At 36.6% G+C, this 57671-nt stretch carries 52 protein-coding genes (2 of these 52 cut by a window edge); 33 read left to right on the plus strand and 19 right to left on the minus strand.

The window, feature by feature from the left end; genetic code table 11:
- The 11 genes from KIM67_RS01260 to KIM67_RS01310 all read left to right on the plus strand — a co-directional run.
- Positions 1-863, plus strand: partial view of an efflux RND transporter periplasmic adaptor subunit gene (locus KIM67_RS01260; protein ID WP_213829561.1) — the 3' portion only. It extends 337 nt beyond the left edge of the window; only the last 863 of its 1200 coding nucleotides appear in the window; its start codon lies beyond the left edge, outside the window; its stop codon occupies positions 861-863.
- Between the two features lie 22 nt (positions 864-885).
- Entirely contained in the window at positions 886-1302 is a 417-nt protein-coding gene (locus KIM67_RS01265) for a Fur family transcriptional regulator (protein WP_213829562.1), read from the plus strand.
- A gap of 57 nt (positions 1303-1359) precedes the next feature.
- The gene (locus KIM67_RS01270; RefSeq protein ID WP_213829563.1) at positions 1360-1716 is read left to right on the plus strand and encodes an STAS/SEC14 domain-containing protein; all 357 of its coding nucleotides are present in this window, start codon (positions 1360-1362) and stop codon (positions 1714-1716) included.
- A gap of 11 nt (positions 1717-1727) precedes the next feature.
- On the plus strand, positions 1728-2099 hold the full coding sequence (locus KIM67_RS01275; protein ID WP_213829564.1) for a DUF3703 domain-containing protein: 372 nt from the start codon (positions 1728-1730) through the stop codon (positions 2097-2099).
- Positions 2099-4072 (plus strand): heavy metal translocating P-type ATPase, encoded by a 1974-nt coding sequence (locus KIM67_RS01280; protein WP_213829565.1) that lies wholly within the window; start codon positions 2099-2101, stop codon positions 4070-4072. Before KIM67_RS01275 ends, KIM67_RS01280 begins: the two co-directional genes overlap by 1 nt.
- A gap of 85 nt (positions 4073-4157) precedes the next feature.
- Positions 4158-4643 carry an asparaginase domain-containing protein gene (locus KIM67_RS01285; protein WP_213829566.1) on the plus strand — a complete coding sequence of 162 codons (486 nt, stop codon included), beginning with the start codon at positions 4158-4160 and terminating at the stop codon, positions 4641-4643.
- 9 nt (positions 4644-4652) lie between these two features.
- Positions 4653-5570 carry a LuxR C-terminal-related transcriptional regulator gene (locus tag KIM67_RS01290; protein WP_213829567.1) on the plus strand — a complete coding sequence of 306 codons (918 nt, stop codon included), beginning with the start codon at positions 4653-4655 and terminating at the stop codon, positions 5568-5570.
- A 259-nt stretch (positions 5571-5829) separates the two neighbouring features.
- On the plus strand, positions 5830-6666 hold the full coding sequence (locus tag KIM67_RS01295) for an RteC domain-containing protein (RefSeq protein ID WP_213829568.1): 837 nt from the start codon (positions 5830-5832) through the stop codon (positions 6664-6666).
- Between the two features lie 320 nt (positions 6667-6986).
- Complete coding sequence (locus tag KIM67_RS01300; protein ID WP_213829569.1) at positions 6987-7271, plus strand: helix-turn-helix domain-containing protein; 285 nt, start codon at positions 6987-6989, stop codon at positions 7269-7271.
- A gap of 3 nt (positions 7272-7274) precedes the next feature.
- On the plus strand, positions 7275-8027 hold the full coding sequence (locus KIM67_RS01305) for a hypothetical protein (RefSeq protein ID WP_213829630.1): 753 nt from the start codon (positions 7275-7277) through the stop codon (positions 8025-8027).
- Complete coding sequence (locus KIM67_RS01310; RefSeq protein ID WP_213829570.1) at positions 8011-8673, plus strand: ATPase; 663 nt, start codon at positions 8011-8013, stop codon at positions 8671-8673. Before KIM67_RS01305 ends, KIM67_RS01310 begins: the two co-directional genes overlap by 17 nt.
- Positions 8674-8706: 33 nt before the next feature.
- Here KIM67_RS01310 and KIM67_RS01315 read toward each other — a convergent pair whose 3' ends face one another.
- The 5 genes from KIM67_RS01315 to KIM67_RS01335 all read right to left on the minus strand — a co-directional run bounded on the left by KIM67_RS01315 (position 8707) and on the right by KIM67_RS01335 (position 14298).
- Positions 8707-9804, minus strand: a complete 1098-nt coding sequence (locus KIM67_RS01315) for a response regulator (protein ID WP_213829571.1) — start codon at positions 9802-9804, stop codon at positions 8707-8709.
- Positions 9805-9806: 2 nt separating this feature from the next.
- A complete protein-coding gene (locus tag KIM67_RS01320) occupies positions 9807-12032 on the minus strand; it encodes a sensor histidine kinase (protein ID WP_213829572.1) in 2226 nt (741 codons plus the stop codon).
- A complete protein-coding gene (locus KIM67_RS01325) occupies positions 12029-13261 on the minus strand; it encodes a DNA cytosine methyltransferase (RefSeq protein ID WP_213829573.1) in 1233 nt (410 codons plus the stop codon). Before KIM67_RS01325 ends, KIM67_RS01320 begins: the two co-directional genes overlap by 4 nt.
- Before the next feature lie 2 nt (positions 13262-13263).
- Complete coding sequence (locus KIM67_RS01330) at positions 13264-13479, minus strand: helix-turn-helix domain-containing protein (RefSeq protein ID WP_213829574.1); 216 nt, start codon at positions 13477-13479, stop codon at positions 13264-13266.
- A 189-nt stretch (positions 13480-13668) separates the two neighbouring features.
- Positions 13669-14298 (minus strand): N-acetylmuramoyl-L-alanine amidase, encoded by a 630-nt coding sequence (locus KIM67_RS01335; protein WP_213829575.1) that lies wholly within the window; start codon positions 14296-14298, stop codon positions 13669-13671.
- Positions 14299-14487: 189 nt separating this feature from the next.
- Here KIM67_RS01335 and KIM67_RS01340 point away from each other — a divergent pair, with 189 nt between their 5' ends.
- The 9 genes from KIM67_RS01340 to KIM67_RS01380 are packed head-to-tail and all read left to right on the plus strand — an operon-like array spanning position 14488 to position 21749.
- Positions 14488-14775, plus strand: a complete 288-nt coding sequence (locus KIM67_RS01340) for a hypothetical protein (protein WP_073243663.1) — start codon at positions 14488-14490, stop codon at positions 14773-14775.
- Positions 14776-14811: 36 nt separating this feature from the next.
- A complete protein-coding gene (locus KIM67_RS01345) occupies positions 14812-15096 on the plus strand; it encodes a hypothetical protein (RefSeq protein WP_130962967.1) in 285 nt (94 codons plus the stop codon).
- Positions 15083-17485 carry a TraG family conjugative transposon ATPase gene (locus KIM67_RS01350; RefSeq protein WP_213829576.1) on the plus strand — a complete coding sequence of 801 codons (2403 nt, stop codon included), beginning with the start codon at positions 15083-15085 and terminating at the stop codon, positions 17483-17485. Before KIM67_RS01345 ends, KIM67_RS01350 begins: the two co-directional genes overlap by 14 nt.
- 4 nt (positions 17486-17489) lie before the next feature.
- Positions 17490-18077 (plus strand): conjugal transfer protein, encoded by a 588-nt coding sequence (locus KIM67_RS01355; protein ID WP_213829577.1) that lies wholly within the window; start codon positions 17490-17492, stop codon positions 18075-18077.
- Between the two features lie 2 nt (positions 18078-18079).
- A complete protein-coding gene (locus tag KIM67_RS01360) occupies positions 18080-18922 on the plus strand; it encodes a hypothetical protein (protein WP_130962965.1) in 843 nt (280 codons plus the stop codon).
- 20 nt (positions 18923-18942) lie between these two features.
- Positions 18943-19557: a conjugal transfer protein TraK gene (locus KIM67_RS01365; RefSeq protein ID WP_213829578.1), complete on the plus strand. Its 615-nt coding sequence runs from the start codon at positions 18943-18945 to the stop codon at positions 19555-19557.
- A 30-nt stretch (positions 19558-19587) separates the two neighbouring features.
- Positions 19588-20517 (plus strand): conjugative transposon protein TraM, encoded by a 930-nt coding sequence (gene traM / locus KIM67_RS01370; RefSeq protein WP_213829579.1) that lies wholly within the window; start codon positions 19588-19590, stop codon positions 20515-20517.
- Positions 20518-20548: 31 nt separating this feature from the next.
- The gene (locus KIM67_RS01375) at positions 20549-21379 is read left to right on the plus strand and encodes a DUF4138 domain-containing protein (RefSeq protein ID WP_213829580.1); all 831 of its coding nucleotides are present in this window, start codon (positions 20549-20551) and stop codon (positions 21377-21379) included.
- Positions 21380-21386: 7 nt separating this feature from the next.
- Positions 21387-21749 (plus strand): hypothetical protein, encoded by a 363-nt coding sequence (locus KIM67_RS01380; RefSeq protein ID WP_213829581.1) that lies wholly within the window; start codon positions 21387-21389, stop codon positions 21747-21749.
- A 13-nt stretch (positions 21750-21762) separates the two neighbouring features.
- Here the strand turns inward: KIM67_RS01380 and KIM67_RS01385 are convergent, their stop codons facing one another.
- From KIM67_RS01385 to KIM67_RS01400, 4 genes are read right to left on the minus strand one after another with little or no spacing between them, the layout of a single operon-like run.
- Positions 21763-23421: a hypothetical protein gene (locus KIM67_RS01385; protein ID WP_213829582.1), complete on the minus strand. Its 1659-nt coding sequence runs from the start codon at positions 23419-23421 to the stop codon at positions 21763-21765.
- On the minus strand, positions 23402-25000 hold the full coding sequence (locus KIM67_RS01390; protein WP_213829583.1) for a hypothetical protein: 1599 nt from the start codon (positions 24998-25000) through the stop codon (positions 23402-23404). Before KIM67_RS01390 ends, KIM67_RS01385 begins: the two co-directional genes overlap by 20 nt.
- Before the next feature lie 47 nt (positions 25001-25047).
- Positions 25048-26298, minus strand: a complete 1251-nt coding sequence (locus tag KIM67_RS01395; RefSeq protein WP_213829584.1) for a type II toxin-antitoxin system HipA family toxin — start codon at positions 26296-26298, stop codon at positions 25048-25050.
- Between the two features lie 5 nt (positions 26299-26303).
- Positions 26304-26591 (minus strand): helix-turn-helix domain-containing protein, encoded by a 288-nt coding sequence (locus KIM67_RS01400; protein ID WP_085767690.1) that lies wholly within the window; start codon positions 26589-26591, stop codon positions 26304-26306.
- Positions 26592-26648: 57 nt separating this feature from the next.
- On the opposite strand from KIM67_RS01400, the gene KIM67_RS01405 reads away from it, so the two are divergent.
- Together KIM67_RS01405 and KIM67_RS01410 are read left to right on the plus strand one after the other, a co-directional pair.
- Positions 26649-27641: a hypothetical protein gene (locus KIM67_RS01405; protein WP_213829585.1), complete on the plus strand. Its 993-nt coding sequence runs from the start codon at positions 26649-26651 to the stop codon at positions 27639-27641.
- A 1-nt stretch (position 27642) separates the two neighbouring features.
- Complete coding sequence (locus KIM67_RS01410) at positions 27643-28122, plus strand: hypothetical protein (protein WP_213829586.1); 480 nt, start codon at positions 27643-27645, stop codon at positions 28120-28122.
- Here KIM67_RS01410 and KIM67_RS01415 read toward each other — a convergent pair.
- From KIM67_RS01415 to KIM67_RS01440, 6 genes are all read right to left on the minus strand, one after another.
- Positions 28115-29695, minus strand: coding sequence for a type IV secretory system conjugative DNA transfer family protein (locus tag KIM67_RS01415; protein WP_213829587.1), 1581 nt, complete (start codon positions 29693-29695; stop codon positions 28115-28117). The genes KIM67_RS01410 and KIM67_RS01415 overlap by 8 nt on opposite strands.
- A gap of 5 nt (positions 29696-29700) precedes the next feature.
- Positions 29701-30732: a MobB family relaxase gene (gene mobB / locus KIM67_RS01420; RefSeq protein ID WP_213829588.1), complete on the minus strand. Its 1032-nt coding sequence runs from the start codon at positions 30730-30732 to the stop codon at positions 29701-29703.
- Positions 30733-30743: 11 nt separating this feature from the next.
- Positions 30744-31124: a BfmA/BtgA family mobilization protein gene (locus KIM67_RS01425; protein ID WP_213829589.1), complete on the minus strand. Its 381-nt coding sequence runs from the start codon at positions 31122-31124 to the stop codon at positions 30744-30746.
- 432 nt (positions 31125-31556) lie between these two features.
- On the minus strand, positions 31557-31754 hold the full coding sequence (locus KIM67_RS01430) for a hypothetical protein (RefSeq protein WP_213829590.1): 198 nt from the start codon (positions 31752-31754) through the stop codon (positions 31557-31559).
- Between the two features lie 11 nt (positions 31755-31765).
- The gene (locus KIM67_RS01435; protein ID WP_213829591.1) at positions 31766-32215 is read right to left on the minus strand and encodes a JAB domain-containing protein; all 450 of its coding nucleotides are present in this window, start codon (positions 32213-32215) and stop codon (positions 31766-31768) included.
- Positions 32216-32290: 75 nt separating this feature from the next.
- On the minus strand, positions 32291-32635 hold the full coding sequence (locus KIM67_RS01440; RefSeq protein WP_213829592.1) for a single-stranded DNA-binding protein: 345 nt from the start codon (positions 32633-32635) through the stop codon (positions 32291-32293).
- A gap of 752 nt (positions 32636-33387) precedes the next feature.
- Between KIM67_RS01440 and KIM67_RS01445 the strand changes: the two genes are divergently transcribed.
- Entirely contained in the window at positions 33388-33591 is a 204-nt protein-coding gene (locus tag KIM67_RS01445) for a hypothetical protein (RefSeq protein WP_213829593.1), read from the plus strand.
- A gap of 308 nt (positions 33592-33899) precedes the next feature.
- Positions 33900-35075 (plus strand): glycoside hydrolase family 5 protein, encoded by a 1176-nt coding sequence (locus tag KIM67_RS01450; protein WP_213829594.1) that lies wholly within the window; start codon positions 33900-33902, stop codon positions 35073-35075.
- A 44-nt stretch (positions 35076-35119) separates the two neighbouring features.
- Here KIM67_RS01450 and KIM67_RS01455 read toward each other — a convergent pair whose 3' ends face one another.
- The 4 genes from KIM67_RS01455 to KIM67_RS01470 form a co-directional block, all read right to left on the minus strand.
- Positions 35120-38443 carry an FG-GAP-like repeat-containing protein gene (locus KIM67_RS01455; RefSeq protein ID WP_213829595.1) on the minus strand — a complete coding sequence of 1108 codons (3324 nt, stop codon included), beginning with the start codon at positions 38441-38443 and terminating at the stop codon, positions 35120-35122.
- Between the two features lie 118 nt (positions 38444-38561).
- Positions 38562-40106 (minus strand): RagB/SusD family nutrient uptake outer membrane protein, encoded by a 1545-nt coding sequence (locus KIM67_RS01460; protein WP_213829596.1) that lies wholly within the window; start codon positions 40104-40106, stop codon positions 38562-38564.
- Between the two features lie 19 nt (positions 40107-40125).
- Positions 40126-43185, minus strand: a complete 3060-nt coding sequence (locus KIM67_RS01465) for a SusC/RagA family TonB-linked outer membrane protein (protein WP_213829597.1) — start codon at positions 43183-43185, stop codon at positions 40126-40128.
- Between the two features lie 243 nt (positions 43186-43428).
- The gene (locus tag KIM67_RS01470) at positions 43429-47541 is read right to left on the minus strand and encodes a hybrid sensor histidine kinase/response regulator transcription factor (protein WP_213829598.1); all 4113 of its coding nucleotides are present in this window, start codon (positions 47539-47541) and stop codon (positions 43429-43431) included.
- Positions 47542-47709: 168 nt separating this feature from the next.
- Between KIM67_RS01470 and KIM67_RS01475 the strand changes: the two genes are divergently transcribed.
- From KIM67_RS01475 to KIM67_RS01515, 9 genes are all read left to right on the plus strand, one after another.
- Positions 47710-48606 carry a hypothetical protein gene (locus tag KIM67_RS01475; RefSeq protein ID WP_213829599.1) on the plus strand — a complete coding sequence of 299 codons (897 nt, stop codon included), beginning with the start codon at positions 47710-47712 and terminating at the stop codon, positions 48604-48606.
- Positions 48607-48914: 308 nt separating this feature from the next.
- Positions 48915-49532, plus strand: coding sequence for a carbohydrate binding domain-containing protein (locus KIM67_RS01480; protein WP_213829600.1), 618 nt, complete (start codon positions 48915-48917; stop codon positions 49530-49532).
- A gap of 31 nt (positions 49533-49563) precedes the next feature.
- The gene (locus KIM67_RS01485; protein ID WP_213829601.1) at positions 49564-50682 is read left to right on the plus strand and encodes an endo-1,4-beta-xylanase; all 1119 of its coding nucleotides are present in this window, start codon (positions 49564-49566) and stop codon (positions 50680-50682) included.
- Positions 50683-50762: 80 nt separating this feature from the next.
- Positions 50763-53420, plus strand: a complete 2658-nt coding sequence (locus KIM67_RS01490) for a glycoside hydrolase family 3 protein (protein ID WP_213829602.1) — start codon at positions 50763-50765, stop codon at positions 53418-53420.
- 534 nt (positions 53421-53954) lie between these two features.
- Positions 53955-55088 carry a galactokinase gene (galK, locus tag KIM67_RS01495; RefSeq protein ID WP_213829603.1) on the plus strand — a complete coding sequence of 378 codons (1134 nt, stop codon included), beginning with the start codon at positions 53955-53957 and terminating at the stop codon, positions 55086-55088.
- Positions 55085-55228 (plus strand): hypothetical protein, encoded by a 144-nt coding sequence (locus KIM67_RS01500; RefSeq protein WP_213829604.1) that lies wholly within the window; start codon positions 55085-55087, stop codon positions 55226-55228. Before galK ends, KIM67_RS01500 begins: the two co-directional genes overlap by 4 nt.
- A 6-nt stretch (positions 55229-55234) precedes the next feature.
- Positions 55235-56257, plus strand: coding sequence for a LacI family DNA-binding transcriptional regulator (locus tag KIM67_RS01505; RefSeq protein ID WP_213829605.1), 1023 nt, complete (start codon positions 55235-55237; stop codon positions 56255-56257).
- Positions 56258-56508: 251 nt separating this feature from the next.
- The gene (locus KIM67_RS01510; RefSeq protein ID WP_213829606.1) at positions 56509-57060 is read left to right on the plus strand and encodes an RNA polymerase sigma-70 factor; all 552 of its coding nucleotides are present in this window, start codon (positions 56509-56511) and stop codon (positions 57058-57060) included.
- 99 nt (positions 57061-57159) lie between these two features.
- On the plus strand, positions 57160-57671 hold the 5' portion of the coding sequence (locus KIM67_RS01515) for a FecR family protein (protein WP_213829607.1). Its footprint extends 457 nt past the window's final position; only the first 512 of its 969 coding nucleotides appear in the window; its start codon is at positions 57160-57162; the stop codon falls past the right edge of the window.

Here is a 57671-nt window from a genome sequence, read left to right on the forward strand (position 1 = left end):
ATAAAGGGCAAACAGTCGCTTACCTCTCGCATCCCAACATCATTCAGAAACAGACAGACTACTTAAATGCTTTTAGTAATAGTCAGTTTTTGAAAAAGGAATTTGAACGACAAAAAACCCTCTACGATGCAGGTGTAGGAAGTGGTGCCAATTTCCAAAAGGCAGAAGCTGAATACCAAGCATCCCGAAGTATGGCAAAAGGTCTTGAAGCCCAACTGCAACAACTTAACGTTAGTGCGTCGGGTGTAAGAAACGGAACGATTTACCAGCGTGTGGCGCTCAGAAGTCCCATCGAAGGATTTGTACAAAAGGTAGAAGTCAAAACAGGGCAGTATGTAGAACCCCAGACCGACCTAATGGAAATCGTGGACACCCACCATGTGCACGCCGATTTGATGGTCTTTGAAAAAGATGTCTATAGGGTAAAGGAAGGTCAAAAAGTAACGTTTAATGTCCAATCCAATCAAGGGCAGGAACTGACCGCGGAAATCTATTCCGTGGGCAAAACTTTTGAGCAGAACCCGAAAGCGATACACGTTCACGCAGAAATTGAGAACAAGGAAGGCAACCTGATACCCGGAATGTACATTCAGGGACGCATACAAACGGATAACAATAAGACGTTGGCTATACCCGAAAGTGCCATAGCCGCTGATGGTAACCGATTTTTTGTGTTTTTAGCTGAAAAGGAAGGTAACGATTGGGCTTTTACACCTAATGAAATAACAAAGGGGGCTAAAGACGGGGAATGGATTCCTATTGATTTTCTAACGGAACAAAAATCGAATGCCAAATATGCCTTAAACAACGGTTACTATTTAATGGCAGAAATGAAAAAAGGCGAAGCAGAACACTCACATTAAAATTGATTAATAACATCATTAGATGAAAGAAATAGAAAAAACATTGGAAAACAAAAGTGTGCGACCTACGGCAATGCGCATTTTGATTTATAAGTATATGGCCGAGAAAGAAATTGCTATTGCATTAACGGACATTGAGAATGCTTTCGCGAAAGCGGACAGAACTACGCTTTACCGAACCTTAAAAACTTTTGAAGAAAAGGGAATCGTGCATCAAATCGACGATGGCACCAATATTTCAAAATATGCGCTTTGTGAACCTGGGTGCAATTGTGAAATCGAACAAGATTTACACCTGCATTTTCATTGCAACAACTGCGATGAAACCGTATGTCTTACAGAACATAAGATACCGCAGGTTAATCTACCAGATGGATATGTGGCTGAGGATGCTAACTTGGTTATAAAAGGTATTTGCGAAAAGTGTAGCGGGCAATAAATGCACTTCCGTTGCACGGTTTAAACCTGTACTTTGAACTCTGAAAAATAAGAACTTATGATACAGTTTATAGATACGAAAAAAGAGAGCCTGATTGCCGCAAAGCTTTCGGGTAAATTGAACGAAGAAAATTTAAAAACCATTCACAAACAAATCCATCGAATCATCGACAAGGGTCACAAAGTGGACTTCTATTTTGAAATGGAAGATTTTGAAGGCTATACTATTAAAGGATTTTGGGAAGACATCAAGACTGATGTAGCCCATATCAAGGATTACGGGAAAATAGCATTTGTTGGAAATGAAAAATGGCAGGAATGGGCAGCAAAGGCAACCGATTTCTTTACCGGAAGCGAGGCCAAATATTTTGAAGCCAAAAATAAGGAACAGGCTATGACTTGGATTAATTTATAAAAACTTGTTTGATGAAATATAATACCAACATCCCTAAAGGTTTAAAAGAACACTATGATAAGGAATTGAATCTATATCGTAATACATTGAATCGGAAAGATTATGGAATTGCTTGGAAGCATCTTGAACGCTCGCACATACTTGGGCAGTCCTATCCTTACGAACATACCTATTCTCATTGGCTAATGCTCAAATTTGGCTTTAGACAAAAAAATACAAAAGAAATTTTAGGTCAAGTTGTTCGATTGGTCGTTGGCGGGTGGAAATCATTTATTGACCACGTGCCCGTAGGAAATACGGGTGGTGCTAAAGTTCCACCTCTTAAGAGAATGGAACTTCCTCACGACTTGGAAATTATCTTAAACCAATACAGACCAACCTAATGAAAAAGAAAAAAGTAAACTTACGTGATTTAGACCCTAAAGAACATAAGGGCGAGCACAGCCACGATGACGGACACAATCACAGCAGTCCGGAAGAATTGTCAAACTTCAGAATTTATTTGCCTGCCATTTTCAGCTTTGTGATGCTGATTGCTGGAATTGCCATTGATTATTTTGATGCCTTTCCTTTTTTTGAAGGTTGGATTCGCGTTGTCTGGTATACGGTAGCTTATATCCCGGTTGGATTTCCTGTCATACGGGAAGGTTGGAATAGTATCTTAAAAGGCGACTTCTTCACAGAATTTTTCTTGATGTCCATCGCCACTTTGGGGGCATTTGCCATAGGTGAATATCCCGAAGGTGTGGCGGTGATGCTTTTCTACGCCGTAGGCGAACTGTTTCAAAACGCAGCGGTCAATCGCGCCAAAAGAAATATTAAAGCATTACTCGACGTGCCCCCTAATGAAGCATTGGTCTATCGAGATAATGATTTTGTCTCTGTCAATCCTGAAACCGTCGAGATTGGCGAGAAAATTCAGGTTCGGGTGGGTGAAAAAGTACCACTCGATGGTATTTTACTTTCAGATAAAGGGTCGTTTAATACAGCAGCTTTGACAGGTGAAAGCAAGCCCGATACCATTGCGAAAGGCGAAAAGGTTTTTGCGGGAAGCATCAATCTCGATGGTGTCATCGAAGTTGAAACCACTAAAGAGTTTAAGGACAGTTCCATTGCCCGTATTCTGGATATGGTGCAGAATGCCACCGCCCGTAAATCAAAGACTGAACTGTTCATCAGAAAGTTTGCACGGATTTACACACCTATCGTTGTATTTCTGGCTATTGGTCTGACTTTTCTTCCTTATTTCTTTATTGATGATTACGTGTTTCGTGATTGGTTGTACAGAGCATTAATTTTCTTAGTTATTTCCTGTCCCTGTGCATTGGTTATTTCCATTCCTTTGGGCTATTTCGGTGGTCTGGGTGCAGCATCACGTAACGGTATTTTATTCAAGGGCGCATCCTTTTTGGATGCGATGACCAAAGTAAATACCGTGGTAATGGACAAAACGGGAACTGTAACCAAGGGTGTTTTTAAGATTAAGGAAGTTGTAAATAGTTCTGGTTTCTCGGAAGCGGAATTTATGAAATACTTGATGGCAATGGAAGAACAATCCACCCATCCCATTGCCAAGGCTATATTGGAATATAAAGCCGAGGGCGCAGATTTAGAGGCCTCAAATGTCTATGAGGTTGCAGGAAAAGGCCTAAAAGGAACGGTCAATGAAAAAACTGTTTTGATAGGTAATAAAGCGTTGATGACATCAAATGGCATCGAAGTTCCGTCTGCAACCAATGATATTGTGGAATCAATCGTAATGGTAGCCATCGACAGAAAATTTGCGGGCTACGTTACCATTGCCGATGAACTGAAGGAAGATGCCCACCAAGCGATAAAACAAATCAGGGATTCTGGGATTTCTAAAGTAATAATGCTTTCTGGTGATAAGGATTCCATAACCCAACAGATAGCTAAAGAATTAAAAATCGATTGGGCAAAAGGTGACCTATTACCCGAAGATAAACTGAATGAAGTCGAAGAACTCAAAAGACAACCTGATTCGAAAGTAGCATTCATAGGCGATGGCATTAACGATGCGCCAGTATTAGCTGTAAGTGATGTAGGTATAGCAATGGGCGGTTTGGGCAGCGATGTTGCTATCGAGACTGCAGATGTCATTATACAGACCGACCAACCGAGCAAGATTGCACGAGCAATAAAAATTGGTCGTTCTACCCGAAGAATTGTTTGGCAAAATATTGCCTTGGCATTCGGTGTAAAATTTATAGTTCTCATTTTGGGTGCAGGTGGACTTGCCACAATGTGGGAAGCTGTTTTTGCTGATGTTGGTGTGGCGTTGCTTGCAATCCTCAATGCAGTACGGTTGCAGAAAATGAAATGGCAAGATTCTTAGAATACCTGTAAATCGTGATGTGCTGAATGAAAGTACATTGCAAATAATAACCATTATATTTATAGGTCACAACAAGTCCTATTTTATGATACATATAATTACAACAGGTGGTACAATTGAGGGGCTGGACTATGATTCAGAAAAGAATCAGACTCAAGAAAATAAAATCTCGATTGAGGATTTTTTTAGGTCGGCAAATGTTTCATTTTCCTATTCAATAGAGAATGTCCTCAATAAAGATAGTCGCTTTATTACAGACGATGACCGTAGGCTTTTGGTTGATAAAATCAAAGCTACGAGCGCGAAAAAAATAATAGTTACCCACGGTACTTTCACTATGGAAGATACCGCAAAATATATCGGAAAACTTAACCTAAATAAAACGATAGTCTTGGTTGGCTCATTCGTTCTAGGTTCATCTTATGGCACGGATGCCCCTTTTAATTTAGGTTATGCAATATGCTCAGTACAATTTCTAAAACCAGATGTATATGTGGCTATGAATGGCACTATATTTCATTGGAAGAATGTCACAAAAAATTTAGAAACCAACAAATTTGAGCAGAGATGAAAAAGATAAATGTTTGGAACATCAATACATTGGACTACTTTTTTCTATCTTTTATTAGATACGGTCATTGTATTGTTTACACTTTACTACTCAACTCGAAAAGATTCAAGTGGTTATAAACGATTTTTATCTTTGGGTATTTTATTTATTACCTATAATCTAACAGGTGGATTTTTGCCAATTAAGAACTTTCCTGGTCCTCTCATTATTCAGTACATTATAACTTATGGCGTTGCCATAGCTCTATGTGTTTATATAGTTTACTACCTCTATAAAGAATATGATATCATTGTATTAAAGTACAATTCTTCTATTAGAAATTTAGCGATTTTGTCTTCTGGAAGTTTTATTATACTATTTTTAATTCCATACTTTTTTACCTATTCCTTAGACGCTTCAAGGTTACTTTTTACCATACCTATTTCTGTTCTTGCCTTTGTGTTTTTAGGTATGTTTTATGAAAGAATTTCCCATCCAAACAATCCAAATGAATACATCCTACGTCGTAATAGGTTATCAATGATTAGTGTGACAAGTATTGCATTGTTACCTATATTAACCTTAATCGGGGATTTTCAATGGTTGACTTTTACTGTTATGAATGCTGCTTTTTATGCTATAACCATTATTGAAATAGACCGACATTTGTATTTTTTGGAAAACAAGACCAAAATGTATGAAGTATTTGCAATGAGCAAGGAACAGGCAATTAACTCGGCAGAAACGAAAATAATCTACGAAAACTTGACACGAAGGGAAATAGAAATTACCTTATCTATTCTGAGTAATCTTAGTTACAAACAAATAGCCAAAGATTTATTCATTGCTGAAAGTACTGTCTCTAAACACGCTTCTAATATCTATAAAAAAACTGGTGTAAAAAATAGAAGACAATTCATTAGTCGATATCGAAAAAAGGCGAAGTAGCGTTGTTCTTGATACTATAACAATTACCGTAGGAAAATACGGTTTATTCCGTACATATCTACGGAATAAAATACCCTTCTTTCAAAATTATGTTATTACATTTCAGTTGTTCTTTGGCCGCCCTTTGTCGTAAAAACTTCTACTTTCAAGTACCTGTCCCACACATTCGCAACTAAAGAATTCTAACAACCACTAACAACCCATCCAAACTAAGACCGCCCACAATAATGTTGGTGCTTAACTGTATTTATGGCTATAAATGGATTTAGAATCACTAGGCGAAAATCTTCTCGTAGAATTAGACGGGATAAGGCTCGAAAATCTTCCGATTTTGGAACTATCCTATCGTTCCATCGAGTTAAGTAGAAATTTGCTTACCGTTTTTAAAAGAAATATTTTGGCTAATGATTTTAAAAGTATTGATGATGAAATTGATTTCTTTAAAAAAATAAAACAAGTACCATTAATTAAACTTATATACTTCTCAGAGATTCATTCTTTTGAAATTCAATTTCCTAAAGCTGATAGAGCTGCCCAACTAAAATTTATAAAAAAGAAGATTGGTAAACTAAATCGCTTTTTTCTTTATAACCTTGACTTTGGCCAATACGTAAAATCTGGGGCAACCCATTTTGATAAGACATATTACACAAGAGACCATCTCGATAAGTATCATATCACTACTTCTAAATTCTATTTTCAAGACCCTGATTTTTGTACGCCAAGAGATATGCTTTTAGGAAAGTTCAAGGCCTATACTTCCCTTATTAATTATATGGCCCAAAAGAAACATTCTATTAAAAATAGATTGAATGGTTTTAGTGTGAATATAAAACCTACTGAAAAAATTATTTGGCCATTCACAAATACAGATTGGGTTGAGCTGCTCTACGCACTATGCGCAAAAGGTCTCGGGAAGCAGGACAATAAAAGTATTATGCAACTTTCTAGAAAGTTGCAACAGATATTTGATTTTGAACCCAAAGACATCTACAAAACCTTTCAAGACATCAAGAATCGTAAAAACAGCCGAACATTGTTCCTTGACCAGCTGATTGCTTCCCTTCTTTCAGAAATGGATAAAAGCGAGGAATAGTCGCTAACCATTCTCATTTACCTATCCTTTTATCTGCTAAAATAAGACCGTACTACGGTTGACCTACGGTAATTATATTCTCATCCTCTTTTCCATAAATTTTGGTACAATTTAAAGTTCAATTAATAGTGCAAACACCTCAAAACACCCTAAAACTAATCAAATTTCAAAATGTTAAATTTTGACCGTAGTACGGTCGTACTGGGGAATAAAATCCATTAAAGCTATTCAAATTTGTAGAACGAAAGTCAAATCAGGTCAGAGGCTATCAAATTAGTTGACAACGATGAGATAGTCTCTTTCTTTAAAACCGTTCTATTATGCCGACAAGTATTATAACAACAGACGACCTTCGGGAATTCAAAATGGAATTGCTCGATGATATTAAAAAACTACTATCCAAACAAGCTACTGGAAAGCTAAAAAAGTACCTCAAATCTTCTGAGGTAATGGACTTGCTACAAGTCAGCCCAGGCACTTTACAAAATCTTCGCATCAACGGTACATTACCCTATACCAAAGTTGGTGGTATTATCTATTATGATGCCGAAGAAATTCAAAATATAATGATTGCCAACCGTGTACATCACAGTTCAAATTCTTAAATGATGAACTATATAAAGCTACTTAATGCGGCTTTTGAAAAGTTCTATTTTGATGACCGCCTGAATCCTACCCATATCAGTTTGTATATGGCATTGTTCCAAGAATGGAACAGCAGCCGCTTTGCAGATGAATTTTATGTTAACCGTAGAGATTTAATGCGCTGTGCAAAAATAGGCTCAAAATCCACATACCATCGATGCGTTACAGATTTAGACTCGTGGCTTTACCTGTGTTATTTCCCTTCAAACAATCCATACAAGGGCAGCAAAATAAAGATGTCCATTATCGTTACAAGTGATGAACCAGATATGGGACGGTACAATCCCACATTAGAACAGCTTGCGGAACAGTACTATCCCATACGTGAACCAGTTGTGGGACAGCACCATCCCATAAATGGACAGGTTGTAGACCCACACCGTCCCGTAGGTGGACAAGCATTGGTATCTACTACAAACAATATCAAACAGGAAAACTATATAAAACAGCCAAAGGGCTGGCAGGCCGTAATTGATTTTTTTGTTGAAAAAGGTTTTAATGCTGATGAAGGAAAAAAGTTTTTTGAGCATTATGAAACTCGTAATTGGCAAACTAGCGATGGAAAAGAGATTCGAGATTGGCGCGCCCTGGCCACAAATTGGCTGGATAGAACCGAATTGTTCGACGAGGAAAACAAGTCAAACAAAAAACAAGCATCCCAAATTAAGGACAACTTGCGAACCACTAAAAACAAAGACTATGGACAACCCCTCTAAAATTACCGAAGGTGGCGTGGAATACTCATTGGGGAAATTTGATGGAAAAAGTGTTATTTATGACTTTCCAAAAATTTTGATTTATTTGAATGCCAAGGGAAAGTTGCTCTTTGGTAAAAATTTCAAAATTTATGATGAAGACAAGGATATTCTACTGAAGCTCTGTTCTTATTTTATTAGGGATAAAGATAACTGTGCCGCCTACGGAATTGACATTGAAAAAGGAATTTTACTTTCCGGACCAGTAGGTTGTGGAAAGACTAGTTTGATGAAGCTTTTGCGCCACATAGTTCCGATGCAACGCCCTTACGAAATGATTCCTTGCCGGAATGTGACTTTTGGTTTTAACCATCTTGGTTTTAAAACTGTTGAGGAATATGGGAACACCAAATTCTATTGTTTTGATGACCTTGGTGTAGAACCTGCAGGACGGTTTTATGGCAAAGACTTGAACGTAATGGGCGAAGTTCTCTTGTCTAGATATGAACTCTATCTCGATACCAAACACAAAATCAAAACTCACGCTACTACGAACCTTAATGCTGAAGAACTTGAAGAACGTTATGGAAATCGTGTTCGTAGCAGAATGCGTGAATTGTTTAATTTGATTGCTTTTGATAAGGGGGCTGGGGATAAGAGGAAATGAATGAAAAATATTTACTCGATTTTTCACTCCATATTAGGCCTTAAATAGTGAATCCATTACTTCATCTGAATCAAAGTCAGGCGAACCTTGCCTAGCGTAATAACTAGAATATCTTTCAATTAAATCCTTTAAAAATGGTAGAGATATAGTTGCAAATCTATCAATTTCTGTACTACTTATTCTTTCCTCGATTTCTTCAATTTCGATTGAGAGTTTATCCTGAAAATCGATTACGCCTGCATTGATTGAATTATGTTTTGGAACAAAGAGGTAAGAGTCCTTATTATTTTTTACTATTCGTTCAAGTTTTTGCTTTTTTGTTTTGCTTAAGTCGTCAATTGATTTTATTTCATCAATACCGTTTATTTCTTCAGAAATTTCTTTGATTCGCAACAAAAAAGCTTTTGTTACTTTCTTTTGAGCAAAATCACAAGCTGGTGTCAGAATAACATATCTAATACCATTCCAAGAAATCAAGTCTCCTGTCGAAAGCTTTTCTTTGACTGGTCGGGTGATATAGAATTCACTCGGATGCACATTATTCTCATTCAAATACTCCAACATATGAAGAATTGTATATCGAAGTAACGAATCTTCTTTTTCCTCTGGATTTCTTTTTTCGTCTAAAACCCAACTGTCTAGAGAGGTTGAAATATGATTCCAAAATATATTTTGAATTAACTCTTCGATTTTGCCGTTTCGATTTAAGAGATTTAGAATTCCTGTTGACTTAATTAGCTTAAACCTATTGAAAGTGTCAAATACGTCTACGTTATCTCTCTCGTAAACATCAAATATAGCATTTGGCACATTGAGCTCTTCAGAAATATTATGAGGCGTACCAGTAATTACAAAAGTTGGAAAACGTAAATTATCCTTAATTTCCTTGACAACTTCATTTCCTGAAGTATCTGTTCCACCTTTGCCCATTAAATCCAAGTCAACGATAGCACCGTCAAAAATATTTTCAGGATTTTTTAAGGCAGATATTGCTTCATCCTTTCCTTGTATCCAAGTGTCATTTATTTGAACCTCTTTGTTTTCCTTATTGAATAAATGGATATTTCTTCTATAAATGTCTTTGTAAATTGCTCCATCATCTTCAACTATTAAAATCTTAAGTTCTTGCATAATTATTTATTGAATTCTATTTGGAAACACACTCCGTCATTACTTTTTCTAGCCGATAGCTCTCCATTTAATCTATCAGATGCCTCACCAGCGATTGCTAAGCCAAGACCTGTACCATCAATCTTTTTAGAATAACCAGGTTCAAAAATTGCTCCTGATTCAATTTCTAAATCTGTTAGACCTGGTCCTGTATCTTTATAGTCAATAATTACTGTATTAGAACTTTCACTAACGGCAATAGTTATTTCTTTTGTGTCTGATTTAGAAACACCTAGCCAGTAAACACTATTTTCAATGAGGTTGGTCAAAGCAATATATAAGTCTTCAGACCATCCAAATATTTGTATTTTTTCATTTCCAAGAACGTTAACTTTAATGTTCGCATCGTCAAAACTCGATTTAAAGACATCTAGACTTTCATTGATTACTTTGACTACAGAAAAGTCAGCTTTTTTATCTCTTTTTTGCTTAGCTAATGGTGATATTCTTTTAAATAGAGTAGAAATGAACTTACTATTTATTTGAAATCCATTGATACTTTTAGTTAATTCATCAAGGTGTTCTTCATCTTTGGTTGCACGGTAAAACTTTAAATAGCGTTCCATAACTCTAGTTTCGGAATTAAAAAACTGTAATGGCTTACGACCTTCGTGAAGAATAAAATTGACAATTTTACCCAAAGTAGCCTGTCCTTGATATATCGCAATTGTCTTTTCAATTTCTTCTTTTAATTCTGCTTTTTTTGCTTCTTCTTCCGTTAATATGTTGTCTATTTCATCAATTGCTTTTTTATCGATTTTAAATTCTGAAAGCTTTTTACCAATAGAGGTTTTAACTTCTGCTAAACTGAATAAAGAATTTATGGTGTCTTGTACTTTAGTTTGTTTTCCTCTGCTTTTTTCGCTTTTAATTCTATAAGCTAACCTTCTAGTTTCTAGTTCGAATAAAGCTTTCTGTGCAAGTTCCTTTAAACCAAAGTAATATTCATTTTCTTTTAATCCATCTCTTGCACTTTTTTCCTCAAGTCCAGATTTTTCTTCGGATTGAATTGTGACAAAACCAACGATTTGATTATTACTAATTTTTAATGTGAAGTTTTGTATTCTATCCTTGTCCAAATCCAACCAATCAATTCCACCATTTCCGTAAGGTCTAATTCGAAAGAAGTTTTTATAAACATTAACACCATAAACTTCGTCAAGTAATCTTTTAGCTTGCCTTTTACCCATTAAGTTTTTAGATACTGGGTTGATTAGGCCTTTATTTATCAAGTTATCGATTGCTTCTGGTTCTCTATCAAAAACCCTGAAATCTACTTTCATAGAACCACAATACTTGTTGTTCCCAGAAACTTCGAAATTTGCTGAAATTTTCTCTTTTTGAACAGCTTCAGGATTTACATTGTTTTCAAATAAAAGATTAGCGTTCCCTTTATCTGAAATAGTTCCCGAAATACGGTAATCGTAAAATTGAATTATTGGATAAGTATCAATTTTTATATTCTCATCTATTTCTGGAAATGGTGAGTTTTCAAAGGATAAGTTAATTTTGAATTCATCATCAATTGATTCTTCAAAGGGTGAAATGAGTTTTCGTAATTCATTTATTAATTGTTCTAGAGTATCTCTATTCCAATAAGATAATTTAGAATCAATTTTTTCAACTGTCTCTTCTAGTCCTTCTTCATTTAAAACTACCTCTTCATACTTCTCATCTTTGGCAATGATTAATATTTCTGTACAAGATGGTTCGTTTGTATTATTCTTATCAACAAGAATTTCTATATTTTCTAAATAATCATCTGTTTTGAAAATTCTCCAATCAATAACAGTTTCTGATTTTTCACCATTTTCATCTACTGTTGAAAGTGTCATTTCTTGCCCTAAAATTGAAGCAGCAAATCGACCTATACCTTTTCTTCCTTGAAGAGTTCTTGTTCCATTTTTACTAATTTTTCTTTTTAGCTTATCGTTAGTTGCTGGAACAAGCCATTTATTTATAACTGTGTCAAAATTCATTCCGTGGCCATTGTCTCTTATGGAAATAATCAAGGCGCTTTCTTTCTCTATTTTTGTGTATTTAAATACTATGTCAACGTTAGTTGCATCTGCATCATAAGAGTTTTTAACAAGCTCAACTAATGCTGCATAGGAATCTCCAATTAAATCACTTCCTATGGTGTGAATCAACCTAGCAGCTGGTCTTATTTTGTATCCTGTATCATTCATTTTAGCTGTGCTTTAATCTGTTTTGCTATCTCTTTTGCCATCAAAGGTGGTACAGCATTTCCTATTTGTCTAAAAGCAGCACTTCTGCCTCCTTCAAAAAAGAAGTCGTCTGGGAATGATTGAATCCTAGCAGCTTCTCTGACAGAAATAGACCTTATTTGCTTGTTGTCAGGGTAAATGTAATGATGACCATCTTTCGCTATATGCGCAACCATTGTATGAGAAAGACCGTTGATATCAACAACTTTGTATCTATCAACGAATGATGTTTCGTTCTTATGAGTTTTGAGTTCAGTCGGTAAATCTGGATACTTTAATCTTTCTGATTTTTTCAGCCATTTGTTTATAGCGATTTTGTAGATATTTAAATCTCTTTCATTGTGCGGTCTCGCTATATGTTGAGTAACAAAATCAACTCCATTTCTTAATTCAAACTTTTCAAGATATGTAGTTGTAGGTTTAGCATATTTTGTTACATTTTTTTGGTCGCCAGCTTTTATTTTTTTTAAATCAGATAGAATTTGACTTATAGTAAATTCTTCATTGAGGATATCAAATTTTGGGTACTTAAAATCTGTGCCTTTTTGCCAACCGATTAAAATAATTCTTCTTCTTTTTTGTAATACTCCGAAATGCTCAGACTTTTGAATTGTATAATCTAATTCATAACCAATACGCTTAAAATATGCTTGCATATTTTTAAAATAACTTCCTTTTTCAGCAGTTATTAATCCCATAACATTCTCAAAAACGAATACTTTTGGCTCGTATTTTTTAAGGAATTTTGCGTACTCTTTATAGAGGAAATTCCGAGGGTCATTTTTCATACCATCTTTATCTCTTGACCTTCCGACAAGAGAGTAGGCTTGACAAGGTGGGCCACCGACAATTAAGTCAATTCGTTTCCCATTGACGAGTTTGTCTATTTTTTCAAAAATGATTTTGTTGTTATCTCCTCCAATTGAAATATTTATGACGGAATCGGAAAGTTCAGAATTACCAAAGCATTTTATGAACTCTTCTCTGGTCATTTTTTCTGAAATGTAATCGTAATATTTTTCTGTTCTATTTTCAGAATTTAACTTATGATATATCAGTCGTGTTTCTAAAGTATCACAGGCTTTTTTGTCTATTTCTACGTGGGCAATTGGCTTGAAACCTGCCTTGATAAAACCTTCAGATAAACCACCTGCACCTGAAAATAAATCTATGAAATTAAGGTTTTCCATAATTATTTATTCAGTTTTAAATGCCCATAAAGTTCTTCGAGAAAATCAGCAGGACTAATATCAATAGCAAGTGCTATTAAAAATGCTTCACGGGCCGTTAACTTCGTAGATTCCTCCCTACTCAAAAGACTTAATCGGGATGAACTAATACCAGTTTTTCTTGATATATCAGCTTTTTTAACCGATTTTTTAAGGAAAAGGCTTCCAATCTTTGTCATTTTTAATTTTTTAAAAGCTTTCCAAAAGTACATAAATATTTCGATTTTCTAAATAATTAGTTAGAAATAGACAATAAACGAGTCATAAATAACATCAATTAGTTCTATTTCTAATGATATAAGATATTTCAGTAAATAGAATTAAGATGAGTCCCTTTAAGGTTTTAACCACCTCTTTAAATAATTTTTTCATAACGTTAATTGAAATTTTCTTATTAATACTAGAGCAATACTTTTACTTCTTTTTGTCAAATATTTACTTTCATCCCAATTACTCAAAAACCCTAATTCCAAAAGGACAGAGGCGCAATAGCTTATTGTTTCACGTAAGACCTGAAAATTTGCAAACTTTACACCCCTACTCTCAAAACCCAGCTCAAAGTTCAGAGCATCTTGTAATTGAAAAGCAAACCAAGTAGATGTTCTAGAATATATCGATTGCTTTTTTGAAACATAAACTTCGACACCTCTTGCATTTGCATTATCCGAATGATTACAATGCAAGGACACAAATAAATCAGCTTTTAGGGCTTTGGCCAGCTTCGACCTATCGGATAAAGAAACAAGTGTATCGGTATACCTTGTAAAGTAAATATCCAAAGGGGTATCAGATTCGTTATTTAGCTTCAAAATGGCATTTGCAATATTGAGTACAACATCCTTTTCTTGGATTCCATTTATGCCTATTGCACCAGCATCTTTTCCACCGTGTCCAACATCAATAACAATTCGTTTTTGAGTACTCGATTCTTGTCCAAAAATGATGCACATTTTGAAGAGCAAAATCAAAAAACTAACGTTTTTAAGCACTTTTTTCATTTTCAATTTTCAGGTTATCAACAACTTCCCTTTAAAAATTCATAGCATTTGATGCCAATTAATAGCAAACAAATTCAATTGATTTCAAATAATATTTTATTCACAAATATTTGATTTTCAGTTATTTATGTACAAATATATGTAAATTTCAGAAAGGGAAAATGAATAAAAAATCTAAACAATTTTATTATGAAAAAATCAATCTACTTAGCAACTTTTTTATCGTTGCTCTCAACATCACTTTTTGCTCAAATTGGGGGAATTGAAGATTCCGTTAATGATGTGGGCGATACCATACGTACCATATTTCCAATTTTACTTGGTGTCATCTTTCTAGTTGGATTCCTATTTAACGCAGGACATTTCTTTGGGGAAAACGCAGACCTTAAAAAAGGTATTACTAGAGTACTTGTATTTGTTTTGATTGCGGGTGCGGTTGTGGGCATCTTCACATATTTAATAGGCATCGTAGTATAATTGAACCCTCATCGAGGGTTTTATTAAAAAAGTTGTATGAAGAAATTCGAGGTCTATAAAAACATTAGAAAAAGGGCAGTCATTTTTGGGCTGCCTATTTCCCTGTTCGCCCTAATGATGGTGTCTATTTTGGCTTCGCTGCTCATTATCATTTTCTCTTTCAGTTTCGGGATAATAATTGGCGTTCTCGTTTTTAATGCTGCCTTATATGTAGCCCTCACGAGAATAACACTTAACCCACAACTATTTCAAATGGCTAAAGCCTTCCCAAGAATAATAAGTAACAAAAGAAATTCGGGCTTCGATTATGAACAAGATTAATCTTTCGGCATATAACCCTATTGCAGATGTTCAGGACAATATCATATTTGCCAATAATGGCAATGTCGTTCTGTGCTATAAAGGAACGCTACCAGAAATTTATTCCCTATCAGAAAAAGACTTTGAGGATATACACGGCGCTTGGTTTCAGGCTTTAAAATCTTTACCTATTGGCACGGTGGTACAAAAACAGGATATCTACCTTAAAAAGAGTTACACTTCAGAAGAACTGCCGAAAACAACTTTTTTAGAAAAAGCTACACACGAGCATTTCAAAGGACGTGATTATATGGAACATCGTTGCTTTTTGTTCTTTACACTCACTAAGAACAAGGCTCTAAATAATTCAAAATATGTCAACCCTTTTCGTAAAGTTTCTAAAGGGATTGTTCAACAATTAGATGACAACGTTAAGAGCTTCATTGGCTCGGTTAGTGATTCGGTTTCCTTTATAAACAATAGCCGAAAAATGACCTTTGTCCAGCTTAAAGCGAAAGACATTCAGCACCTCACAAATGGTTATTTCAATGGATTCAATGAAGGTTTTGATACGGACATCATATTAGAAAAGAAAAGCGTCAATATTGGCGAAAACCATTTTGATGCCCTGGCTATCAATAGCGAACTGTGCTTTGGCGAAAGTGTACAGAGTAGCAAGACCAATGAGAAATTCACTTCTGACGATTTCGTGTTTCATCAAGGGTTTATTGATGGCTTAGGGCTTACGCTTAATGAGAATCATATTGTTAATCAAATCCTGTATTTGGATGATAAACAAAAGTGGCGCAAGCTTCTAGATAAGAAAGTTGAAGAACTCAACAAAAGTTCCAACTTCGGTTCACAGAACAAAGTGGTACTTGGTAAAATTCAACATATTCTCGACCAAATCAATGCAGATGACAATGCACGGATTATTCGTGGTCATCTCAACATCGTCTATTGGGATAAAAACCCTGAAAATTTAAGTCGAATCGGTTCTAAAATCAAAACTGAATTTAAGGAACTGGATATTATCCCATATTATCCAAGAGGTGAGGAACGGAAGAACTATATACTAAATAGTTACTGCTGTTTTTCTTCCAACTTTTCAAATAACGATTTATATGTAACGGATTTAAAACACGCACTATGCTTGTTTATTAATAATACAAACTACAACTCGGATGCTACTGGAATTATCTTTAATGATAGAGAACATAACGTTCCAGTTCTAAAGGACGTTTGGGACGAACGCAAGAAGCGTATCAAAGCACGAAACTTTGCCATTTTTGCACCTACTGGCGAAGGGAAGTCCTTTTTGGCAAATAACATTCTACGCCAATATTTTGAGAGTGGTGTCCGCCTAGTCATTATTGACCTTGGTGGATCCTACACCAAATTTGTCAAACTCTATCCTGAGAAATATACGGTGCTTCGTTATGAAAGTGGCAAAAATCTGGGTATTAATCCTTTTTATATAAGCGATGTGAATGACCTGACCCCTGAACGTTTGGAAGACTTGTCCGTCTTCCTGTTTGAACTGTTCGCTTCAGATTTAAAGGTTACTAAAGCGCAGTCGGTTTCAGTCAAAAAGATTCTTCGTCACTATTATGATAGCACTTCAGAAAATCATTCCTTGGATGGTTTTTACAACTTTATAGAAAGGCATCAGAAAGAGCTTCTGAACACCCTAAAAATCCATCCCGACTACTTCAATGTTACGAGCTTTTTGCACGTAATGTCAGAATATGTCGGCGATGGTCTATATAGCTTCTTATTTGAAGTCAGCGAAGACCAGACCTATAAAATTGAGGACAAAAGATTGATAGTTTTTGAACTAGATGAAGTCAAGGACAATAAGGAAATTCTATCTGTAATGTTGAAGCTGATTAAGTCGGCTATCCAAAGAACTATTTGGAAGAATCGTGCTGAAAAAGGCATCATCCTTTTCGATGAGTTTGCAAAGCAACTGAAATTCGACAACGTACTGGAAAGTGTAGAATTCTACTATCAAGCGATACGTAAACAAAATGGTGCGATTGGGATTATTCTTCAATCCATAAACCAGCTTCCCAATAACTCAACGTCAGCTAGCATATTAGAGAATACGCAGGTCATTTACAGCCTTAACAACGAAAAAGGCTATGACGAATTGGTCAAAAGGCTCAACCTCTCAAGTCACGACTTGAACCAATTAAAGTCCATCAAAAATAATCTTTCCGGACCACGGAAGTACACCGAAATTTTTATCAAGATTGGGAAGGAAAGCAACATCTTTCGGCTTGAAGTTCCTAAAGAAGTCTATGCAGCTTATCTGACCGATGGCCAGGAAAATGAGGAAATAATGAAGCTCTACAATGAGCATCACGATATGGAAAAAGCAATAATTCAATTCACATCTAAAACATAATATTATGAAGACAAAAATCAAAACAATCTTGTTCGGGCTATTCTTAATGGTTGCCCTTTTATTGCCTAACGGTGCTAACGCTCAGGGGATGCCAGTTTATGACAATACCAACTTTATCAGTTTGGTAAAATCGCTTGTGGAATCGGCAAAACAGACCTCTCAACTTATCAAGTCCGTAAAGTTCTTGAAAGATGCGAAAGAGGCAATTGAGAAAGTGTCAAGTGTTGTCCAACAACTTAGGGCAGTTGAAGAAATAGCAGCTAACAATCAACGCCTTATCAATGTAATGCAAAACGATTTGCAGGATATTTTAAACTCGCCTTATATCAAACCAGAGGAAGTTACACGAGTTGCGGAATCATTTGATGCGATAGTTCAAAACTCTTTGGACACGGTTGAATTTATGGGCGAAATTTTATCTAGTGATAATCTAAAAATGTCCGATGCTGAACGTGCTGAAGTTTTGAAGGAAAAAGAACTAGAATCAAAGCAAATGGTTTCAAATATTCAAACAAGAACGAAACGCTACAAGGATATTATATCCTTCAGAAAAATGCAGGACAAAATTAATAATAGAGAAACAGATTACTAATAATGACCGCAACTATATTTTTAGGAATTGGACTGGAATACGTCGATGCTGTATTTCAAACCATACAGAACAGTAGTTTCTCGCAATACACTATTGCCGGAATGAAAACACTTGCCGTATTGTTCTTTCTGGTCAATATCCTAAAAAAATATAATGAAGGTATTGCGGATAAGGACGGTTATACTTGGGGATTAAGTCCGGGGGAATTGACCAAGAATTTTGCCATTGTACTTCTGGTTATATTTTCAACGCAGGTTTTAGGCTTTTTTGATGGCATCTTGGTTTCCATAGAAGCGCAATATCGTGGTACAGCACCAGCTTTATTGCCATTACAGATGCAGGATATTCCTATAGAAGAAGAAATAAATTTTTTAGAGGCTGCTCAAGCGGCAATGGCCTTATTATATGAAGCTCTTGTCACACCACTTTACGGATTCAAAATATTTGCATTTATCATTAGCCTTATCCTTTGGATTTTGGATTTGTTTATTTACCCGCTATTCCTTGCTGAACGCTACTTTTTATTGGGTATAATGCAAGCCTTTTTCCCGCTGGTTATAAGTCTAGCAGTTTTTGAAAAATTCCGTTCGCTTGCTTACACATTTTTCAAGTTATATGCCGCGGTTTATATGTTGGTGCCTGCATTCTTTCTGGTTAATGTATTTGTAAACGCCCTCTATACTGAAATCAATACAAACTTCTGGACAAACCTTTTTGGGACAGATGTCGGCCAGGGCTTTTTTGCACCTGTGGTTCAGCTAGGGTCAGTTTGTTTCATTGTTTTTCTAAAGTTCAAATTATATAAACGCGCCACATCGTTTACCCTCAGATTATTTACTGCCTAGGGCAGATTAAACATATAAATATGAAAACACCATATAAGAACATATACAACGTCTTAAAGTTGAACAGATTTATCGTGTTGGCAGTTGTCATTTTTGCGATGCTAACGAGCACCTTTTCACTTTGGATGGCTTTTAAGACGAATAAAGAAGCACTTAATAGTGCCTTTGCCATTAATACCGATGGCAGTATTATTCCGCTGAAGCTTGTTACCCAAAAAGAGAATTTCAAAGTAGAGGCATTGGCGCATTTAGACCTGTTCCATAACTACTTCTATAATATCGACGCCAGTAATTATGAGCGGAATTTGGAAAAAGCGCTTTGGCTAGGTAACAGTTCCATAGACAACTTATATCGCCAGAAAAAAGCTGATGGTGTCTATAATCGATTGCTGCAATACTCACTTGTTCAAAAAGTACTAAGTATAGATTCACAAATCGAAGAACAAAACGGAACATACGTCTTTAAGACGGTAACCGTCTTTGAAATCAACAGAGGTTCAATTATAGATACCTACGAACTGGTTTCTAGCGGAAACCTAATTCCTGTGGATAGAAATTTCCCAAACAATCCGCACGGTTTGTTGATTACGAACTATTTCGAGAACACTTTAAAAAAGATAAACGATGAAAGTTGAGCCGATAATCGGCATTTAAAAACCACAATTATGAAAGTAGAAAAAAACAAAATAGTATTTGCTTCGGTATTGGCTGTGATTTTCATATTCCTTATTTCCTATTCAATGATGGTTATGGGTGATGATGAAAACGAGAACGAAAACCTTGAACAGACCTTAGTACCGGACTTGGACGAAAACCAAAAAGAATATGATTCCAAGCTTGATGCTATCAATGACCTAAAGGAAGTGCGCGAGAATAACGCACCCAGCATCTACGATGAAAAACTTTTAGATTCCACAGGTCTTTACAATCCTGATTTGCCAGAACTTGAAAAAAAACGCATTGTGGATAGTATATACAATGCAGGTAAAATTCAATACTCTGACAAGAAATACAGAAACTTAGGGCAAAAGAAAGTTGCGCAAAAGAGCGCACAACAAATCGATTCAGCCGAAATAAAAAGAGAACAAAAAATTGAAGCCAAAGAATTAGGGCTAGAACATCAGTTATTTTTTGCTGCTTCGCCAAAACCCAATGAAGTTTCAATTATTGGTAATACAGATGAAACGATATATGTGGTTGTCGATGGCGACCAGATTGTCAAAGCGAACACTAGATTACGGATGCGCCTAACCAAATCGGCTACTATTAATGGTAAGCCGATGCCAAAGAATACGCCAGTTTTTGGTTTTATCAGCTTTCAGCCAAATCGTGCCTTAATCGAAATTGAGAACATAAAGCATCATCCTACCAAACTAATGGCATTCGATTTGCTCGATGGTAGCGAAGGCATCTATGTACAGAACAATTTTAGAGCAGAGGCTACTACTGAAGTTTTGGATGATGTTATTGGTGATATCAATATCCCAACTGTTCCGCAAGTAGGCGGAATTACACAGGTATTTAGACGACGCAATCGAAGTGTGAAGGTAACTGTGCTCAACAACTACAAATTAATTCTAAAACCAAAATTATGAGGCCCATAATGGGCATTTAAAACGCACTCTTATGAAAAAGTATATTATAATTTCAGCCCTCATTATTTCCGCTTTCGCGAAAGCACAAATAAACGTAGCATTAGATACCATTTATGCAAACGATACTAAAAACGTTGCGCTATTTTTTCCAGAACCCATAAGACAAGGCATAACCGGTTCGGATAATTTTGTCTTTAGTTATAATCGTGAAAAAGAACAGTATTTTGGATTACTTCAGGCAAAGCCCGGGAAGGAAAGTAATCTACTGGTAGTCAATAGAAATGGTGCAATTTTTTCGTATATTGTAAGATATAAAAAGCAGCTGTCAAAGCTCAATTATTTTATCCCATTATCAAATAGTATTGGTAATGAGAAGCCAATCGTAGCCGATTCGATTCAGGTTGTAACTTCTGAAAAAAATATAGATAACAGAACCTACTATTATCAAAAATTCTGCACCTATCTTCTTAACAGAAACCAACGCATCGGTCGGATTAAGAAGCGCACACAGGGCATCGTCTTGACCGTTGAAAATATAGTTTTTGATAAAGAAGAACTCTATTTTGTCATTCAGATTGAGAATAATTCTACGTTGGATTACGATTTGAATTTCTTGAACCTTTTCATCGAGACTCGACAAAAAGGGAAAAGGAAATCCTTACAGAGTTTATATCAAGAACCTATTTACAAGCACCATTTGCTGTCAAAAATTGCAGAAGGTAAAATGGTAAGATTGGTTTATGTAATGCCTAAATTCTCGTTGTCCAATGACCGTAGGGCAATTTTAGAATTGAACGAGAAAGATGGTGAACGCAATATAAAACTGAACATATCACACAGATGTATCAATAACCCAAATTAATAATATTATGAAAAGATTAGTCATTTGCTCACTCGTACTTTTATTCATTTCTTGTTCTGAAACCAAGAACATGTCGCCATCTGAAACGGCAACAATTGTGGTAGAAAGTTTTTATGCTAAGGATAATAATACCTCAAAAAAACATACAACTTCTGATGGTTATGATAGTTTAATGATAATTCAAGGTTTAGTGTCAGATGCAGACAATGATGCAAAGGTTACCATATCGGATGAAGTTATAGAGACTGATACTGCGTGGGTCAAATACAGTTCTAACTATGATAATAAGCCTGGTATCTTCAAACTTATCAAAGAAAATGGTCAATGGAAAGTGACGAGTAAAGGACCAAGAGAGAAAGGGCCTTTTTAATTTCTATACTTTATTATTTTACGAAACGATGATATAAATATGGTAATGGAAGCTGTTTATGATGAAATGATGCAATGTGATGTAAAACCTCCATACCCAAGTTGTAGGGCTTGAATTCTCTAGCCTCTACAAACTTTTCTCGTAGTTCAATTATGTTGTTTTTATACTCCTTGAATGACGGTATATTCTTAAATGAAAAAACGTTACCGGACTTAGCACAATACCCCTCAGCTAAACAGATATCTACGGTATCTTCTGTTGGATACCAAGTCTGAATACTTATTTTTTCTTCAAAAAGCTTAATAAGCTCTATAACCTTGTCGTATGTTTCCTCTGAATCTAAAATAATACACCAATCAAGTATACTCGCTAACAACATTGAAGATTCTAATTTTTGTTTTGATTTACCAAAATATATGTCAACTAACTTTTCATAGTCTGGTCTAAAGAGCGGAAATAATTGTTTTATGCGATATTGATTATGAAGTGATATCAGGATTTTCTCAATCCAATTTAAACAAAAATCATCTTTTTGGTACATCCGTAGAAACTGCATTGCTAAGTTAAATTCTATCAAATGGTTGTCATATAAAGGATAATTTAAAGATGAATTTTTTGAAATAAAGGATGTCAAGGATTTGTTCACATCTGTAAGTGAGCGCAAGAATATTTCTTGCCCCGCTTTATTTTTAGTTTGAAGATATACCCAATATTGTTGCAACTCAAAATGACCAAGAATAGAAATTAGCCCCAATTCTTCCCAAGTTCTTAAGCCATACTCCAAATGGTTTTTTGAGTAGCGCTGTACGCTCTGTTCCACAAAATAATGGTCATTGACTTTATTATAATAATCTACAGCAATTAGGCGACTCAAGCTGTAAATTTTGAAATATTCTTCTTGAATGTATTTAAGCTTTAGTTTGTTACTCTTTGTTAAAAAGTTATACGTTTTCAACAGCGTTATATGGCTAAGTGTAACTGCAGATTTTAGGTTACCAACTTCATCGCTCCACTTAAACATTAAATCCAATAATAATTTTATTAAACGTATTAATTTTTGAAGTTCACGTTTTCTCAGGATTGCCTTATCAAAAAGAGCATCTAATAGCTGAATATAATGATGATATTGATAATCAGTTAAGTCCATAAATGCCAAAGTCTTTCGAAATAATGCCTGATTCTCTTTATCAAGTAATGTATCAAATAGAAAATCATCTTTTACTTGATTTGTAATATCATCAATACCTAAAAAGTCAATAACAATATTATCCTTACTATGTTTTTCCTTAAATGAAGTCCAATCTAAATCTAAGTTTTGTGAAATGACACCATTCGTTGCTAGTGTGATTCTTATAGGAAGTTTTTGTTCTTGTTGTGTAAGATGTTTATTTAAATAAACTTCAAGAATTTCTTCAAGAGATTGTTTGGCTGCGTTAACACTACCGTTCCAAGCACTTCTCGTGATATTATCTCGTTTTACGGTTAAAATTCTAATTTCAACAACTTTTTGCTTTTCTTTTTTAAATGCTAATATGTCAACACCGTATTGCCTACCCTTTTCTGGTTTGTATTTAATAGTATATCCTTGCTCAAAAAGTAGGTCTGCCAACAAAGAATCTAACTCTCCGTCTTCCTTAAGAATTGATATGTATTCACGAATTATAAAGTTCATCTTTTGAAATGTATCTGAAATGTAGTCTTTTTGCCTGTTGCCCAATTGGGTCAATAAATTCTAATCTTGGCATTTCCATTGAATGAGAAATACTTTTTGGTTCCATTACCTCTGTGAAACCTTGTTCAGTTTTTGAAAAGAAACCTTTACCCACTCTTAATCGTGTTTTGTCTGCGAAATCTAAAAATGATGGTTTCCTATTTTCAATTGCTTCATTACCTAGACCACTAAATTGGACTTTATTATAGTAAGACAATCTCTTTTCAGATGGATTAAATTCATCGTGAATTGGAAGATTGCTTAGTCGGTTAAAAAAATCGTCCGCTTTACCCGTAATTTGTTTAATTATAGCTTTGTGTTTTTTATCAGAGACTTTTTCCTTACTAAGTTTTTCTATCAATGACGGGTAATTTAAAAGCAATTCAGAATAAATTAAACTTGCGGTATGATTTATTATTTCCTGTGATTCAAGATTCTCTGCCAATATTTGAAAGAGCATTCTATAGGCAACATCTTTATCCCAAGCAAAACCGATTACTCTCAAAGCCAATAGAATAGTTTCCTCTTCATTCAATTCTTTTATCCAAGCACTATCTAATTGCAAGGAATCTCTTGTGCTTCTAATTTCACTAATCACATATTGAACTGCAAGACCATAATTATGTGATTTTAATAGCCAGGTTGATATTAGCTTATGAAAATACTTTGAATTTTTATCGTTGAAATTGTTCAAAAGATGCTCTAAAACTTGCATACCATTTGCACTTGGCAAATGAAAATCAATCCAATTTTCAAGAAATATTTTGATAATCTCAGGATTGGAGTCGAAAAATTTATCTAGCGAAAAATTTAAAGAATTGTAAATGCCAGAATATTGAAGCGGAACTTTTGCAAGATGCTTAATTGACAGATGAAATAGCTCCTCATTTTTCTGTAATTCAATAAAAGAATTTAAAGCTCTAACTAGTGCAGAATAGATATACGATGATTCAATTTTAAAGAGCTCTTGTATTCTACTATTAAATTTTGGAAAATCCTCTAGATGACGAGTATAAAAATTCATCAAGTAGGCCCAATCAATGTCTTCAAGAATTTCTTTAAACTTATTGATGTCTATTAGCTTGTTGATTCTATCGCAAAAGGAGTGTTTTTCTTCAAGGTTAATTATTGTTGCTGCGCGAAACCCGGCAGAGATTCTGAAACTGACATCGGATTCTATATTGTTGATTATTTCGTCTACAAAGTCTTCACCGACCTTATTCAATCCGTAAACAATACTTGCCCAAAACTCATAAGTATCCCTTGAAAGGTTCTTCTCAATTTCTTCTTTTATTTGTTTAGCAATTTCTGGGTTGGTCTCAGAGTACTTCTCAAGCCAAGTGTAAAATTGACCACTTGAAAAATCAGATTTAAAAAACTCGTTTATACTAGCAAAACAGCTTACGAAAAGCTCAACATCTTCTATATTATTATGTTGGTAAAATTGCTGAATATCCCTCCAGAATTGGAACTTTTCAATACTACGCGTATTGACTTTTTTTAAAAATATTAAAGAAGAAAAATCACCTTTGGTGTTCATTGTACCATTTTAATTAATTATAATTTTTAACAATATTCATCCTGCTGTTACCATCTAAAAGCCCCTTCCATCAATTCTATTTCGGCATTTTTTATTCCTATACCTTTTGCCACATCTTTCCAGTTCTTAACAACGGAAAGCACTTCATCCAAAATAGTTTCCATTTCGCTTTCGCTTAAACGAAAATACTCGCCAACACTTTTAGCCAAATCAAAGTTTAAAGTATTATCATCCATATCTATATTTAGTGAAAGTCCATCTTTTTCTATGGATGGATTCAAATCATAGGCTGGCGATAAAATCCAACCTTTATCGGTTAGTATAAATCCGTGATTTCGCAAATGGTCATCGGTGTTTGAAATAGCAATATTGAAAACGATGCGTCGCCAAAGCTGATGCAAATTGGCTTCTACATCTGCACCATAATTTTCTATAAACTCTACAATTTCAAGATAACTTGGTGCAGATTCCTTTATGATATCTTCCGTATTTCCTGTCATCGTCATAGCGGATGCAAAGTGAATGCGCTTTCCATTGTCTCTATCAAACCGTCTTGTTAGGAATGTGTGATACTGACCGCTAATCTTCTCTATTTTAGAATCTACCATTTCTATACCCGCAGCAGTAGCTAATTGATAGGCTAAAAACTCCCAAGCAGCTTTGTCAACCGTATCTGTTTTTGACGGAAATTTGGCAATCCATAGATTTCCTTGGGTATCAAAAATGTTAGCTTTTGGTCGGGCACCACCTAATGAAGAACCTGGCGCAATCAGTACTGCAATCCATTTTCGTATATCATCATTTTGTTCGTCACTTTCTAACTGTTTGACGGCTTCTTGCAAATCGCCCAATGATGACCAAGGTGGTGTTGGCGTTCTATCATCATTATCTAAAAAAGGACCTTCTAAATCTGTTTTGAAGCGCAACGCACCCATTCTACTTTCATCAAAAACCCCAAGTAAATAATCTATTTCATAGAGTGTACGGGCCTTTTCATTATTTGCTCTAGCATCTTGGGCAGCCCTACGTTTCATTAAAGTCTTTCCCCAAGTGTCTGGCATACTATCTAAAAAGATTCCGAAATTCTCTTTGTTGGTTGGATATTGCGGACCAGAATAAAAATCAATGTCCGGGTCTAACAATCGTTGTGCATCGGTTTTTAACCAATCTTTATCATACTCAAAACTGAATGCTTTTTTTCCCTTGGCAAAATGTGCCGATAAAGTTCCTATTAGTGTTGGTTCTTTAAGACCTACCCAATCAGCAAAAACATATATGTCAAATTTTCCTGTTGCCATCTTTCTTATAATAAATCAAGGTCTTGAAGTTTTCTGCCAAATTCATCATCAACTGCTAGCTTTTTAAAATCATCTTCCAAGTTGAGAACTCTGAAAACATTAAAATAAGAACCTATGGCAACCGCTGGGTCGCCTTTTTCTATTCTATACAATGTAGTCCGATTAATACCCGCACGTTCGGAAACCTGCTCAGCCGTGAGCTTTCTTCGCTTTCGTGCTAGCTTTATATTCTCGCCCAATTGCTCAAATACTTTCTGATATTTTGGTAACAGAACTGTTTTCTTAGAATTCATTTTGTTGCATATTTACCACAAATTTACTATTTTTGTTGATAATATGCAACATTAATAATGATATCCAGAAAAGAACTAAACGAATTGTATAGAAATCCGGCTAAGCCAAAGGATTACGACCAAATTGTACAGGCTCTCTGCAACAAGGTTTTCAACAATGAGGAAATTTCTCTAGCCGAAGAACAATTTGTCGGGGGAATCATTGAGCAATTAAGAGATAAGAATAATCAACGTACTTTTAAAATTGAAGATTATGAGAATTGCGTAAACTATCATTTTAGAAGTAGATACATAAGGTATGTTAATGACCTCAATGGACATAAAGAGGTAATGGACTATGATGGTCCCATATCTACTGTACGGAAAAAAAAGGATGTGGCATTTCTTCAGAAAACCTATGAAGAATGGAAAGTATATCTTAAAGATAAAACAAATGGTTTTCGGCTTATAAATTATGTTGCGCAAGAAACCAATTATCAACTAAAACAACTCGATAAGTTTGCAGACAAACTAAAAATTGGTGCCAACTACAAAGAGTATTTGCAAAAGACCTTAGTACTTCACGGTAAATACATTTATCTTTTAGTAGCCGAATTCTACCAAGAACTGGGAAAGGATGAGGAAATCATTGACCTTAACGGCAATAGGGTTTTGATAGATGGATTTACCTATGTCCATACAATGTTCAGACACTTCTCTTCTCACATTAAACAGCATCAAATGCAAAAATCTTATCATTTTGACAGCAACATCGGTTTTAAAGAGATACCCTATTTTTTGACAGATGCAATCCGTTCATATACGATATTACCTGAGAGTAGTTCATTCGACCAAAGAAGAATTTATTTTAGCTACAACTCGAACCCCTACGCAATTTGGTTCAGACCTTTCAAAAAGGATTTAAAAGGTGGAAAAAGAGAGGAATACTTGAGAGCGCAAACCTTTTATCCCATAGAGAATCACCAAGAGCTCTCTAAATTATCTGATATGGTACTCTTAAAGGGCAATAGCACCTTTTCTTTTTATCACAAAACAGATTCTAAAAAATGATATGACAAAACCATTTATACGTTCTATAATCCGGAAATCATTGATGGAACTTTATTCAAAAGATGCATTGTTAATGGATTCCGCCTATGATATCAACGAAAGAACGGTGACTCATCGGCTCGCAATTTATTTAGAATCTTACTTTCAGAAATATGGATATATAGTGGATGTAGAATATAACAGGATGAGAGGCGATACTGTCGGAGATGCTGTTGGAAATTTGATGGGTAAACGGCTTAATTGGGAAGAAAATGAACAGGGCTCAAGTTATGTTTATCCTGATATTATCGTACACATAAGAGATACTGACGACAACTTGTTGCTCATTGAGGTTAAAATGTCCTGGAAAAATGTGAAAAAAAGTGATGACCTTCTCAAAATAACCGAATACATAAAAGAAATCGGCTATCAATATGGTGTTTATATTGAACTATCTCCAGATATTGAAAATAGTCAAATCCTATTCGGACCATTTAATTAAATATCGACCGCACATCATCATAAACCCTTTCAAAATTGGTTGTCAATTCAGCTTGTGAAAACTGCTTTGTTTCTTCTGGCAACTGTCTTTTAATATTAGCTAATTTAAACTGCACTTTCTTATCCCGCCCGTCAGCATAGGTAATAAATTCGCCTTGTTTCAACCTGAAGAAAACATCGGCTCTTATCTTTGGGATTTCCTTTTCTCCCGTAGTAATGCGCGTATCAAAATCTAGATTATGACCACGACTTATACTCTTGGTCGGGTCTTTTATTATTTCAAAAAAACGTTCGTAGTATTTAGCAGTATCTGGGTCATTTACCTTACCAAAAAACTGATAGGATAGATTGCTCAATATGGCTTTACTTGCCTTATCTCCATACATCATATCGTTCTGAATTTTGTCCTGCATCACGTAAATAGTAGCGATGTCGTAACTACGCAACGTTGCAGGAATTCGATGCATATTCAATAATCGGATGGTAGGCGCTTCTTCCATCAACAAAAATGAAGGTTTTGAATTTCGCACACTCATTTGCTTGGTAATCGTGTGAATAATAGTTGCGATTACAGGCGAGTAAGAGGTCTCAAATTTTGGGTTGTTCACTACGGAAATGATTGCAGGATTATTTTCGCTATTAATATTCAGTGGTACTTCGTCTCCGGACAATGCCATAAAAATGCGTTGTGTGCTAATTCGCTTTAGCGCATTGGCCAGAGTACTTTTTACACCAGCGGTCTGCCTATCTGAATCCTTGCCACTAATAAAAGCATCAGCCATTGCTCTCGATGTTGTATTTGTTTCTAAAAATTGGATAAGACTATCCGTGTCCAATAATTGATAAATAGCTATTAAATGAGGTAGGGTGCAATATTTAGGATAGTCAGTTTTTAGTTTCCAAATCAAACCACCAATCAAACCTTCAGCAGCATCGTTGAAGAATTTTGTCGTGCCAGTTGTTCCGCTTTCTCTTTGCTCTAAAAGGTTTTCAATTAACACCCGTGACACCTCATTTACGCTTTCCTCGTTCTCTAAATAGCGTGGTGCAATAGGATTTACCCGATGGATAATTTTATCAAAGGAAATAACCTTAAACGGAATATCGCTATCCTTGAAAAGTGGATATGCCATTTCAGTAAGCTCGAAATCTTTGTAATCGTGGATGATACCACAAAAACCTTCCTTTCGAAAGTGTTTCAAGAATCCATATGCAACGCTTTCGGTTTTACCACTTCCCGCAGAACCTATGATAGATGCGCCACGTTTAATATTGTCTAATTTAAAATTGCCTTTGGTGGTAGCGAAGTTGACCTGATATTTACCTTCGCCATTTATCGGCTCGTCCGTTTTATGAAGAAACACATACATTCCTATGTTAATTAATATGAGAGGGCAAACCAAATACAGGGCAATAATAGTCAATGCGTTTTCCTCTTTTAAATAAAAGACCATTGCACCAAGCACGAGAATATTGATGATAAAGGCATACCGACTTACCTGAAAAACCGCATAGAAAACGATACTGGTCAGTCCAATAATTGAAAGTGTCGTTATGAGATTATCTACCTGCATACACGTTAAATTCCAATGGAACTTGATTTAATTGCTATTTCAGCGCCACGTCTTAATCTTTTGAAAACACGTAGCGCAATTTGCGCCTGACTTACTGGAATACCTGGCACAACAGGCAATCCTGATTTGCTTATGATTTTGAATGCCAATGCCTTCTCGTTGGCTGGCAGTTTCATCAAGGCAGAAAAGTAAAGATTTGGGTTCTTGACAAATGTTTTTTTCGCCTTGTAGGTCTCTGCATAGTTTCGCTTATATCCAAAAGTTTTATCAAAGGTTTGTTCCGCTTTCGCGAAAAACGCATCACGGTCAAAACCTCGTTTTACAGTTTTACCGTGCATTTCAACTTCTGAAGCTTTGTGTTTGCTACCAGGTGAAAGACTTACAGAATTAGAAGCATCCTTTCGGCTCACGATGATATGGATGTGGCTTTGCTCACCGTCCTTTTTCATTCCTTGGACTATCCGTTTTCCATTTTGTTGGTGCGGTGCTTGTTTTTCGAGTTTAGCAATTTCCTTTTTCATCCTCTTAATATTTCCCTCAGCTCGTCCTTCTTGGATATTTCGAATTTCCGTTTTGAGCTGAAGTATTTTCGTTGCATACGGTTGGTTTTCTTTAATCTGAAAATCTGTTCCTTTAAAAGTTCTCAGATGTTCGATTTTCGCAAAGTATTTTACATCATCAACCGTAATGGGTCGTCCGTTAATTTCCCGATTAAAGGATGCCACATAATCCTTCATCAACTCACGAGTGTACGCCTTTAAATCTTGGCTGTTATTTTGCAATTTTCTTAATTCATATTTTGAAGGACTGACTGTAATCGAATAAAACTTGGGTTCTTTCTTTTTCAGTTTTGCGGTGTTACCGCCAATTTCCTTGACCACTTCTTCAGCGGAAATCTCGTCGCTATATTGATTAAAAAAATGTTCCATATCCTGTTGTTCCAAACCTTCATTTTCTTTCTCTAAATAGCCTACAAAATCCGCTGAACTTTGTGAGTAATTGTTGCCCAATTTTTGAGGTGTGATTGTGATATACATAGCTCAAATATTTAGAGCTGATTGCTTGGGTTTTGCTTTTCGCGAAAGCGTACTTCCTTTTTTTCTTCGGCATATTTCTTTTCTACAATCAGCGGTTTCTTGGTTGGTTCTTCTGTTTTAAAAAGGGATTGAATCATCGCTACCGTAGGTTTTGTTTGTGTCTTTTCTACGTCTCTCATTATGGCAATAACTGCATTTATTCTTTTTAAGAGTTTTGCTTCAATGGTTCGCCCTGTCGGACCTAATTTTTCTTTTGGCGATATTTCGTTGTAGAAGAAGAAATCGAGCATTGTAGTCATCGCTTCGGTGTGCGATTTGAAGTAAGTGCGTGAGAATGTTTGGAAACGTTTTGCAGTTTCCTTTTTAAATCTAATTCCAATAAATGAGTCCATATTTCGCCTATTTGTCGCAAAATCTTCCCTAAAAATGGGCGTTTACAGCCCGTTTGTCGCAAATAGCTGATAGTTAGGAAATTAAAATATATTCAAATCACTGGAAATCAGCTATTTGAAAACGAAAAGGAATCCGAAACATCGCGCAGCGTGTTACCCTCTTGCTATTCCTTTTCGTCCCGCTCGCGGGACAAAAATCCATACAATCCGACTAAAAAGTCGATTGCCATTTTTAGGAAAAATGATTCTCCGATATGTGATTTATTTGATGTGTAAGGGTATCGGCGAAAGTCAAAAATTGGATAACCCTACTTTAATTTGTATGCTGAATTTCAGCATTGTAAATATACATTTTTTTTCTTGAATAGGATTTGAATTGTATGCAAAAACACCTCTAAAAATATAGAGGTGCGTCAATCAAGGTTTCAAATTTTAAGGATTGAAAACATAGGTATACGAATATAAGTTTCGCATCGCTTCTTCTTCAATCATAGTTTCAAAACAGGTGTGATTTTTATTTACGTATTTGCGAATACTATCGCCAAATTTTCGTTTCACATCTTCTTTGGAATTTTCCAATAATCGGTTTTGAGTCTCTTCGCTCAGGTCTGTAAAATTGAGATATACCATAGCTGTTCGTTTTACAAAATTCCATTATCAGAAAAACTATAGTAATCTCCATCGGGTGCAAATATTAAATGGTCTAACAGTCTGATGTCAAAAACAGATGCAGCTTTCTTAATTCTATTTGTCAATTTTATGTCTGCCTCACTTGGCTCTAACTTGCCACTCGGGTGATTATGTGCTAATATCAATCCTACGGAAAGTGATTTTAAAACAGTGGCAAAAAGGATGCGCATATCAACCAATGTTCCCACAATTCCACCTTGCGAAATTTGGCAAATACCTTTTACTTTATTGCTGTTATTCAAGAGTACAATTTTAAATGTCTCTTGTAATTGCATTGTGCTTTTATCCCAATGTTCAAATAGGACTTCTGCAGCTTGAGACGAGGTAGATACTTTTACCCAATTTTTAGATTTGATACCACCGTGGTAACTTATTTTTATTTCATTAACTTGTGTTTTCATTGTGTATATAATTAAGTGTGAATAATGAAAAAGAGGGCGCATCTTTCGACGGTTACGCCCTCTTTCGTTTTAGGTTTAGTTATCGCCTTTACTTCCGAGTAAAAGGATTTCATCTGCTACAACTTCCGTTACATAGCGTTGGTTACCATCATCAGTTGTGTAGGTTCTTGTTTTAAGTTTCCCAGTTACACCAACTTCCTTACCCTTAACAACATACTTTTCTACGATTTCAGCAGTCTTGCCCCAGGCTACAACTGTATGCCAATTCGTATCTGTTTGTTTTTCGCCTTTGCTATCTTTGTAATACTCATTTGTAGCGATTGAAAAACGGGCTACTTTCTTTCCGCTTTCAAGGTTCGTAATTGTTGGTTCTTGTCCAATGTTTCCAATTAACTGTACGTGATTTTTAATAGTACTCATAATAAAATATTTAAGTGATTTATAATTTCCCCTATTGATTTAAAACAGATTAAATTTTAAGGGGTGTTTGTTCTTTTCTTTCGTGCACCGCACAATGGATAGAGTGGGTTTTGTCAAGACTTTTAGGGTAAAATCAGGTGTGTTTGCGACGTAGTAAAATGCTCGCATTTTCAAGGAAGTAGAAACCTTATTTTTTACTAAAACTTGTATAGTCTTGACAAGTTCCATAAGGGCATTAGCAATTCTTTTAAACGCAGTTGCGTTTGAGCGTACCGATAGTTAAGCGAAATAAGTAGCTGTGGTTAAATTAGAATTGGTTATGTCGTTCCTGTTTTTCGACGACCCGAAAAACAATAAAGGCTTTATACATTATAAACCCCTTAAAATGTGTAAGACAGCGGTTTGGTTTTTAAGGATTTTCGAGGAAGCACTCAAGAAGGGCTTACCGCAAATTCTGTTAAGAAAACCGAAGTGATGGCTTTCCGATGAAAGGCGGACTTAATTCACAATTTTTGCTAGGGAATGTAGTGTTCCTTCCCAGAGCATCGGGAAGGGTTAACGGAATGGAAAGCTGAAATTGGGGATTGTGTCCAAGAATTATGTAGTGAAGCTCCTTTCTCGGAATGAAGCTTTTCGCGAAATGTAGGGGAATGTGCTGAGTGGGATAACAAAGACAGAACGCCTTCTGTTAAAAAGGTTGATATGATAATTGTACCAATCAGTTTATTTTTATCAATATTAAATACTATTAATTGAAAAGAATTACTACTTTTGCATCAGACGAAAACAAGTTGAGCTATCAATCATTGAAAATAGGTCACAAATCGTCAACATTAATGAAGATATTTGGCAGAAGTGCCACGTCGATTGGGCTCGCTGAGCAAGGTTCGAGTCCCGTCCAGACCGCCAGTAAAATCAAGGCCTCCGAGAGTTCGGGGGCTTTTTCAATTTGTTAACTTCCCTTAATATTTCCACTTTAAACTAGAATTCAATTGTTATTGAATCAATCTTGGGACAAGTTTTACGAAATTTATGATTCGCTTTTGAAAGAAACTTGGCTAGCGAATCCATATTTAGAAGCAGTTATCCTTATGATCAATGCCTATATGAATTTCGCAGGAGGTATTACATATAATGAAATTATGGGACGGTACTTCAAAATCATTAGTCCCCTAATGCTACATTTCTTGTAACTTTTACATCATTACTATTATTTACTGAAAACAGCTTTGGCTAAATTTGATAGTAAAAATTGATGATTAAGATGAAAAATTTCACGTTAGCATTTGTTGTTTTATTTCATATCATTTCTTGCGGTTCAGAATCTGGGAGCATAACTATTGTACCAAGAGAAGAGGGTGTCCAGGAGCAACCAGTAAACGAAAACCCTAGTGAAGAAAGTGGTGCTGCCAGTGAATTTGATGATGGAGTAATGCGAAACCTTTCATCTGTTGAAATTGTTGCCGAAATGAAGACAGGATGGAATTTAGGAAATAGCCTAGACGCCGAAGGCCCAGATGAAACCTTTTGGGGTAATCCCGCAACAACACAAGCTATGATAGATGAAGTGTCCAACCGAGGGTTCAATACATTGAGAGTACCTGTTACCTGGCGTTTTCATCAGGGAGATGCCCCCAGTTATACCATAGAGGAAAGTTGGTTTGATAGGGTTGAAGAAGTGGTTAATTATGGAAGAGCCAATAACATGTATGTCATCATCAACGTACATCATGACGATCCTTGGATTATACCTACTTATGAAAAAGGTGATGAAGTAAAGGACAGGCTTTCCAAACTATGGACACAAATTGCGAATAGATTCAAAAACTATAGCGACTACTTAATTTTTGAAACGCTAAACGAACCCCGCTTTGAAAACTCCCCAGAAGAATGGACGGGCGGAACTCTCGAAGGAAGGGATATGGTCAACCAATATCACCAAGTGAGTTTAGATGCTATTCGGGCCACTGGAGGAAACAACAGTTTAAGGCAAATCATGATTTCTACCTATGCCGCCAGTACATTATCTCTTGCCATGGACGCCCTGATCGTTCCAAATGATGACCAAAGAACAATAATCTCCCTACATTCCTATTTTCCGTTCCCTTTCACATTAGAGGGAACCGACAGCACTTGGGGCACGGATGAGGACAAAGCACAGCTCGGGGCTGAAATGGATCGGATAAAGGCTAAATTTACTGACAATGGAAAAGCTGTGGTATTAGGGGAATGGGCCTCTGGCAACCAAAGTAACTTGGATGACCGTATTGCCCATGCAACATTTTATGCCCAAGCCGCTGCGGAAAGAGGCTTTTCAAGTGTTTGGTGGGATAACGGAAATAGCAATGTTTCCAATGATGGGCTCGCTATTTTCAATAGACAGAACCTGACTTGGCCCTTTGGTGAAATTGCCGATATTATTGTGGAAGCCAATAAATAAGATACAGTTAGTCTAATTTCAACATTACTTTACAATAATGTGTCTCAAAATTTCATTTGAATTTTAACAGTAATGAATTTTAAAAAATCATTGTTTTGGGCCACCAATATGTAGGGCTTCCCCTGTATAGTAATCGTAGCTAAATCTTTTACGTCGCCATCCATAAAAAGTCCGGTTTCTTGTGGAGTTTTTGTTTCAAATGTTTTGTTGTTCAATCCTTTTAAGAACATTCCGTGGCCAGCATCAGCTCTAGGGGTTTCTACTTCGGATGCAAATAAATTGCCCCCCATAACAATATCCTTTACACCATCTAAATCAAAATCCGCAATTAATATTTGGTTTGTTGGAGCTATTTGAGCTCTTAGCGGTAAATTATTTCTCTTAAACTTTCCATCTTCATTAATAAAAATGGCACTTTTAAAGGACGATACTTGGTAATGAATGCTGCTTTCCAGCTTTTTTTCCCCATATACATCTACCAAAGTAGCTTTGGAAAAGGCATCATAATTTTCAAACTTCTTTTTCATCGATGGCATCTGTTGTGAAGTACATTCCCTCCCCCTTACCGGGTATTGCTCCCCATCATTATAATAACTCAAAACAATATCATTGGTTCTGTTTCCATCAAAATCATTTAAGAAAACATCGAAAGTTGCATTTTCAGAAGCTTTATATTTATAATTTTCACCAAGATTTCCGGCAACAAGATCTATATCACCATCATTGTCAATGTCACTTGCCTTTAGACCGAACCACCAGCCCATAGTATCGTCCAGACCTAACGCTTTGGTCATTTCTTTAAAACCTTGTCCCTCTTCGTTCCTAAAAATTCGCAACTTCATCCATTCTCCCGTAATCGCCAAGTCTTTCCATCCATCATTATCATAATCCAGCCATTGCGCAGCTGTTACCAACCCCATCTGATTGAAATCCGGTGCAATTTTACGGGTTGCATTGATAAATGTAGGAGTACCTGGTTTGCTTATATTTTCTAAGATATAACTCGTAGCAGGATAAGGATAGTTTCCGGGAATCAATCTTCCGCCCACAAATAGATCTTGGTCACCGTCTTTATCAAAATCACAGGCATAGACTCTACTGCCACTCTCAAATAGCTGTGGTAGTGCATTTGTATCTTTTACAAAATTTCCTTTCCCTTGATTGATGTAAAGTCTATCCTGAAGCATCGGAGAGCCTGGCTTGAACTCATTACCCCCGCTAACAATGTAAAGATCATTGTCCCCATCGCCGTCAGCATCGAAAATTAGTGCACCAATATCTTCGTACATCCTATCTTGTAGAAGAATCTCCAATTTTTGTTGTTCAAAAGAACCGTTCACTTTTTGGAAAAACAAGCCTCCCGGATATTTTGTAGCAGCACCAATATAAAAGTCATCCAAGCCATCACCATTTAAATCGCCAACAGCTAAACCAGGTCCAAATCTCGACGTCTTGTGTGGTAAGAGAATTTCATTCTTAAAATCATCATAGTTATTTTCTTTATGCTTGTAAAGCGCTAAGGTGTCCGAATAGCTATCAAATAGTTTGGCAGCAACATTGTTTTTTTTAATTTCATTTTTAGCCAGTTCCAAATCCAATACCAAATTGGCATTAACCTCAACATTGGTCAGTTTCTGTATTTTTTGATTGGGCCATATCACAATAAGGCTATCTATTAGCTCATCTTTACCCAAGCCAAAATGAAGTTTTGGTGCTATGGAGGACTGAAAACCCCTGCTCAATGTAACTTCCTGAACTTGATGAATTTTGTTATGAAATACATGCACTTTGGCACCTATACCGTATCTATTTTTTGAATTCCCCTTAAAAGCTAAAGTAATATGGTTGTTGATGTCCGAGCTATGGTTTTCGAATACAGATACTGCTTTATCTATATTATTGGTAACCAGTTCTAGATCTCCATCATTATCCAAATCCACATAAACGGCACCATTTGAAAAGCCTTTATCCTCTATGCCCCATGTTTTATTGCTTCTTGAAAAAGTAAGGTCTCCATTATTTTTAAAAATATAATTATCAATAGGTTCAGATGGAATACGAAGACTTTTGACCAACAAACTGTCTTTATGCTTCTTTTCTCCTTTAAGGCTTTCAAAATAGTCCTTATTGTTTATTTCCCTTCGAGTTCCATTGGAAACGAAAAGATCTTTAAAGCCATCATTATCAAAATCTGCCAATAAAGGAGCCCAACTCCAGTCTGTTGATGAAACACCCGCCAAGCGGGAGATATCCTTGAGTTTTGGAATGCCGTTATGACTGAATCCCGTATTCATCTGTAACGCATTCTGCATAAATTGATACTGGAATCCCACGCGTTCAATATTCTCAAAGAGTTCGGGGTTCATACTGGCCATATTGGCCTTGGACCTGCGGTTTGAAGCAGCATCCATATCCATTTGGATGATATCAAAATACCCATCATTGTTGAAGTCGGCGATATCTACGCCCATTCCGTAAAATGCTGTATGCACGGTTGCATTCTTGATCTCATTTTTGAATGTACCGTCTTTTTGGTTGATGTACATGCAATCCGGAGTACCAAAATCATTGGATACATAAAGATCTGTCCAACCATCGTCGTTTAAATCGGATGCCGTAACGCTCAAAGAAAGACTGTATAGTTTTACTCCAGAAGATTCCGTGATTTTTGTAAAATGTCCGCTATCGTTCCTGTACAGGTTATCTGTTTCTAAATCGGTTACCCTATCCATTCGCATCTTGTAGTGATGACTATTGTATTCAAATGGTGTTATAGGATAATTGGCAACGAATACATCCAAGTCACCATCATTGTCAAAATCAAAAAAAGTGGCATCTACACTATTTCCTCCATCATCTAGACCAAACTCAGCAGCCTTTTCTACAAAAGTATTGTCGCCTTGATTGATGAAGAGCTGGTTCTTTTTAGTACCGGATTGACCAGCTACCAAACAATAGATATCCAAGAGCCCATCTCCATTTACATCGGCCATGGTAGTTCCGGTATACCATCTATTATCGCCCTCTAAACCAGATTCTGAAGTAATATCCGTAAACGTTAAATCTCCGTTGTTTAGGTAGAGTTTGTTCTCGACCATGTTTCCTGAAAAAAAGAGGTCCATAAAGCCATCGTTATTGATATCTCCGGCAGACACCCCTCCTCCCATATATAAATAGGGATAGGTAAAGTAGTTTAATGTATCTGTCTCTACTAGTGTATTTTCAAAAGCTATTCCCGTAGTTTTAGCCGAAAGCTTGGTAAAAATGATATTATCCTCGTTTATATTTTCGTCTTTTTCGATATCATTGGTCTTATCCGCACAGCTGAAGCATACCAATACACCCACTACTATTAAAGCCCGTAACATACTTCCTTTTGTTTTAAACGTCTTACAATTAAACTATTTCCTAAAAGTACCGATAAAGTAAATGAGCGAAAATTAAATCTCCGCTCATTCGAATTAACTAAACTAACTCAATACAATCTTAATACCCGGGATTTTGATCACCTGGTCCAATGGCAGTGTTGCTATCAATTTCGTTCTGCGGTATTGGCATGACCCTGTGTACATTGGGATCATAATTCCGAACAACTCGTAACGAGGGGTCTGGATTATTAAAGTTGGCATCGGGGAAAATGGAAAGTTCTTGGTCATCCAAATTCCATCGTACCAAATCATCAAAACGTTGTTGTTCCCCACAAAGTTCCACAAATCGTTCATGGACAATGGCGTTAAAGACCTGTTCCGAGGTATTCACCGGAAATCCCCGTGCATCCATTACGGCAGTTCCATACTCTGGCATCCCTGCACGATTTCTTATCTGATTTAGAAAATCTACTGCTGCTTCATTATTACCCAAGTTCAATTCAACTTCGGCCTGCATCAAGATAACATCTGCATAACGAAGTATTCTAACATTTATACCACTATTTTCGGATACGGCCACTTCATCATATAATTGTGAAAATTTATACCAGACCGGTGCCCCAACAGAACCTGACTGACCAGGAAAAGCAAGGTTGTTAGCTGGACCATAAAGGCTATCCGTGAATAAAATGGCAACACTTTGCCTAGGATCATCCTCCTCAAATTCGGCAATGACTTTTTCGGAAGGTCGCGCATTCCCCCATCCTGTGTAATCTTGCGAACGGAAAGTTACTTCGGAAGTACCTATACCAGTTTGTGCCCAACGTTCCTGTTCCGTTCCCACTTCGCCATTATATCCTATTTCAAACATGGACTCATCATTATGCTCTCCAGATTCGCTGAAGTTATCACGATAATCTTCCAAGGGCAGTAAGGTGTGATTTGCAACATTGCTAAAAGCTTCTTTCGCCTCAGAAAACATTTCCCGATGCAGGTAAACTTTACCCAACAGCGCATAAGCCGCTTCCCTGGTAACCCTTCCTACCTCTGTCGATCCCTTGGGAAGTGTCAATTGCGCTGAAAGTTTTAAATCTGCTATCATTTGACCATAAATTTCATCAGCAGTGGCTCTTGGTGTATCTTCCAATTGAGTTTCCAAATCAATTTTAAGAGGAACGCCCCCAAAACGTTTTACCAGATGATAGTAATAGAGTCCTCTCAGAAAGTAGGCTTGACCCAAGGCATTATCAACGTCAGCATCCGTAAAATCACTCGTAACAGCATTCGTTCGCATCCGTTCCTCATTTCCAATTACAAAATTACAGGCCCCTACACCATTAAAACATGCCGTCCAAAACAATGCAATATTAGGGATGGTTGGGTTTAACTCAAATCTATTAAAGGGAGCAAAATTTGCATCTCCACTGGAAACCACCTCATCTGATATTGCATCTGGCAAAACATATCCATCACGTTGATATAAAATCTGAAATTGATTATAACTTGAGTTTACCGCAGCTTCGATTTGACTTAATGATTCAAAGAAAATCTCAGGATTCAATGCATTTGTGTTTTCCACAGGTACATTATCATCACAGGACAAGAAGAACAGCGTAAAGAGTAGCACAGTGCTCTTTATATAATAATTACCGATTCTTTTCATGTTAACAATTTTTATTTATTTAAAATTCTATTTGAACTCCGCTCAAGACCGTAACGGGTCGGGGTTGGGCACTTCTATCAATGCCCAGGCCATCAACCAAACCTTGCGCATTGTAAAAAGGAGCTATTTCGGGATCTAATCCTGTGTAGTTTGTAAATGTCAGAAGGTTCTGTCCTTGTACATAAAACCGTAATTTTTTAATAATACCGTTGCCTGACTTATTTATCAAAGTATTGGGAAATGTATATCCGACAGTAACATTTCTTAGCCTAAGGTATGAAGCGTCCTCTATATATCTTGAAGAAATTTCATTATTGATATTCGTTCCAAATCTAAATCGAGGTATATCTGTAATATCACCGGGGTTTTGCCATCTGCGCAATACCCTGGCTCCATAGTTTAGTCCTGTTTCTAGCCCTTCCAAGTAAAATATATTACTGTTAAAGGCATCCACACCTTGTACTCCATTGAACAAGATATCAAAATCCCAACCATTATATTCTGCCCTAAGATTGATAGCGTAGGTAAAATCTGGATTAGGGTTCCCAATAACGTCCCTGTCCTCCAAATTTATTAGGCCATCTCCGTTGAGATCAAGAAATCTTACATCTCCTGCTTGAACCGGTACCGCAGCATCGTCATTGTTCGGTAGTTCGGCATCCACCTGTTCCTGAGTAGAATAAACTCCATCTGCCACCAGACCAAAAAAGTGAAACGGCGCTTCGTTCACTGCCAACCTGTTCAATGCAGAAGCGAAGGGAGGGTTCAACCTTGCCCTTTCTATTGGTTCTCCAGATACGCCAAGATTTTCTACAATACTTCGATTGGTAGTTAAATTTGCCCAAAAATTCCATTTAAATTTACCCTCATAGTCATTATAGCCCAAAGTAAATTCAAAACCATCTACTTCCACGACACCTACATTTCTAATTACGGTAGAACCCGTTTGGGCGTTCCCTGGAATCCCTGCCGAGGAAGGCAATTCAACCGGAATCAAAAGGTCTTCACTGCGGTTCTTATAATAGTCGGCACCGAACTGAATTTGATCGTTTAAAAAGCCTGCATTTAGACCATAGTTTTGCTTTATCTGTGTTTCCCACCGTAAGTCGGCATTAGCAGCATTATTAGGACTTATACCTGGAGATGTTTCATCTCCTAAAGAAGCCGGGAGATTTAGACCCAGTGTAGGCAAGAATGCGTTTACGGCATTTCCAGTTCTATTATTTCCTGTTTCCCCATAACTTGCTCTAAGTTTTAAACTGTTAATGGCTTTCACATTAAACCATTCTTCATTTGATACGTTCCATCCTAACGCCCCAGAAAAAAACCATTGTGATGCATTTTCCGGTGAAAATCTTGATGACGTATCACGCCTTCCAGAACCACTAACAGAATATCGATTATCAAATTCATATCCTCCAAGAAAAAGAATAGAGTTTAGGTTTTCGGGTACCGAGAACGAAGTAGCCCTTGCATTGGGTGAAAAAGCTTCTGGAATCGCTGAAGACACCTCATTATTGTCAGATATCGAAGTTGACTCCAACTGTATCTGTGTTTGCTCCAAAACAGCTGAAATATTAACGGAATGTTTATCAAAATCCCTATCAAAAACTAACGTATTGGTGAAGATTGTCTGTGATAAAGTTTGTCTTGTTTTATTGATAAAATTAATTGGGTTTGCGAACCTTCCGCCATCTTCTTCAAAAGCTCTTATCTCGGAATCCTGCAATAATAAATTAGCGTTGAGACCAAATTGAGACCTGAATGAAAGTCCTTTAGCTAGTTTGAAGTTTGCAAAAAGACTCCCTATAGCAGAAGAAAATCTTGTCAAGTTGTCCTGGTTATCTTGTATTCTTATTTGATTTCGGGAATCGTTAAGGTCATCTGCGTTAGTCCCTCCAAAAAGACCGCTATCCCCTACCACCGGAACATAGGGAGCTTGCCCTATAATATTTTGCAGGGGATCACGCCCCCCATCCCTCTCAGGAAATACTGTTTCATTATGGGCCAATGAAAGTGTTTGACCAATATCCAACCAATTAGAAATACTGGCATCTGTATTTACGTTGAGTGTAGTACGTGTAAAGCCGGTTTCTACAAATACTCCCTGTTGGTCCAATCGGGAAAAACTTAAATTATATTTTGCTTTTTCACTACCGCCATTTACGTTACCACTTATGTTGTACATAGGTGCTTGGCGAAAATAGGCTTCTTGCCAATCGGTATCCACACCATTACCATCAAATTGAGGGTTATCATTGATTCTCCCGACTGGAAAGTCCGGCCCTCCATTTTGTCCTGCCAAAGCATTGACCTCTCTTAGATATTGAATGTACTGTTCCGTATTAAGAAGGTCGTAGCGTCTATTAAACTCTTGAACACCTGTAGAAGCTTCCAATTTAAACGATGCTTTTCCCACTCGACCTTTCTTGGTCGTTATCAGAATTACACCATTGGTACCCCTTGAACCATAAACCGAAAGGGACGCCGCATCTTTCAAAACATCAATTTTTTCAACACTTGCCAAATCAAGACTGTTGATACTATTGGTAAAAACTCCATCTACTACGAAAAGCGGAGTGCCATCACCAAAAGTATTGACTCCACGTATCTGTATCAAAGTTTGTGATCCTGGCGAGCCTCCATTCGTAATATTTACACCAGCTGCCCTACCTTGCAAGGCTTGACCAATGTCCGTGGTAGGAAACTCACTCAACTCCTCAGCATCAATGACCGATACAGGTGTGTTTCTTTGTGTCCCATAAGTAACGATTACAACCTCATCCAAATTGAACAGGTCCTCAACAAGAGTAACATCCAGCTCTTTTTGGCCTGTATAAGAAATCTCCCTTGTCTTAAATCCAACATATGAAAAGACCAAAACAGCTCCATTATTTACTTTGTCCAGCATGTACTTTCCATCAAAGTCTGTAACCATGCCTACTTGTGTGCCCTTAATAAAAACAGATGCCCCCGGCAAGGGTCCATCACTTGATGTGACTGTTCCGGTAATTAGTTGTCCAATTGCTTGACTGGTAATCATCAAGAAAAGAACGTAACTTAAATTCTTTAGCCTCATTTTTAGAATTAGTTTAGTTTGTTTTTCAGATTAAATTTTAGCATTTCCAAAACGATCTTGGATATCGTTAAAATTTGGTTAAGGCAAGTTATATTTACATCTTGGTCAAGCGAATTCTATTTGATGCAATAAATAGTTCATATGTTGCATTTAAAGAAAACCCGCTATCGGCAACTCCTCTCAGGAAACTAACCGAAGAATTTATAGGCGTTTTTTTTATAAGAAGGAAAAAGGTGTATCAGCTTATTTTCCACTTTTGGGAAGCTTACCATACTGTTTTTTGTAACAAACAGTAAAATAAGAAGCGGATAAAAAACCTACTTTATGGGCGACTTCACTCACATTGAGATTCTTATCGTTTTGAAAAAGTGTTCTAGATCTTTCTAACCGCACTCTTCTAATAAATTCGATAGGAGACAAACCGGTTAGAGCTTTTATTTTTCTGTATACCTGGCTTCGGCTCAAACAAAGATGTGAAGACAGTTTTTCAACATTTAAGGAAGGGTTTTCAATATTTTCCTGAACAAAGCCCACCACACGCTGTATAAAATCATTGTCCAAATCAGCTTCTTTTCTTTCTATGTTGGCAAGAGGCACATTCGCATATTGTTCCAATAGGCGCTCTTTTTTCAAAAGCAGTTGCTCCATTACCACTTTGAGTTCTTTTGTATCAAACGGTTTAACGAGATATGCTTCTGCTCCTGCTTCCATTCCCTTAATTCTGTCCTTGGTAAGCTCTTTAGCTGTAAGCATTACAATTGGAATTTGGTTTAAGCCTGGGTCGTTCTTTACTTTTCTGCTAAATTCTATCCCGTCCATAAGAGGCATGATAACATCGGTAATTATAATGTCTGGACGATGCTCCATAGTTTTAAGCCAACCTTCCTGACCGTCGGACGCCAGAATCAATTCATAATCTTGTTCCATGATTGAGATGAGATAATCTTGGAGGTCTACATTGTCCTCCACTATAAGCAATTTCTTTTTTAATTCTTTTTTGGATAGGATATCTTCAATCTTATAGGTTTCCGGTTTTGACTTCAATTGTAAATCAGTCAAGGCAACTTGTTTATCCTCTTTTATTGAAGCATAGCTGTCACTACTGAAAAATTCTTTGCCAAATGGGAGAAATACTCTAAAAACAGATCCTTTCCCCAATTCACTATTGACTTCCACAACCCCCTTGTGAAGCTCAACAAAACTTTTCACCATTTCCAGACCTACACCGGTACTGCCATAGTATGATTTGTTCAATTCACTTATTTGATAAAATCTTTTGAATATTTTCTTATAATCTTTTTGATCAATTCCTGGACCGTTGTCCTTAATACTTATTTCCACGACCGGTATGGGTGCCTCGCCGACCAAGGGCAACTCTTTTTTCTTCCCAGCAGTTATATTTACTTGTATTCGACCTTCATTGGGAGTGACCTTAAAAGCATTTGATAGTAGATTGAACAAAATTTTATCCAACATTCCGCTATCGGCCCATACCTCCAAATTTATATTCTCGTATTTTAGGTCTAGCCGCATTGCCCGTCTTTTGGACTCTTCATTGAAAAAGCTAAGTATATTTTTTGTTTGTTTTATAAGATTGAAATGGCTGACTTTTAATTGAAGCTTGTTGGATTGCAACTTTCTAAAGTCCATTAGTTCATTGATCAGCCTTGATAGACGCTCTGCATTTTTATGGATGATATTGTGTTTTTGACGTACTGATTTTGAAAAATCAGCTTCGTTCAATTGTATCAACTCTTGGATAGGATTGATTATTAATGTTAGCGGGGTTCGGAACTCGTGCGAAATGTTTGTGAAAAACTGGAGTTTTTGTTGTTGAAGCTCTACCTTTTGTTTTCTGCGTTCGCGTTCAAGCCTAAAGGTATTTCTTTCATTTACTCTTTTTCTGTATAGATACATTATTGAAAATACCAAAAGAGCTAAAAACAAAAGATATAGCAAATACGCCCAAATCGTTTTCCACCATGGTGGTAGTACATCAATTTTCAAAATCACGGATGCATCGTTCCAAATACTATCATTATTGGATGCTTTTAGCTTAAAAGTATAAGTCCCAGGTTCTAGGTTAGTGTAAGTTGCACTTGTTTTTGCACCTACATAATTCCATGTTTCGTCAAAACCTTCCAAAAAATATGCATATTCATTTTTTTCAGGCCTAGTGTAACTTATTGTCCCATAATCAATGGTCAAGACAGTTTGATTGTGCTTCAAAGAAATGGCATTCGTATCACCACTAATGGTTAAAGGACTGTTCTTATCTCTAGGATCAATCATTTTATTAAATAGCTTTACGTCCTTTAAATAAGGCTTCACCAAATAAGGGTTATATACTATGTTCTCTGGATCTATACTATTAATACCTTTTTTGGTCCCTAAATACAGTTGGTTATTATCATCCATGATAATGGCTCGATCAATCAGGAAATTTTCCAGCAATCCATCATAGGTAGTAAATCTTATAACATCATTTGTTTCACGATTTACTTTCAGAACTCCTTGTTTACTACTTAGCCAAAGTTCATTTTTAAACGGTTCGAATATGGCATTTACATAAGTCAAATCACGTCCTTCCAACTCCAACCGCTCAAAATCACGTGCTCCCCGATCGTAAGAAAATAATCCACCACCATTGGTTCCAAACCACACTGTTCCATCTTGGGTTTCAAAGATATCAAGGATACGGTTGGAACTGGGATGTCCGCCAAACTTAGAGGAAATAGCGGTACTGTGCGCAACGGCAACATAGTCATTTTTGTCTTGTTTTTCAATATGGTAAAGCCCAGAAGAGGTACCTATCCAAATGTATCCGTAACTGTCATGAAACAATACTTTAACGTCTTTTTGCACTACTTCTGAATTGGTATAAGAATCTCCATTTGGGGTTTTGACCAGTTCATTTTTTGAATCATAATAATAAACGCCTTCCAAGAAAGAACCGATCCAAACCCTGCCAATATCGTCTTCTGTAAAACATCTGACTTTGTTGGTCCGTAGTACACCAGATGTATTTTCAGCAGTAAGGTTCAGAAAAGTTTTTGTTCCTTTTTTCAACAAAAAAATACCTTCTCCCCAAGTTGCTATCCATACATTTCCATTACTATCAACAAAAACATCCTCAATATAGATTCCTTTTTTCAAGCCCTTGTATTCCGATTCCAATTGTCCGTGAACATTGGTAATATGACCTGTAGTTGTATCTAAAATATCAAGACCGTTAATCTGTGCTATCCAGATTTTACCATCCTCTGTTTTAGCAAATGCCTTTATATCATTGGTTTGAATACTGTTCCCAACATCCTCTTTTTTAATGGATTTAAATTTATTGTAATGTTTATCAAAAAAACCGATACCATTTTCATAATATCCCAACCATAATCTATTTTCGTTGTCCAATAGAATCGACCAAACAGAATCGGAACGAATGCTTTCACCATCTTGGGCATTATACCTGTAGTGTTTTACAACATTTCCGTTCATATCAAGAATAACCAGTCCTTCATTTTCCACGGCCATAAACACATGATCCATTCCACTGGCAACAGCCATAATCGTTCGCTCTACAACATTTAATTTATGGAAAGACGTCCGAGCCTTTTTCAAATCTCCTTTAAATACGCCACTCTTTAAAGTCCCCGCCCATAGGTTTTCTCGCTCATCCAAATGCAATTTTGTCACGTGCAGAGATGAACCATCTTTGATAAGGGCCATATCTTCAATTTGTCCCTTTTGATGATATTTTTCCTGTTTTAATCCTTTATTCGTAGCGATATACAAATTTCCCTTTGTGGAAAACTGTAAATCAAGGATTGCGATTCCAGTGGGCCCATAATTTTTCATGGAACTGTTCGCTACATTCAATTCCTTTATTCCATCATAGGTGCCTATTAAAAACCTATCCTCATATTGGGCAAAGCATAAAACATTGGAGTAATTATTAATTATTTTGCCGTTTTGTTTGTTTTCAAATCTATCGAAGGAATTCTGTTCCTCGTTGTACGTGCATAGTCCTGCATCGGTTCCTATCCATAATTGTCCAGAATTATCAAGGAATAGCGAGTTTATAGAATTGCTGTTGACACTATTTGAATCTACTAAGTCATATCCATAGTAGTCATAGGAAAATCCATTGAACTTGTAAAGTCCGGCTCCATCGGTTCCTATCCAAATAAAACCGTATTGATCCATTGTCATAGCAGTAATAGGGCGTTGAAATATATTTTCTTTGACTGAATCAAACTCCAAGGATTTAAAATCTATTTGGGCATCAATGCTAAACGTGCTTAAAAAAAGGATAAGTAGAATCGTAAGTTTGGATAAATCTATTTTGACGTTTGCCATCTATAGTTGAATTGAGTTCCCAAGAAAAAATATTTAAACCTTAGCAAAGATTAAATTTGTCGCATTTTAAGTTTCAAATGTTGCAAACAGCCTTTAAAAAACGCCTGTAGCTTAGTTGAAAGAAGTAAAAAGCTATATTGTCTTGTCTAAATTTAAAGAAAACTAATCATGCGACTGTTAATTCTAGGAATCCTTCTTATTTCTATTGTCTCTTGTAATCGAGAAGTTGAATTTGATGCCGTGCTGATGGAAGGTTCAGCTCCCACCCTAGTACAGGCCAATATTCAATTCAACAATGAGGAACCACCTTTTTTGGTCACCTTGACACCTACCGCAATTGGGGCAACGGCATTCGAAGTGCTATCGGGACTCCCAGGTGACACGTCAGTGCTCGTCGGCATTCAGCAGGAAGTCAATTTTTCCTACCCAGAATCCGATGAGAATTTCTTTGTGACCATAAGGGCAATAGCTCCCAATGACTTGGTAACGGAAGAGCAATTTGAGGTAATTCCTCCAGAAGACCCATGCGAACCAATTTTTGGTGCACCAGTTACTTGGGACAGTGGTGGTGACCCTTCATTCTCATTTAGTTTTGGTAATATTGTGAATCCACCTGTGGTCGAAAACCCGGACCCATCAGGAGCTAATCCTGAAGTTTCAAACGTTCTTGAAATTGTTGATACTGGTGGCAATCCTTTTGATGGCTTTGGAGTTCAGATGACAGCTCCTGCTAATTTTAGCGCTGAAGATAAAATTGTAAGATTGTTATTTTGGTCGGAAGTAGAAGTCCCCGTTAGGTTAAATATGCAACAAGACCCAAATAACGAGACAGAACGTGAGGTTGAGGTAACCGTAGTCCATTCCGGTAATGGATGGGAAGAACTGCGCTTTGATTTTGTTACTGCCCTGGCCGGATTTACACCAGAAGGAGAAGCTCTTGGAATTCCTGATGGTGAAGGTGTAATACCCACTGGAGAATATATCCGTTTTCAAATGACGATAGGTGCCGGAGATGCAGAACTTGCAGGCACCTTCTATTTGGATAATGTTGGCGTCTGTCAATAAAACGATCCAAATCAAACTTTTTAAACAAAAACCTCATCACATAAAATCATTTGGATGAGGTTTTTTGTTGTACTCATAAACTGAAATTAAAGTAAGTATGTACCAAAAAAATTAAAGACATCTTGTAGCTCGTTTTTCAAAAAAGGGAGTCCCAGTGCAATAATGATCGGACAATCCCTAAAAGAAAATCAGGATTTAAAATGACAAACTTACATTATACATCAAATTTTATAATTATCGCTACAAATAACCTTTGTTCATAAACCATCTAAAAATACTTTTGACACTCACTGATCAAAACACAGCTAATGCACTTAAAAAACACAACTACGACACTATTTCTTTTGACGCTATTCTCTGCCTGGTTTACTTATGCGCAAACAGAAAAAGTGTATCCCATAACCAACTTTGATGGAGATGGCATATTACCCAACGCTTGGCAATCCTATGGAGATGTTGGTTCCCATGGTGTAAAAAAAGGAACTTCTGAAAGTGATGGTAAGTATTTTGAACTGGTATGGAGCGGCGACACTTCTGAAGGTTATATTGTGAGCCAATCCGATATAACCTCCCACATAATACCTAAAAAGAAGCTAAAGGGCAAAACCGTAAATGATGTCTTTCTTAGAATGGACGTAAATTGTGGGGATGCCCCAGGTACAATTATGAACCTAATTTTAGTGGATGGCCCAAATGATTGTTGCGAAGATGAAGTCAATTGGCTGTACTCCTTCAAAAAAAATACCTGCGATTGGGAAACGATAGAAATCAATTTGGGTGATTTTGGATATGCTTATAATCCGTCGAATCAGGACAAGGATATTGATATCACAAAAATTGCCAGAGTGAAAGTGAGTACTGATATCTCTGGAGGTGCTTCCAAACAAACATTCCAGTTCGATAATGTGGCACTAGTGGTCAAATAAGGGTTTCTTAAATCAAAAATGTGCACCACTAATGACAACAAAACATATATTGAACGTATTAACTGGCCTATTACTTCTTACCTCACTGTTTAGTACCAGAAGTAGAGGTGTCGATAAAGGATTGTCCCAAACCTTGAATATTGTTACCGTAGCTGAAACTAAATCCCTACAAGAAGTAACTTTAAAATCAGCAGCTCAGGATTTTTTAGTGGGTGTCGCCGTCAACCCATTGCGGGTAAAAGACAGTATGTACAAGAAATTCTATAGGCAAGAGTTTAATAGCATTACTGCAGAAAATGCAATGAAAATGAAAAGTATTTTAAAAGGAATTGATTCCAATGGAAACCTTATTTATGATTGGACTCGTTCTGATATCATCGTGGATTTTGCAGAATCAAATAATATAAATGTCCATGGGCATGCCTTGATTTGGCATGAAAGCATACCAGATTTTTTACAAGGCTTTAGCGGTACAAATAAAGAGTTTGAGTTACTGATTAAAACGTATGTAACCGATGTTGTAACCAGATATAAAGGAAAAGTGGGTTCATGGGATGTGGTTAACGAAGCAATTGGAGATAACACCTCCACTTTGCGTAATTCACTGTTTCTAGAACGAATGGGTGAAGATTATGTAAAAAAATGTTTTCAATATGCTCGAAACGCCGATGCTTCCGTCAAATTACTTTATAATGACTACAACCTAGTTTCCGACCAAAAAAAACAAGAAGGCACCTTTGCCTTAATAGATCATTTAAAAAAGAACAACTTGATAGATGGTGTTGGGTATCAAATGCACATCAATTTTGATGCTCCCAGCAAATCAGAAATCCAATCTGCAACCAATCAAATCGTAAAAAGAAAGCTGTTGGTACATTTTTCCGAACTGGATGTAAAGGTCAACCCAAATGGCAATATAAATCAGTTTTCAAAACAAAGAGCTTTGGCCCAACGAAACAAAGTACAGGATGTAGTAAGTGTATATAATGATATTCCAAAAGCGTATAAATATGCTTTGACTATTTGGGGCCTCAAGGACAATGACTCATGGATCATAACTCGATATGGAAACAAGGACTGGCCCCTTCTATTTGATGATTCTTTTACAAAAAAAGAAGCCTATCAAGGTTTTATTGATGCATTGGATTAACGCTCAAGTGACCATAGCTGTTTAAAAACTAAAGTAATGTACAAACAATTGAATTCTCAAAATCCTTATAAAAAATAGCAATGAACTTTATTAGAATCATATGTCAGCTTGTATTTATTTTATGTGTTGTTTCTAGCTGTTCGGACACCAAATCAAAAAGTAGAGCAAGCGGTCAGGAAAAAAGTAACCCTCCTAACTTTAAGAAAAAGGCAAAGGAGCTCATAGCAGCAATGACCCTAGAGGAAAAGGTATCTCAAATGAATTATGAATCTCCTGCCATAGCAAGATTGGGCATTCCTCAATACAATTGGTGGAATGAATGCTTACATGGCGTAGCTAGGGCAGGAAGGGCTACAGTTTTCCCACAAGCTATTGGATTGGCAGCCACTTTTGACAAAAATCAAATGACCAAAATTTCCGAAGCAATTTCTGATGAGGCTCGGGCCAAGCACCATGAATTTGCTGCAAGAGGCAAACGGGGAATTTACCAGGGACTCACTTTTTGGACGCCCAACATTAATATTTTTAGAGATCCTCGTTGGGGACGTGGTATGGAAACTTATGGTGAGGACCCATATTTAGCAGGTGAATTGGCAGTTCGTTTCATTAAGGGGTTACAAGGAGATGACCCCCATTATCTAAAACTTGTGGCCACGGCCAAACATTTTGCGGTACACAGCGGCCCTGAAATAGATCGTCATCGGTTTGATGCCACACCCAGCCCACAAGATTTTTTAAACACGTACAGCCCCCATTTTGAAAAAGTAGTAAAAGAAGCTGATGTTTACTCCATCATGTGTGCCTACAACAGTTACCATGGAATGCCCTGTTGTGGAAACCAAGAATTAAGCAGTTTGTTACGAGACGATTGGGGATTTAATGGATACATTGTATCCGATTGTTGGGCCATAAAAGATTTTTATGATAAAGGTACCCATGAAATAAGTGCCGATGCCAAAGAGGCGTCTGCCGTGGCAGTAAAGGCGGGAACAGATTTAAACTGCGGTGATTCCTACCCTGCTTTGGTCGAAGCGGTAAAAAGTGGACTCATTAAACAAGAAGAACTCGATGTTTCCTTGGAGCGGTTACTGATTGCACGTCTTAAATTAGGCTTATTTGCACCAGAAGGGGCCGTTAAATATGAAAGCATATCTTATGATGTAGTAGATTCCGAAAACCACAAGCTTTTGGCTTTGCAGACTGCCCGTAAATCTATGGTCCTGTTAAAAAACGAAAATAATACACTTCCGTTGAACAAGGACAAGGTTAAAAGAATTGCGGTCATCGGTTCAAATGCGGATGATCTGGAAGTGCTGTTAGGCAATTACAATGGATATCCTACGGAACCGGTTACACCTTTGAAAGGTATCAAACAGAAACTACCCAATGCCAAAGTATCCTATGCAGTAGGCTGTAAATTGGCTGAAGGCCTTCCAATATTTGAAGCCATACCACAGTCTGTTTTGTTTACGGACAATTCAGGAGAAGTTACAGGATTAAAGGGCGAATACTTTGATAACATTTCCTTTGAAGGGCACCCAAAGCACACGAGAATTGACAAAACAGTCAATTTTACATGGAGGACCACCCCTCCCTTTGAAGACATGGACTATGATACCTATTCAGTGCGATGGACGGGCGTGCTTTCTGTTGACAAGACTGGAAACTATGCCTTAGGAGGAGAAGCTTTTTCCTCTATGAAGCTCTTTCTTGATGACCAATTGCTAATCCAAAGACAAGATGTACATCATCCAAAAAAAATATATGAATATGTGAAATTGGAAGCAGGTAAAAAGTATAAACTTCGTTTTGAATGTGTACAAGATAATACAGATCATTCCATCATGCGTTTGTTATGGGAGTCTCCAAAAGACAACATAGAAGAAGAGGCCGTTGCTATAGCAAAAGAATCAGACGTAGTGATTCTATGTATGGGTATCAGTCCTTTGTTGGAAGGTGAAGAAATGAAAGTAAAAGTAGACGGTTTCTCTGGAGGTGATCGTGTGCATACTAAATTACCCAAAACCCAGACCGAATTGATAAAAAAAATAAAGGCTTTGGGGAAACCCACCATTTTGGTATTGCTAAATGGCAGTGCACTATCCATTAATTGGGAAAATGACAATATTCCGGCTATTCTTGAAGCATGGTATCCCGGACAAGCAGGTGGTACAGCAATAGCCGATGTAATCTTTGGAGATTATAACCCTGCCGGGAGGTTACCTGTGACATTTTATAAAGATATTGGCGATATACCACCATTTAGTAATTATGAGATGAAGGGAAAGACCTACCGTTACTTCAAAGGAGACCCTTTGTATGAATTTGGATACGGGTTAAGTTATTCTACCTTTAAGTATAGTAATTTTCAAGTACCCGAAAATCTTGAAGCAGGCAATGACATCACTGTAAGAGTGGATGTTGAAAATACCGGGACATTGGATGGAGAAGAAGTAGTTCAAATTTATGTTCAAAATCCCAATGCGGATACATATAATCCGCACAAAACTTTAGCAGCATTCGAAAGAATTGCATTTAAAGCCGGAGAAAAGAAAACTTTGACCTTCAAAATAAACAGTGAACAGTTAAGTAATGTAAACAAAGAAGGAGATAAAGTCGTAACTCCAGGGCAATATCTTATTTCAGTGGGTGGGGCACAACCTTCAAAACATAGAATAGAAAAAAAATCCGTTGTTGTTAAAAGAATCAATATCTCTGGTAATACAGTAAAAGTATAACCAATTTTCTTATGTTCAATCCGACTTTTTAAAGTGTTTAAAAATAGTGAAGTTTAACAATTCTTGATGCCAGCAAGAAAAAGTTATGATATTATAGATGTTATTCTATCGGCTTTACGTATTGTAATTGTTATAGGAACCCTAGCATATTTTACCTAAAAAAGACAATAACGAGTCCGCCATAGTGATGGTTATTAGATTAGCCAATTCCAACAGAATAGAATCGGAAATATGCGACTATGATACAAGGCTGATAGTATTAAGCAAGCATAATGAACTGTCAAATGTAATGGCGGCTTACAATCGGGTAAACTTTTTGGTGCAGGTACTGCTACATCATAAGAACTATATACTAATTTATTGACCCAACCTTTTCTTATTTTTCAGAAAACAGGCTTTCTATTTCTTATGTCATGTTAAGCTGGGTATATAAAATCGTTTGAAATCAGGATACAAACACTTTAATTAAGAAATGTTTATTGTTTCAAAACATTTAAAATTGAAGTTTATACAAGATCTTTGTAAAAAACAACCATGGACCATTCCTCAAAGACTTCTGTTACCGTTAAGTCTCCCGGAAGAATCAACCTGATCGGGGAACACATTGATTATAACGATGGTTTTGTATTGCCAGCGGCAATTGACAAGAGCATGCATATGACCATTACGACCAATGGCAATAAAAACCGTTGCACCATTAAAAGCAAGGGATTTGATAGCATTTTAGTGGTCAATCTGGAAAATCTTGGTAAAGGCACGGAAGGATGGCACGATTATATTTTGGGCGTAATCGCCGAAATCCAAAAACTGACCAATAAGCTGAAGGGCTTTGATTGCGAAATGCACAGCGATATTCCCGTGGGTTCTGGAGTAAGCTCTTCTGCTGCCCTTGAATGCGGCCTTGCTTATGGGCTCAATGAGCTTTTTAAACTAGGACTTAATAAATGGCAACTCATTAAAATAGGACAAAATGCAGAGCATAATTTTGTAGGGACCCAATGTGGTATTATGGACCAGTTCGCTTCGGTTATGGGGAAAAATGGACATGTAATGCTTTTGGATTGCCGTTCCCTCGATTTTGAATACATATCCATGGGCATTGAACCATATCGACTGTTACTTCTGAACACCAATGTTTCGCATAACCTGTCCACTGGAGAGTACAATATACGTAGGCAGCAATGCGAAAAAGGACTGGGTATGCTGGTCAAGCGATTTGGTATCGATGCATCCTTTAGAAGCGTAACCTTTAAAATGATCGATGAAGCAAAAAATGAGCTAGGTGTACTACTTCATAAGCGATGTTCCTATGTTGTTGAAGAAATCGCAAGGGTTTTGGAAGCGGTAGAGTCACTAAAAAGAAATGATCTTAAAGCAATGGGGAAACTCATGTACCTAACCCATGAAGGTTTAAGTAAAAAATATGAAGTAAGTTGCCCAGAATTGGATTTTTTGGTCGAACTTACAAAGAACGAGCCCCAGATTCTGGGAGCACGAATGATGGGCGGAGGTTTTGGTGGTTGTACATTAAATTTGATTCATAAGGATGCTATTGAACAATTTATCAAAAAGGCTGCAAGGGCTTATAAGGATGAGTTCAGTATTGAGCTATCACATTTTCAAACCTTGCCAAGCCAAGGAACCATACTTGTAAACGATACGATATGAAACTTAATGAACTATCTTGTAGACGACCCAATATTCTCATAGCAGAGTGGGTATTGGTCTCGTCACAACAGAATATTACAATGGAGCAATCAGCTGGTATACTTAAAAATCCTCCAACAGCGCATTTTTCCAAATCATAATTGCGTATGGCAACAATCAAAGATATTGCAGAGCTAGCAAATGTTTCGGTATCCACAGTTTCAAAAGCGCTTAACGACAGTCCTGAAATTGGCTCCCAAACATCTGCTAAGATAAAAGCCATAGCACGAGAGTTGGGATATGTTCCCAATAGTGCCGCAGTGGCCCTAAAACGGAGTGCTACCCATCATATCGGTATTATCGTGCCCGAAATCTCAAGTGAGTTTTTCTCTAAATTGGTACAGGCGATAGAAACATCCGCCAGCAAAAGAGGTTTTAAGAGTGTCCTTTGTTTTTCAAAGGAATCGTTCATGACAGAATCTCAAATTATCCAGAACTTCTGCAACGGGAGCGTGGATGGCATCATAATTTCCATGTCCAAACAGACCCAACAACTAAGGGATTACAAGCATATCTTGAGCTTAATGGACCACGGAATCCCTGTTGTGATGGTCGATAGAACATGCGATTCCATTGAATGTGAGAAGGTTTGCATAAACGATTTTGGAGCATCGGAACATGCTGTGGAACATTTAATCGCTACAGGGTGTAAAAGACCCGCATTTATATCAACAATTCCCAAGACGAATGTAGGCAAGGAACGAAAGAAAGGATATAGATCGGCAATTCAGCAAAAACTTTATGAGAACAACGCTAAAGGATTGGTCCTAGAATTGAACGGGTATAGAAATTTTGAGAAAGAATTGGATTCTTTTATTCAACAAAACGCTATTGATGGAATTCTTGCAGCGAATGAGCTCGCAGCTATAAAAGCAATGAACATCATAAAAAAGAAAGGCCTACAAATTCCCGAAGATGTCTCGGTCATAGGCTTTACCGATGGTCAACTATCACAACATTCCAGTCCCTCCCTCACTTCAATAAGTCAAAATGCAAACACTATGGGAGCTATTGCATTAAAACGACTTTTGCTTCAAATAACCCGTGATGTACCTAGGCCGAACAATCATATCCAAACTGTAGTGAAACATAAGTTGATTTTAAGGGAATCTACCAAGGCCATCCATTGATGGGGAATTGGTAGGTCAATATCAGTTTTAAGGTCTTTTTGGTTTAAAGAACAGATATATTGGTGATGTATTTCTTATAACAATGAAAGTTACTCTTTGATCGATCAACATAGTACTTCGCTGTCACTATTCAGTAGTTAGTTTCAAAAAAACACTTAATTAACTAAAGGTTATATTTTCCATACCATGCTTTAGAGTATTGCTTTTTTAATTAATTTGTTTCCATATTTAAGCTTCAGTCAATCTAAAACGTGGATAAGCAGCATCTTTTAATAGGGTTGAAAAATTCAGAAGAAACAGCTTTCAAAAAACTGTTCGATATATATTATCCAAGAGTAAAATCTTTTCTTATTTCCTCCAACTTAAAAAATGATCTGGACGATATACTACAAGAAACCTTTATAAGTATTTGGAAAAACAGAACGCAAATTAATCTTGAAAAATCCTTTGATTCCTATATATTCACGATTGCAAAAAACTATGCGCTAAAAAATCTTCGGAAACAAATTATTAGCGAAATAAGGTCTTCAGAAATTGAAATTGACGATACTTCTGTTCCACTTGACAGTATTATGGACATTGGCATATACGAAGAAAAAATAAAGTCTTCCGTTAATAACTTACCCCCACAATCAAGAGCGGTTTTTCAAATGAAACGCAATGAAGGGATGTCCACTAATCAAATTGCGCAGAAAATGGGCATTGCTCCCAAGACCGTAGAAAACTATATGAACAGGGCCTTGACCCTACTCAAAAAAGAATTGGAACATTTAGCTTGGCTCATCCTTATTTACTTTTTCTAAATTCACCTTAAAAACAAGTTTTCATAACATTTTGGTAACGTATTTGCATAGGGTGCAAACGTCGTTTATGGGATATACCTATAAACGAGATACTTACTTATGGCATCCATTCAAGAGATTTGGAATAAATACAAGCTTGGAAAAGCTGACCTCAACGAGAAAAGAAAACTTATAAAGGCCATTGATGATGAAGATGCCCAATTAGAAGATATTCTACACACAAATTGGAAAAAACAAAAAGCTTTAAAAGTCAGCAGCAAAGAAAAGAACAAAGCTTGGAATAGACTTACCGATAGTACTACCATAAAGAAACAGAAGGTAATTAAGCTGTATAAATATGGCATAGCTGCTAGTCTGGCAATATTGGTCGCTTCTGCAATGCTCATCTATTCTTCCTTATATACTACGATAGAAGTGCATGTAGCTTCAGGCGAAAAAATCAAGGAGGTCATATTACCAGATGGTTCCAAGGTCTGGATAAACAATGCTTCTTCTATTTCCTATCCAAAAAGGTTTGATTCGGATTCCCGTAATCTAGTTTTAGAAGGCAACGCATTCTTTGAAGTGAAAAAGAACCCGGCAAAGCCATTTATTGTACAAACCGATGGATT

The sequence above is a fragment of the Flagellimonas sp. 389 genome (assembly GCF_018449435.1).
Taxonomy (GTDB): domain Bacteria; phylum Bacteroidota; class Bacteroidia; order Flavobacteriales; family Flavobacteriaceae; genus Flagellimonas.

Excerpts from the sequence above, each read along its gene's own strand:
- KIM67_RS01360 (WP_130962965.1), top strand. The coding sequence starts at position 18,080 with ATGACCGCAACTATATTTTTAGGAATTGGACTGGAATACGTCGATGCT.
- traM (WP_213829579.1), top strand. The coding sequence starts at position 19,588 with ATGAAAGTAGAAAAAAACAAAATAGTATTTGCTTCGGTATTGGCTGTG.
- KIM67_RS01435 (WP_213829591.1), bottom strand. The coding sequence starts at position 32,215 with ATGAAAACACAAGTTAATGAAATAAAAATAAGTTACCACGGTGGTATC.
- KIM67_RS01275 (WP_213829564.1), top strand. The coding sequence starts at position 1,728 with ATGAAATATAATACCAACATCCCTAAAGGTTTAAAAGAACACTATGAT.
- KIM67_RS01450 (WP_213829594.1), top strand. The coding sequence starts at position 33,900 with ATGAAAAATTTCACGTTAGCATTTGTTGTTTTATTTCATATCATTTCT.
- KIM67_RS01295 (WP_213829568.1), top strand. The coding sequence starts at position 5,830 with ATGGATTTAGAATCACTAGGCGAAAATCTTCTCGTAGAATTAGACGGG.
- KIM67_RS01325 (WP_213829573.1), bottom strand. The coding sequence starts at position 13,261 with ATGGAAAACCTTAATTTCATAGATTTATTTTCAGGTGCAGGTGGTTTA.
- KIM67_RS01415 (WP_213829587.1), bottom strand. The coding sequence starts at position 29,695 with ATGCAGGTAGATAATCTCATAACGACACTTTCAATTATTGGACTGACC.
- KIM67_RS01390 (WP_213829583.1), bottom strand. The coding sequence starts at position 25,000 with ATGAACACCAAAGGTGATTTTTCTTCTTTAATATTTTTAAAAAAAGTC.
- KIM67_RS01350 (WP_213829576.1), top strand. The coding sequence starts at position 15,083 with ATGAACAAGATTAATCTTTCGGCATATAACCCTATTGCAGATGTTCAG.
- KIM67_RS01395 (WP_213829584.1), bottom strand. The coding sequence starts at position 26,298 with ATGGCAACAGGAAAATTTGACATATATGTTTTTGCTGATTGGGTAGGT.
- KIM67_RS01500 (WP_213829604.1), top strand. The coding sequence starts at position 55,085 with ATGAAACTTAATGAACTATCTTGTAGACGACCCAATATTCTCATAGCA.
- KIM67_RS01475 (WP_213829599.1), top strand. The coding sequence starts at position 47,710 with ATGCGACTGTTAATTCTAGGAATCCTTCTTATTTCTATTGTCTCTTGT.
- KIM67_RS01365 (WP_213829578.1), top strand. The coding sequence starts at position 18,943 with ATGAAAACACCATATAAGAACATATACAACGTCTTAAAGTTGAACAGA.
- KIM67_RS01505 (WP_213829605.1), top strand. The coding sequence starts at position 55,235 with ATGGCAACAATCAAAGATATTGCAGAGCTAGCAAATGTTTCGGTATCC.
- KIM67_RS01305 (WP_213829630.1), top strand. The coding sequence starts at position 7,275 with ATGAACTATATAAAGCTACTTAATGCGGCTTTTGAAAAGTTCTATTTT.
- KIM67_RS01340 (WP_073243663.1), top strand. The coding sequence starts at position 14,488 with ATGAAAAAATCAATCTACTTAGCAACTTTTTTATCGTTGCTCTCAACA.
- KIM67_RS01285 (WP_213829566.1), top strand. The coding sequence starts at position 4,158 with ATGATACATATAATTACAACAGGTGGTACAATTGAGGGGCTGGACTAT.
- KIM67_RS01270 (WP_213829563.1), top strand. The coding sequence starts at position 1,360 with ATGATACAGTTTATAGATACGAAAAAAGAGAGCCTGATTGCCGCAAAG.
- KIM67_RS01480 (WP_213829600.1), top strand. The coding sequence starts at position 48,915 with ATGCACTTAAAAAACACAACTACGACACTATTTCTTTTGACGCTATTC.
- KIM67_RS01410 (WP_213829586.1), top strand. The coding sequence starts at position 27,643 with ATGACAAAACCATTTATACGTTCTATAATCCGGAAATCATTGATGGAA.
- KIM67_RS01320 (WP_213829572.1), bottom strand. The coding sequence starts at position 12,032 with ATGAATGATACAGGATACAAAATAAGACCAGCTGCTAGGTTGATTCAC.
- KIM67_RS01385 (WP_213829582.1), bottom strand. The coding sequence starts at position 23,421 with ATGAACTTTATAATTCGTGAATACATATCAATTCTTAAGGAAGACGGA.
- KIM67_RS01330 (WP_213829574.1), bottom strand. The coding sequence starts at position 13,479 with ATGACAAAGATTGGAAGCCTTTTCCTTAAAAAATCGGTTAAAAAAGCT.
- KIM67_RS01405 (WP_213829585.1), top strand. The coding sequence starts at position 26,649 with ATGATATCCAGAAAAGAACTAAACGAATTGTATAGAAATCCGGCTAAG.
- KIM67_RS01280 (WP_213829565.1), top strand. The coding sequence starts at position 2,099 with ATGAAAAAGAAAAAAGTAAACTTACGTGATTTAGACCCTAAAGAACAT.
- KIM67_RS01380 (WP_213829581.1), top strand. The coding sequence starts at position 21,387 with ATGAAAAGATTAGTCATTTGCTCACTCGTACTTTTATTCATTTCTTGT.
- KIM67_RS01490 (WP_213829602.1), top strand. The coding sequence starts at position 50,763 with ATGAACTTTATTAGAATCATATGTCAGCTTGTATTTATTTTATGTGTT.
- KIM67_RS01400 (WP_085767690.1), bottom strand. The coding sequence starts at position 26,591 with ATGAATTCTAAGAAAACAGTTCTGTTACCAAAATATCAGAAAGTATTT.
- KIM67_RS01485 (WP_213829601.1), top strand. The coding sequence starts at position 49,564 with ATGACAACAAAACATATATTGAACGTATTAACTGGCCTATTACTTCTT.
- KIM67_RS01455 (WP_213829595.1), bottom strand. The coding sequence starts at position 38,443 with ATGTTACGGGCTTTAATAGTAGTGGGTGTATTGGTATGCTTCAGCTGT.
- KIM67_RS01460 (WP_213829596.1), bottom strand. The coding sequence starts at position 40,106 with ATGAAAAGAATCGGTAATTATTATATAAAGAGCACTGTGCTACTCTTT.
- KIM67_RS01425 (WP_213829589.1), bottom strand. The coding sequence starts at position 31,124 with ATGGACTCATTTATTGGAATTAGATTTAAAAAGGAAACTGCAAAACGT.
- KIM67_RS01265 (WP_213829562.1), top strand. The coding sequence starts at position 886 with ATGAAAGAAATAGAAAAAACATTGGAAAACAAAAGTGTGCGACCTACG.
- KIM67_RS01345 (WP_130962967.1), top strand. The coding sequence starts at position 14,812 with ATGAAGAAATTCGAGGTCTATAAAAACATTAGAAAAAGGGCAGTCATT.
- KIM67_RS01440 (WP_213829592.1), bottom strand. The coding sequence starts at position 32,635 with ATGAGTACTATTAAAAATCACGTACAGTTAATTGGAAACATTGGACAA.
- KIM67_RS01465 (WP_213829597.1), bottom strand. The coding sequence starts at position 43,185 with ATGAGGCTAAAGAATTTAAGTTACGTTCTTTTCTTGATGATTACCAGT.
- KIM67_RS01290 (WP_213829567.1), top strand. The coding sequence starts at position 4,653 with ATGTTTGGAACATCAATACATTGGACTACTTTTTTCTATCTTTTATTA.
- mobB (WP_213829588.1), bottom strand. The coding sequence starts at position 30,732 with ATGTATATCACAATCACACCTCAAAAATTGGGCAACAATTACTCACAA.
- KIM67_RS01355 (WP_213829577.1), top strand. The coding sequence starts at position 17,490 with ATGAAGACAAAAATCAAAACAATCTTGTTCGGGCTATTCTTAATGGTT.
- KIM67_RS01335 (WP_213829575.1), bottom strand. The coding sequence starts at position 14,298 with ATGAAAAAAGTGCTTAAAAACGTTAGTTTTTTGATTTTGCTCTTCAAA.
- KIM67_RS01300 (WP_213829569.1), top strand. The coding sequence starts at position 6,987 with ATGCCGACAAGTATTATAACAACAGACGACCTTCGGGAATTCAAAATG.
- KIM67_RS01315 (WP_213829571.1), bottom strand. The coding sequence starts at position 9,804 with ATGCAAGAACTTAAGATTTTAATAGTTGAAGATGATGGAGCAATTTAC.
- KIM67_RS01310 (WP_213829570.1), top strand. The coding sequence starts at position 8,011 with ATGGACAACCCCTCTAAAATTACCGAAGGTGGCGTGGAATACTCATTG.
- KIM67_RS01430 (WP_213829590.1), bottom strand. The coding sequence starts at position 31,754 with ATGGTATATCTCAATTTTACAGACCTGAGCGAAGAGACTCAAAACCGA.
- KIM67_RS01375 (WP_213829580.1), top strand. The coding sequence starts at position 20,549 with ATGAAAAAGTATATTATAATTTCAGCCCTCATTATTTCCGCTTTCGCG.
- galK (WP_213829603.1), top strand. The coding sequence starts at position 53,955 with ATGGACCATTCCTCAAAGACTTCTGTTACCGTTAAGTCTCCCGGAAGA.
- KIM67_RS01470 (WP_213829598.1), bottom strand. The coding sequence starts at position 47,541 with ATGGCAAACGTCAAAATAGATTTATCCAAACTTACGATTCTACTTATC.